Genomic DNA, 53,106 nt, shown 5'->3' on the forward strand with positions numbered 1-53,106 from the left:
CGTCGTTTGATTGGCGAACAGACGTGCTTTGGACGCAACATAGTCCTTCATGTCCCCATGATAGTCCAGATGGGTTTCAGCTACGTTCAGCAAGCAGGCTACAGCAGGTTTGAAATCCTTTGTTCCTTTTAACTGAAAACTGCTCAGCTCCACCACCATCCACTCGTCCGACCTGGCATCCACAGCGGCCTCACATAATGGAGTGCCGATATTACCAGCCACGATCGGCTTCATGTCTGATGCCTCTAACAGCTTACCTACCCAAGTGGTTGTGGTCGTTTTTCCATTCGAGCCAGTAATCCCGATCATCGGCGCTTTGCATAGATGATAGGCGACCTCGACCTCGGTCACGACCTCAATACCCAGTTCGACAGCTTTCTGCACTGGCGGGGCTGTATAAGGAATACCCGGGTTTTTGACAACCAGCTTCACTCCTGGATGAATTAGCCCTTCCGGGTGACTGCCGCATAAAACGGAAATTCCCAAAGCCTCTAATTCAGAAGCTTCGGGACATTGTTCCCTGTCTTTTTTATCATTGACTGTCAGATTGGCCCCGGCCTGATGCAGTACCTTGGCGACTTGCACGCCACTTTTGGCCAGGCCTATAATGACGACCTCTTGATCTCGGTATGTGTCTGGATGGTTCATTTGTCTACAACCCCTTGTTGAGATAAAGTCCGAGTCCTGCCAGCAGCAGTCCTACAGCCCAGAATGTAATAACAACACGCCATTCGGACCAGCCGGACAGCTCGAAGTGATGATGAATCGGGCTCATTTTGAAAATGCGTTTGCCACGTGTTTTAAAGGAAGCTACTTGCAAAACTACGGACAGCATTTCAATTACAAATACACCACCAATAATAATGAACAAAATTTCGCTTTTGGTGACGATAGCGATGGCACCTATAGCGCCTCCGATTCCCAGGGAGCCTGTATCGCCCATAAATACCTTGGCGGGATGCGCGTTATATACAAGAAAGCCAAGTACAGCACCAATCATGGCCGCTGAGCAAACCGCAGCCGGAAGCGAGGTTGCTTGAATCGCTACGATGGCATAAGCACCGAAGGCAATCGCACTGGTACCGGACAGCAGCCCGTCCAGTCCATCTGTGAAATTAACGGCGTTGCTAATCGCCAGCATCATAATGACGATGAACGGATAATAGAACCAGCCGCTCCAATCAAACGACCAGGAAGTTCCCGGTATACCGATGGCAGTGCTGTGATCATTGCTGATCAGAAGCCAGCACATGATTCCGCTGAACAGCAATTGCCCGAATAGCTTTTGACGGGCAGTCAGTCCGAGCGAGCGCTTGAATACAATTTTGATATAATCGTCCAAGAAGCCGATCAGTCCAAAACCAAGCGTAGCGACCAGCAGGACGTAAAAGTCCGTATTTTTTATCGCCGAAAACTTAAGAAAGGTCAGCGTAAAAGCCACCAGAATAACGATTCCGCCCATAGTAGGCGTACCCGTCTTTTTGAGATGGCTTTGCGGCCCGTCATCCCGGACCTGCTGGCCGAATTTCATTCGCCGCAGCAGCGGAATGAGTATTGGAGCGGCAATGACCGCCAATATAAACGATACGACGATCGTCAGCAGTAATAATTGAATATCCATGGGAGTCTCCCTCTCGTCAACATCATTTCTGTAGCGGACCGTTTTTCAGCGCATCCACAATTTCTTCCAGTCGCATCCCTCGGGATGCCTTAACCAGCACGATATCATCGGCACGGAGGTAAGCTTGCAGATCTTGAATCAGTTTTTGCTTATCCTCATAAGCATGTACGTCATCAGACGGCATGGACGTTTGCGACCCATGCGCAATGGACGCCCCCAACACACCGTAGGTGAACAGCATATCTACGCCATGTTTCGCTGCAAAAAGCCCAATTTCCTCGTGGAATTGCTTTTCCTCGGGACCCAGTTCCAGCATATCGCCAAGCACGGCGATTTTACGCCCCTTTGTTTCGTAACCGGATAACGTCTGAATTGCAGCTTTCATTGAAGCCGGACTGGCGTTATAAGCATCGTTCAGAAGGGTAAGCCCATTCGTGCAGCTCACGACCTCAATGCGCATGCCTGTCAATTTCAAAGCCGACAGCCCTTCGCGCACATGGTCTGCATCCACCCCAAAATGACGCGCTACCGCCAATGCTGCCAAACCGTTCACAACATTGTGCTGCCCAAGCAGCGGAAGCCGGAAAGAATCCTTGCCGGATTGGGCCGTCGTGAACAAACTGCCTACTCCATCCGTAGCTATTCCAGTTGGATAATCATCGTTATCCGCAGACATACCGAACGTAAACAGCTTCAAGCCGTCAGGCTTAACCGTTTCGGGCTCCGCAAGGACTTGCGGCAATAGCGGTTCATCTCCATTGTAAATCAGCAAGCCGCCGGGTTTGAGACCGCTGACGATTTCCAACTTTGCACGTGCAATTTCCGCACGGGAACCGAGCTGGAGCAAATGCGCTTCGCCAATGTTCGTAATGACCGCTACATCAGGCTGGGCAATATCTGTCAGCAGGCGGATTTCCCCGCGTCCACTCATTCCCATCTCCAAAATCAGGATGTCCGCATCCTGCGGCATGGACAGCACGGTTAAAGGCAAACCGATATGGTTGTTATAGTTCCCTTCGGTTTTGTGTACTTTAAAGGTCGTACCCAGCAACGCGTTGACGATGTCTTTTGTCGTCGTTTTGCCATTGCTTCCGGTAATCCCTACGACAGAGACACCCGTTTCCTGCAAATATGCAGCCGCAAGACGCTGGAGGGCCACCAAAGCATCCTCTACTTCAATCGCATTCCCTGCCGGAGGTACACCGTGATCCTTTTGCCATAAAAAAGCAGCTGCGCCTTCTCCGCTCACAATCTGCTGCACATAATCATGCCCGTCAAACCGTTCACCCGTGAGTGGAACGAACAGCCCCTGGGACTGCGGCTTGCGTGAATCTGTAAAAACGCCCTCAACCATTCGTCCGGCGTCCGCCCCTATGTGAAGCGTTCCCCCACTCATGGAGGCGATCTGACTTATTGTTCTTTTCATCACTTGGATAAACCCCTTATCGCTTCTTTGGCTACGATGCGGTCATCAAATTCATGCACCGTTTTTCCGATCAACTGGTAGGTCTCATGACCTTTTCCCGCAATCAATACTACATCGTCAGGGCTTGCCATTTCAATAGCTTTATGAATAGCAGTTCTACGATCTATGATCAGTTCGTAGCGTTCTGCGGGTATACCTTCGTCAATCAGTCCTTGCTCAATGTCTTTCAAAATAGCTTCCGGGTCCTCTGTCCGCGGATTATCCGAGGTAATAAAAGCATGATCGCTGTATTGTGCAGCAATTTTTCCCATCAAAGGACGTTTCGTACGATCCCGGTCCCCGCCGCACCCGAATACACACCATACTTTACCAACTGCAAACTCCTTAACGGTGCGAAGCACATTTTCCAGTCCATCCGGTGTATGGGCATAGTCCACGATAACCGCAAATGGCTGACCTGCGTCTACAGGTTCTACCCGCCCATCGACGCCTGCTATGGACTCCAGGCTGTGCTTGATATCAGCCAGAGGCACTCCTTCCAGCAAAGCGGCCGTGATGGCTGCCAATGCGTTATACACATTGAACTTGCCCACCATTCGCAGCTCAATATCGGTATCTCCTTTAAAAGTAGAGACATGGAAGGATGTTCCCTTGGCACCTACAGCGATATGGGATGCCTGCACATCCGACTTCTTTTCCACGCCGTATGTAATCACTTGGGCCGCAGTTATGGCCTGAAAATAGGATGAGGCCGGGTCATCCGCATTCAGAACAGCATATTTACTGTCCGACGCATCCCGCGAGAAGGTATTCCCCAATCGGGAAAATAACAGCCCTTTGGCCGCACGGTACTCCTCCATCGTGTTATGGTAGTCCAGATGATCCTGTGTCAGGTTCGAAAAAATAGCGGTGCGAAAATCAGTTCCTTTCACGCGCCCTTGCTCCAGCGCATGTGAGGATACCTCCATCGCACAGCATTGGACACCTTGCTCCGCCATATTGCTAAGATAGCGTTGCAGCTCTACAGCCTCGGGTGTGGTACCGGACATAGGGTGGGACCGACCACCGTAACGCATTTGAATAGTGCCGATCAATCCAGTGCTTACTCCGGCATCGTTCAAGATTTTTTCGATAAGATAAGTTATTGTTGTTTTGCCATTCGTTCCGGTTACGCCGATCATTCGCATGCGGCGGCTCGGTGAATCAAACATATAATCCGCCAAAACCGCCATTGCGTACCGGGCATCCTTGACTATAAGTTGTGGCACAGGTACGTTCAATTCCCGTTCCACAACCAAAGCCGCTGCCCCGGACGCAACTGCCTGCTGTGCATAATCGTGTCCGTCAACCGTAAAACCGGGCAGACACAGAAATAAATCTCCCTGATGTACCCTGCGTGAGTCCGCCCCGATTCCTTGGCAGTCCACTGTACCGTCCCCCACAATGCGGGAGGCAGCCAGCAATGAAGCCAATTGTTGAAGCTGCATCTTTCATTCCTCCATTGCTCTCTCGTTAATCTTAGTATGGGTATAAAAAGAACCTATCAATCCCCCATATATATACGGATTGTTGATCCCCGCACCAGCCGGGAGCCTGGCTTCGGTGCCTGACTGACAACCGTCTTGCCTGACCCGGATTTTACGAGCATAAAGTTCATATTCATATCTTCGTATAAATCTGCAACCGTGGCACCTACCAAATCCGGCACCGTATCAATTCGGTTTTCCCCGTACTTGTATTCCTTAGCAATCTGATTGGTGCGAGGTGGTATTTTCAGAGCAAGCAGCGAATCCCGCAAAATATTTTGCACAATTGGCGCAGCGACCACCCCTCCGAATTGAATGCCTTTTGGGTTATCCACAGCCGTATAGACGACAATTTGTGGATCATCCGCCGGGGCAAAACCGATAAAGGATACAATATGCTCCGAGGAAGAATAACGTCCGTTGATCACCTTTTGCGCTGTTCCTGTTTTGCCACCCACCCGGTAACCCTCAATAAAAGCGGGGCGACCCGTGCCTTTGGCAACGACGCTCTCCAACGCTTCTCTCACCTGTCGGGAGGTATCCTCTGAAATAACTCTGCGCATCAGTTCAGGCTCTACTTTTTCCAGCACCTTGCCTGTCTCTGGTTGAATCCAGCCTTTGGTAATGTGCGGTTTATACAGATTCCCGCCATTGATCGCAGCCGACACAGCGGTCACCTGCTGAATGGGAGTGACAGATACCCCTTGGCCAAAGGCGGTTGTCGCCAGTTCTACCGGTCCTACCTGGGGTAACTTAAACAAGATACCATTTGCTTCACCAATCATATCAATGCCCGTTTTACTACCGAACCCGAAATTGCGAATATACTTGAACAACGATTCCTTGCCCAGACGTTGACCCAGCGTCACAAATCCTGGATTACAGGAATTTTCCACGACTTGAAGGAAGGTCTGGCTGCCATGGCCGCCTTTTTTCCAGCAGCGCAGGCGAGCCCCGCCAACTTCAATGTACCCCGGATCGAAAAAGTGATCGTTTTTGAGATTGACCTTCTTTTCTTCCAATGCAGCGGCCAAAGTAATAATTTTAAAGGTAGAGCCCGGTTCATATGTCATCCAAATCGGCAAATTTCGATTGTAAATTTCAGGTGCATATTGTTTGTATAGCGCAGGCTCATAACCTGGTCGCCCAGCCATGCCCAATATTTCCCCATTCTTGGGGTTCATTGCAATGGCCAACGCAGAATTGGCCTGGAATTTGACCATAGCCTGGTCAAGCTCCCGTTCCATGATAGACTGTACAGACTTATCAATGGTCAGTTGCAGGTTCAGACCATCCTTTGGTTCAACGTACTTCTCAGACGAGCCGGGCATCAGGCGACCGCCTGCATCGGATAGATATGCAATGCTTCCGTCAATACCACGAAGCTTGCTGTTGTTCTTTTTCTCTACCCCCGTCAACCCCTGATTATCAATTCCCGTAAACCCGAGAATATGAGCCGCCAAATCGCCATAAGGATAATAACGTTTGTTGTCTTCAGCAACAACGATACCCGGCAGCTTCAAATCACGAATTTGCTGCGCTTTCTCCATCGTAATTTTTCGTCCGCCGGGCTGAAGTTTTTGACTTGCTGTTCGTTTGGTAATCAGCTTGAGCACCTTATCCACGCTCATATCTAGCAAGGGCGCCAGCCTACGCGCCGTTTCTTCCGGCTCCTTGATTTGCACCGGTATCGCCATGACTGTTGGCGAAGTGACATTGTAGGCTAGCGCCGTACCTTGCCGATCCAAAATTTCGCCGCGTTTGGCGGCAAATGGTATATTTCGGCGCCACGATTCCTCGGCCTTGGCCGAGAGTTCGCCCCCTTTACCCAATTGAACATAGGCGAGCCGGACCGACAAGGCTGCAAATAGTACAAACAATCCCAGCAGCCCCCATACCAGCCTGCGCCGCATGGTCACGTTAGATTTCTTCAAACGCGCTCCCCTCCGTTCCTCTAAATACTCATGATATGTCTTACCTCATGAATATTCAAAAAATCGGACGTTAGAACAAGCTATCAGTTATCCTCGCCTTTGATCGCAGCCGCACTTTTTTCATCGGCTACAGCGGAGGCCCCACCCTTGCTTGCACTCGCGGTGGTAACGGTTTTTGAATCGGTACCCGTTTTCGCTGTACTGCCTGTTTGGCTAGATGCTACGCCGGTAGTTGAGTCCGGTGTTTCTTCCGGCTTTACTCCGGTCACGGTTTCTTTAGCCGGCTGGAGCGTCACACTGACGATCCGCTTGCCACTCACCATTTGTGCCTTTTGCGAGACAACATAACCTTCGCCGCTTACCTGAACACCCACCTTCATGAGCGTTAACACTTGCAGCGTGTCACGCAACGAGACGCCTTTAAAGTCGGGAATGGTCATGTTGGCACTATCTTCAGTCAGCAAATAAATGCGTTGTCCCGGCTTCATTTTGACGCCTGCCTCCGGATACTGACGGACAATTTTGGAGCCTTTGCCGACCGTTTCATAGGCAATCCCCTGTTTGAGCAATGCGTTTTGCGCATCCTTCTTCACCTGACCGGTTAATTGTGGCACTGTCGGTAGATTCACCGTTTTCACAGCAGCACTGTCAGATTTATTCGCTTTGGCTCCTGTTTTAGGAACCCCCATATATTGCAGCGACTGGGATACGATTTTTTTGAACACAGGGGCTGCTGCGGTACCTCCACCTACCGATTTGTTAGGTTCATCCATAACAATTAGGACAGCTATTTTCGGATCATTCACGGGTGCAAAGCCGATAAAAGACACGACATCCTTCGAATGGTCATACACTTTGCCCACAACTTTCGTCGCTGTACCTGTTTTACCAGCAACACGATACCCATCAATATAAGCCAGACGCCCGGTTCCAATTTCTTGGTCAGACACGACCTGCTCCAGATAGCTGCTGGTCTGTAATGCCGATTCCTGCGAAATCACCTGGCGGACTTCCTTCGGTTGAATCGTCTGTACTTCCCCTGTATCCGGGTTCGTAATTTCCTTCACCAGATGAGGCTGCATCAGCTTCCCCCCGTTAGCAATGGCCGAGATAGCCGCTACCTGCTGGATTGGCGTTACCTGAACACGTCCGTGTCCATATGCAGCCGTTGCGACTTCGGATTTGTATTGGGTGTGGAACGTAATGGCTCCGCTAGACTCACTCGGAAGATCAATCCCTGTTTTCACACCAAATCCGAAGTTGTTAATATATTTCCTCAGCCTTTCGCCGCCCAGCTTATACAGCCCCAGATGGACGAAACCGACGTTACTTGAACGCTTAACCCCTTGAAGATAGGTTAACGTTCCCCAATTTCGACTCACGTCACGAATATCCCATCCCCCAACTCGGATCATACCAGACTGATAGGTTTCATTTGGGTTGAATACCTTTTCCTGAACTGCCGCAGCCAAGGTTACAATCTTAAACGTGGAGCCTGGCTCATAAATGGACTGAGTTGCATTATTGCGGAAAAAATCCATTGACGATGTGCTCCCGTATGTATTGGGATTAAAATTAGGATAACTCGCCATACCGAGAACGTCCATCGTTTTGGGATCTGCCGCTACAACCGTCATCGTTTTCGGATTGTATGTTGCAATGGCTTCCTGCATAGCGTCTTCTATATAATACTGAATCGTGTCATCAATCGTCAGCTTTAAATTCTTACCATTTTGTGCCGGTTCATAATTGCTCTCCGATCCCTGAAGAGGAACTCCCTTTAGATCCCGCTGATAGAGTAGCTTTCCGGCCGTGCCCGAGAGCTCTTTATTATAATAGGCTTCCAATCCCATGCCTGCTGTACCGTCTTTCCGGTAATAGCCAAGAACATGAGAAGCCAGCTTATTTTCCGGATAATAGCGTTTGGATTCCTGAACCGTGTCCACAGCTCCAATCACTTTGTACTTATCCTTTAAATATTCTTTGAACGTATCCACCTGTACCTTGACCTCAGGATCTACCTTCCAGCCTCCGTTACGGATCTCGCGGTTTTTTAAATAGTTACCGCCTTTGTCCTTGGCCGAGAGATGCTTTCTCAGTTCGTCCTCAGGTGTTTTGAGCAGCTGATGCAGTTTGGCTACGACCTCGTTTTCCAGATCATATTCCTGAATGATGCTTGGGTTGACCACTACCGTATAGGCAGGGGCATCTGTAGCCAGTACATTTCCTTTACGATCCGTAATCGTTCCGCGCTTGGGCTGGATCACCTGGTCTCTTTCCACCTGCGTAACTACCTGATTATGCCAGTATTCCCCGCTCACGACCTGAATCCAAAATACCTTAAATAGCAGAACAAGAAAAAAGAGGGTAATACATCCCCCTATCAGCAGTGTGCGAAGCTTTATTCTTTTGACCATAGCTCAAACCTCTCTGCAAAAAAATGTACGTCAGAGCATAGCTTAATGCTATGCCCTAACTAACTAATTGGCAGCCTGCTTTTCCACACGAATGGGCTCTCTCGTCGGCTCGATATATCCCTGTTCCTTTGCCGTAGGTACAATCTGATTTTCCAGCCGTTCCTTCTGAATTTTCAGTTGGGCGATATTGGTCTGTAATTTGGAAATGTCCTTGCTCGCTGTATTAATCGAATAATTGATTTGATAAATGTGCGCGTACCTGCCAATCAGCATACCAGCAATGACAATGCACGTTACAAGTGTCAAAAGATACAGCAGCTTTTCCCGAATCGGCAGCTCTCTGCGGCGTGTAACGACTTTAGTGGTCTCACGATAACGTTGTTGCTGAACCTGTTCCTGACGGGCTCTTTCTCTTACAGCCAAATTACCGCGTGTATAAGCCATGTCGCCTCTCCTTCTCCATTAAATTTACAATTTTTCGGCAACTCTCAGCTTGGCTGACCGGGACCGTGGATTAAGCTCCAATTCCTGCTCTGACGCCACAATCGGCTTACGATTCACCAGCTTCAGATCGCCTATCATTTTGTCCTCCAAAATAGGCAAATCAGATGGATAGATGCTTTTCGCCAAATACTCCTTGAAAATATGCTTGCATATCCGATCCTCCAGAGAATGGAACGTAATGACCGAAATTCTGCCCCCTGGAGCCAGACATTTTACTGCCTGATGCAAAGTATCTTCCAGTGCACCCAACTCATCATTCACAGCGATTCGCAAAGCCTGAAAGCTGCGTTTGGCCGGATGTCCCCCGGTTCTGCGTGCCGCAGCCGGAATTCCTTCTTTGATAATATCGACAAGTTCCCCTGTTGTGTGAATAGGCTTGTTTTTTCGACGTTCAACCATAATCTTCGCGATCCGGCGTGAAAACTTCTCTTCTCCGTAGTGAAATAAAATACGCGCAATCTCTGCTTCCGGCCATTCATTGACAATCTCGTAAGCCGTAAGCGAGCTACTCTGATCCATCCGCATATCAAGTGGCGCATCATGATTGTAGCTGAATCCCCGTTCCCCCTCATCGAACTGGGGCGAGGAAACACCCAGATCAAACAAAATACCCTGGACCTGCGGGACGCCGTCTTTTTCAGGCAATCCCAGTTCAGCCAGCCTGTCCTGCAAGTGGCGAAAGTTAGATTTCACCAATGAAATCTTTCCTTCGTAGGCCGACAGCTTCTCGCGCGCATTGTTCAATGCCCAGTCATCCTGATCAAAGGCAATCAGCCTTCCCTCAGGGCCAAGCTGTGACGCAATGACGGAACTGTGTCCTGCCCCTCCCAACGTGCAGTCCACATAGATCCCGTCCTGCCTGATGTTTAGTGCCTGTGTTGCTTCTTCCTTGAGTACGGTAATGTGGTGAAACAAACGGCTGACCTCCTAAATTACAATTCAAAGTTGAAATCAACCAATTTCTCAGCAATGTCGTTAAATGCTTCTTCTGATTGGCTGAAATATTGCTCCCAAGTGTGCTTGCTCCAAATCTCTACCCGGGTGGACACTCCCAATACGACGCACTCTTTGGTAAGCTTGGCGTATTCGCACAAATTCCCCGGTAAATTTACCCTGCCCTGTTTGTCCAATTCGCATTCAGTCGCGCCCGAGAAAAAAAAACGGGTAAACGCGCGCGCATCGGCCTTCATCAAAGGCAGTGCTTTAAGTTTTTTCTCCATGACAGCCCACTCATCCATGGGATACACGAAGAGGCATTGGTCCAGTCCGCGGGTAACCACGAACGAGGCACCGAGAAGTTCACGAAACTTGGCCGGAACAGTAAGCCGACCCTTCTCATCAATGCTATGTTGGAACTCCCCCATAAACATTGGTTTCGTCACCCCTTACCCCATTCTCCCACTTTGGCCCACTTTCCACCACCTAAGCATAATAGATTCGCTTTAAAAAATCAAAGACCTTCTTTACATATCCAAAAAGTGATAAACGACAAATCCACACGATGATGTCTATTATTGTTGACACATATCAGAACACGTCAAAAAGCCCCTTATTCCATGAAGACGAACTCCCGACAATATGCATCAGGTTTCGAAACAACATGAAAATAAAGGGCTTATTCTCATTCATCATACCAACCTATACAGACACTTGTGTTACACGTTAAAACCTTTGAGATTGTGACCGACGATGCTCAAGTTATGCATTCCAGCTATCCAGATAGACCTTTTGGTCTTCTGTTAAAGAATCAATCTGGATTCCCAGGCTATCCAGCTTGAAGCGAGCTACCTGCTCATCAATTTCATAAGGTACATTAATTACGGCTTTGCCCAGCTCATTATAACGATCGTTCACATATTTCAAGCCAAGCGCCTGAAGTGCAAATGTGGTATCCATGATTTCCGCAGGATGACCATCCGCCGCAGCCAAATTCACGAGGCGTCCTTCTGCCAGCAAATACATTTTACGTCCATCCTTGAAACGGTACTCCTCAATGTTGCGACGCACCGTCCGAATGGATTCGGAACGTTTGGCAAGCTCAGGCTTACTAACCTCCACATCAAAATGCCCCGCATTGCACAGCACGGCCCCGTCCTTCATGACATCAAAGTGCTCTCCGGTAATTACAGCTTTGTTGCCAGTAACCGTAATGAAGAAGTCACCCAGCTTGGCTGCTTCCACCATCGGCAACACATGGAAACCATCCATATGCGCCTCTACTGCCTTGATTGGATCAACTTCGGTTACGACCACGTTGGCTCCCAAACCTTTTGCACGCATCGCAACCCCTTTACCACACCAGCCATAACCCACCACTACGACCGTGCTACCCGCCACAACCAGGTTGGTTGTACGAATAATGCCGTCGAATGCTGACTGTCCAGTACCATAACGATTATCGAACAAATATTTGCAGTAAGCATCATTTACAGCCACCATAGGGAAGTGGAGTTGACCCTCTTTTTCGAGCGCCTTCAAGCGGATAATCCCGGTAGTCGTTTCCTCCGCCCCACCACGGATGGTAGAAATCAGATCAGGGCGTTCGGATTGCAAGAGAGTAACCAGGTCGCCCCCGTCATCAATAATAAGGTCCGGCTTTGTTTCCAGCGCCTTAATTTGCAAGCTTTTAAACTCAGCAGGGTCCGGATTGTATTTAGCCAAAACCGTAACTCCATCTTCAACCAATGCTGCGCAAACATCATCCTGCGTGGACAACGGATTACTACCCGTAATCGTAACCTCAGCCCCGCCCGCCTGTACTACTTTAGCCAGATAGGCCGTTTTGGCCTCCAGATGCAGACAGATGGTTACCTTTAGCCCCTTAAAAGGCTGCTCCTGCTCGAACTGTTGACGTATACGGTTCAATACCGGCATATGGGCTTCCACCCAATCAATTTTTAGGTGCCCCTCAGGAGCCAGTTTAAGATCGTGAACGATGCTGTTTTGCAAAGAATGGGTAGTCATATTTGTTCCTCCTTCATATTGGTTATAGATGTTAAGATACTAAATCATACATAAATGACACGATGCGTACCCGTCAGGTCGGTCGGCACATCCATAATCATATCGATCAGGCTGAGACCATAACGGTTTAGAAAATGATAAATCGTATACACCCGTTCCTGCGGCTGTCCGAATGGAAAAAGTGACCACTCAATGCGATCCCATTGACGAAGCGCTGATTCATTTTGCCGAAACAGTGCTTCCTGAACTTTCGCTTCCATATAGGCAATCTGATCCAGAATCTTTTCACGATTGGTTTCCCCAAGCCGAAGCAAACCTTTTTCAATCAAGCCTGACTGCTGTATCAGTGGTTCATACATACGGACAAAAGCTTCCTTGGCCCCGGCAAACTGCTCCTGCATCCCAAGCTGATCGTGGGTGACAATCCATTGCTTTTTTCGTTCCTCAAGCCCGTCCCTAACTTCTCCAAAGCTCAATTCGTACTTCAGCATATGCTTTTCCACACCCGGCTCCACTAACGTAAAGGACATCCGTGGCAGCAGTAGTGGCATTTGCATCCCCAGCACGCCGAATGCGTCGCGTGTAATCGCCCAGTAGGCAATTTCTCCTAGCCCCAGCACAGAGGCCAGCACCGGAAACAGTGAGTCCTGCATAAGAGGGCGGGTTAAGACATTGTTACTAAAACGTTCTGGATGCCTGTCTGTCTCTTCGAGCAGTTCTTCGACTGTAAATGTTACCTGACCGCGGCGATCCGTGAATAGACCATCTTGCTTGAACAGCAGCAAGCGTTCTTCTTCATGGATATAAAAGAGATTGGCGCCGCCTTCATGCACATCTGCCTGCAAATGGTAGCCAAAATCTACAATCCGTGCAGCAGTCTCGTGGTAAGCTTGCTCCAGTTCATCATTGTGTTGAACCAACCGACGGAAAACGGATGTCTCCAGCTTGCGCAGCGAAGGATCAGCCGAATCCAGCAGCACTAATCCGTAGGCACCGAAAAGAAGTCCCAGCAACCTGGCGAAGCCTTCACTTAATCCGTAAGCATCATTGAAACCATGCTCAATCATGCGTAAAATATCAGCCTTATGCTCTGAGTCAGGCAAGCTTTGCTCTATATCAGCCATAGCTTGCCTCCACTCTGCGGTATCGACCTTAATCGCGCTAACCGAAGAACGACGTTCAGGCTGCTTATTCAGCTTGATTTTGACTGCTTGCGGGTCATTCGCCATTACATATGTATGATTGACCTCATCCCAGTCATGATCCTCACCCGCAATCCAGAAAACCGGAATAACTGGACGCCCCAGCCGTTCCTCCGCTTCCCTGGACGCCTTAATAATCGTAACAGCTTTGTAAATGACCAGCATCGGGCCTGTGAACAGTCCGCTTTGCTGCCCCCCAGCCACCACCAGAGCGTCTGGCTGCTCCAGCCGATCCAATGAAGCACGAACTGCCTTGTGTGCATTGTATTGCTCATTGTATATACGGAGACATGCTACGACATCCTTGCGATTTAATCGCAGATGCTCCGTCTCATCCAGCCGCTTCGCTCGTTGGGCATAAGCATCGGCATGCAGAACATCATATTCATACAAATCGCGTGCGCGTCCTGTACCCTGTATGTAATCTTCTGCTAAAGCCGACCCTCCGCGAAGCTTCTCCGGAATTATTCTCATGGGTCTGCCTCCTGTCTTCACCAAAACCTTACTGCTTGATTGTACCGAAAGCCTTTGTCCGCGTCAAAGCTTACTACAAAAAAAACCGCCAAGTTTGTGCTCGGCGGTTGGTGTATAAAACAACATCAGGCGTATGGCTCAGCTACAAAATGCCCTTTGGACACTTCGATCAGCTTGGCATTTTCCAGGTTATAGGCTCCTGACTTATTGCCGGATGCATCATTTGTATGAATGGGGCCAGCTTGATCGCCAGGCATAATAATCCGTTTTTTGTTGGCTTCCACTTCCGGATCGGGAATCGGAATCGCCGACAGAAGCATTTTCGTATAAGGATGGATCGGATTTGCATACAACTCCGCGCTTTCTGCAAGCTCAACCATTTTACCCATATACATTACGGCTACCCGGTCACTGATATGCTTGACCATCGACAGATCATGCGCAATGAACAGGTATGTCAGACCAAGACGCTCTTGGAGCTCTTTTAGCAGGTTGACAACCTGTGCCTGAATAGACACGTCAAGAGCCGAGATCGGCTCATCACAAATGATGAATTTAGGATTAACCGCCAGTGCGCGGGCAATACCGATACGTTGACGCTGACCACCGGAAAATTCATGCGGATAACGGGTTGCATGATCCGGGTTCAAGCCTACCAGATCCAGCAACTCTTCAATCCGTTTTTTGCGCTCTGCACGGCTACCTGCCATGTTGTGAATATCCAGTGCTTCACCAATAATATCAGAAACCGTAAAACGCGGGTTCAAGGATGCATACGGATCTTGAAAGATCATCTGCATATCACGACGCATGGCTTTCATTTTACTTGGTGATAATTTGTAGATATCCGTACCGTTGAAGCGTACGCTGCCTGCTGTAGGCTCGTATAGGCGAAGAATGGTACGGCCCGCTGTAGATTTACCACAACCTGATTCACCAACCATACCTAGGGTTTCGCCTTCGCGAATATAAAAATTCAGGTTGTCCACCGCTTTGAGCACACGGTTTTTGCCAACATTAAAATACTTTTTAAGACCTTCAACCTCAATTAAATTGTTGCTACTCACCATGATCTCACCTCCTATTTCTTCAGCTTCGGATCAAGCGCATCACGCAATCCATCACCAAAAAGGTTGAACGCAAGCATAATCAAACTGATCAGGCCTGCCGGGAAAAGCATACGCCAAGGATAGTACATCCATCCTGTCAGAGCTGATTCAATCATTGAACCAAGCGATGCCTGAGGAGCCTGTACTCCTAATCCCAAGAAGCTCAGAAAAGCCTCGGAAAAAATAGCACTTGGAACCGTCAAAGTCAGTGTGACGATAATCGGGCCCACAGCGTTAGGTAACAGATGACGGAAAAGCAGACGGCCTGCACCTGCACCCATCGAGCGGGAAGCAAGCACAAATTCCCGATTTTTCAGCTGTAGCATTTCACCACGCACAATCCACGACATATTAATCCACCCGGTCACACAGAGTGCAATAATAATCGTCGTGATGCTTGGCTCCAGTACAACGAGCAGCAGGATCGTAACAAGCAGATATGGAATGGAATACAAAATTTCAGAAAATTTATTCATGATTTCATCTACACGGCCACCAAAGTAACCCATAATTCCACCATAAATAACACCAATCATCAAGTCAATCATTGCTGCTGCCAAACCGATAATCAGAGAAATTCGGGCACCCATCCATGTACGGACAAACATATCACGCCCCAGATCATCTGTCCCGAACCAATGCTCCGCCGAAGGAGGAAGATTGGTGCTCAACAAATCATTCGTGCGGTCATCGTATGGCGATAGCATCGGACCAACGATCGAAGCAAGTACAATAAAAATCAGAATGCTCAGGCTTGTCATTGCCAGTTTATTTTTACGAAGCCGTTCCCAAGCGTCACGCCAAGCGGATAAGCTTTCACGCTGAATAACTTCAGACTGCTTCTCATCCGCTCCGATTTTCTGAAAGTCTTCCGGTTTTACCTGAAGCTTCTCCAAATTCACAGCATTGTCTTTCACAGACATAAAGTTATCCCTCCTTCCCGCCGGTCAGCTTAATCCGTGGATCAATAAAACCGTATGCAATATCAGTAATAAAGCGTGCCACCATCAGCAAAATGCCGTAAAAAATAGTAACTCCCATAATCATGGTATAGTCACGGGTCGTTATACTGTCTACGAACACTTTACCGATACCACCAATCCCGAAAATACGTTCAATAACGACGGAACCGGTAATAATATTTGCTGTCATAGGCCCCACATAGGTAACAACCGGCAAAATAGCGTTACGTACAACGTGTTTGAACATTATGGTAACAGGTTTCAAACCTTTAGCCTTGGCAGTCTTAATATAATCCGCATGAAGCACTTCCAGCATGCTGGAACGCGTTAGTCGAGCGATAAACGCAATTGGCGAAGCGGATAAAGCTACAACAGGCAGGACGTAGTCCATTGGACCCTCAAAGCCCATGACATTAAACCAGCCTAACTCCTGTGCAAAGAAGAACTGAAGCAATGATGCCATGACAAAGCTGGGAACCGCAATCCCCATAATCGCTAAAATCATCGCTACGTTGTCAATAAGCCTGCGATGATACAAAGCTGCGAGCATACCTAGTAAGATACCTACAATAATCGACACAATTATGGCGACAAAGCCCAATTTAAGCGATACCGAAAAAGTTTGTCCAATAATGTCAGTAACACTTTGGTTCAGCTTTTTCATGGAAATACCAAAATCACCTGAAGCAATATCACCTAAGTATTTGAAATATTGGACATATACAGGCTTATCCAGCCCATATTGCTCCATTAATCGGGCTTGAATCTCAGGAGAAGTCGCTTTTTCACTCATGAAGGGGTTACCCGGAATTGCTTTCATGAGAAAAAACGTCGCAGAGATCAGAATGAACAAGGAAAGCAGCATATAGAAAAATTTACTGACCAAATAACGCGTCATTGCCCGTTTACACCCCCCATAAATTTTTTTCGACACCATTCGATTTTATCGAAATAGAATTGGAATGTCCAACCTACTTATTTGCATGGTTACATGATAATGGAAAAGACCATGACACACAAAAAAACGGGATATATATGGTTGTATCCACATATATATCCCGAAGTAACTATCGAACTTCAGAATTGAGCTTCAGTTACTGTGTAATATACGCTCGTGTGAAATCAATCGCTCCACTAAAGTCAAGAGCGATGTCTTTTACATTCGGTTTCGTTAAAGAAACATTTGAATAGTAGTAGATCGGAAGCATAACCATATCGTCTTGAACCAGAATTTTCTCTGCTTTTGCGAAATCTTCCATGCGTTTTGCCGGATCGGTTTCTGTCTTAGCCGCTTCAATCAAAGCATCGTATGCAGGATTAGCGTAGCCAGAATTATTATTAGTGTTGCCTGTTGTCCACATATCCAGGAATGTCATTGGATCATTGTAGTCGGCAGACCAACCACCACGAGCAATTTGGAAATTCAGCTTGTTACGTGTTTGAATAAATACGCCCCACTCTTGGTTTTGGGTTTTGATGTCCACACCAAGGTTTTTCTTCCACATATCAGCGACTGCCAAAGCAATCTTTTGGTGACCTTCACTGGAGTTATACAGCAAAGTTACCGGAGGAAGTGTAGTTACGCCTTCTTCCTTCATACCTTCTTGAAGCAATTTCTTTGCTTCAGTAAAATCTTCTTTGAAGAAATCGTCTTTATGCTCGGAACGGAACTCCTGAGAAACTCCTTTGATACCTGGAGGTACAAAGCCGTAAGCAGGAATTTGACCGCCCAATGTTACTCTCTCAACAATCGGTTGACGTTGAATAGCCATCGCAAATGCTTTGCGGATTTTAACATTATTAAATGGTTTTTCAGTTACGTTAAACAGATAGTAATACGTACTTGCAATCCCTTTAGCCTTAAACTCATTCGGCAATTCTTTTTTCACAGCCGGAATTTGGTCTGTAGGAATTTCACCGTTTGGCATACCTGCATAATCAAGTTGTCCACTTCTATAAGAAGCCAGCTCTGTTGCACCGCTGTTTACAAGAGACATCGTGATTTTGTTCAGCTTGATTTGGTCTTTACCCCAATAGTTTTCACTCTTGGTAACTTCGATCTTTTGACCGCTGTCCCAAGTTGTTAAAGTGTATGGTCCATTGGTAATCATGCTGTCTTTCTGAACCGCCCACTTGTCATTCCCTTTAATAGAAGGATGTACAGGGTAGAAGGTGTAGAAAGAAGTCAAGCCCAGGAAGTAAGGAGTTGGGTGATTGAGCTCTACTTGCAATGTATGGTCATCAACTGCTTTGACACCTACATCTTTGAAGTCTGTAATTTTAGTTCCTTTAAAAGATTTGGAAGTGCTCAGGTTGTAGCCCTCAGCATTTTTTATATAGTACAATTGGTAAGCATATGGAGGTGCTGGAGCCGTGGAAGGGTCCAATACCCGTTGCCAAGCAAATACGAAGTCACTTGCTTTGACCGGGTCGCCATTACTCCATTTTGCAGTATCACGAAGCTTGAACGTATAGGTTTTGCCGTCATCGGAAATTTTCCAGGATTCAGCTACGCCAGGAATTTCTTTTCCATCAGGACCCATACGCACGAGACCTTCATACAAAGTTTTGAGAACCGTATTCGTTTGACTATCCTGAGCTTGTGCCGGATCGAAGGTTGGCGGTTCGGAAGAAAGGTTAATGCGCAAAATTTGTTTGTCAGCCGGAGCCGGTGTAGTTGATGCATTTTCTTGTGCGCCCTTACCATTGTTTTCGTTCTTACTGCTGGAGCCACAACCTGCGAGCAGTGCGCCAACTGCAAGAACGAGTGTCAAAAGGACTAAAAAGCTTTTCCTTTTCATCTAGCGTTTTCCCCCTAGTTCTAAAGTGGTATATGTTTATAGATTATACAACCAGCGGTCAAAAAAATCTACATTACATTTCTTTAAATTGAGCTTTTTTTTCAAAAAAGCATGATTAATTCATGTTTTTTTGGGTTTTCATGTCATGTTACATCACATGTAATTGAATATATTTTTAAATATACCAATAATAGTTAATAAAATATACGCTAATGTCATGGCTATAAAAGTTAATCTCCACACTGCTCTACATAATCTTTTGCCATCCACCCTACCTTTTATTCGATTTTGTGCTCCTCCAATTAAACCCAGCGCCAGAAGCAGAAGCAGTAATATCAAATAAAAACCGAATCTTGATGAAAAAATGACGTTAAAGAGCGCCGCGACGGATAGTATCAGAAAAGCCGTAGTAATGTCCATAGATAGAAGTAACGACTTCTTTTTTTCCAGTTTAAGCAGGAAGCGGCAAACCGCAAACACGATCAGAAACGGAAAAAAGGGAAGAATGCTAAATGTGATGATGGTACCTTGTATGAGACTCAACTGATCACCCCTCTTTTAGCCGCATGCCCTCAATTAATTGCCATAATACCGCATGGGTAGGTGCAGCAACCCCTGCTTGCTCTGCCATCTGCACCAGTTGTCCGTTAATGGAAGCAACCTCTGTCATAGATTGCGCAAGCACATCGGCCAGCATAGACGACTGATTGTCTGCCGTTGCCCGGCAAACCTTCATAATATGATCCCACCATGCGCTGTCCCACCGAATATCAAGGGCTTCGTACACTTGAATGCCTTCTTCATATAGCTTGCGCATCATATGTATGCGGCCCGGATCGGAAAGCAGTTCTCCATTGGGGATTCGCCAGATTGCTGTCAGCGGATTAATCACAGCGTTGATTAGCAACTTGCGGTATATACCGTTCTCGATTTCTTTCGACAAGCAAACGTCAAATCCTGCTGTAAGTAGCGGATTTAGTACATTTTGTTCGAAACTAACGACCTGTAGCTCCTCCAGTTCATCTGGATAGCCAATTTCAGTAAACCCCAGCCCAGCATGAACGACGGATGCTACTCCCTTTCTCTTGGCTCCTTCTGTCGTTACCGCAGGGTGTAGCATTGCTTCAGGAAAGGCTTGCCTAATTCGTTCTATATGTCCGATTCCGTTCTGTAAGCAAACAATTCCGATATCGCTTTCTGTATTAGCCGCAGATTTAATCTGCTCCAGCACTTCCCCAATCGCCCCCTGTTTAGTCATTATCAAAATCCATCGTGCCGGATCCTGTGAATTCAAGCGTTGCCAATCTGCAAGCGGCGCCGCCTTTAATGCGTCTCCAGGCACACGAACAGCAACATGCCCCTCTTTTTCAAGCACAGTAATCCCTTCACAAGCTATGACCCGTGCCTGCTCAAGCGTTCGTGTCCATAGCCTTACTTTTGTACCTGAGGCCGCCAGCCTTCCAGCGAACAACAATCCGAGCGAACCTGCTCCAATAATATCAATCACTTACGTATCGTCTCGCTTCCATCTTTTTTTCTACTATATCATATGCACTCTAGAGAAATACAAAAAACGCCAACTACGACTAAGCGCGAGTTGACGTTCTATTTAACATTTGCTGCTGTAATTTTGCTACTCAATGCGCTCCAGGTTCCCATTGGCGTCCATTTTGAATCTGGATTTAAGCTCTTCCTCATCCTCAGTGATTAAAGCCAAACGGCGGGCCCGGTCCATAATCTGAATCAAGGCTTTGTAATCATCATTCACGACGCGATAGTCAGTTTGCACCTCATTAACCTCTTTGGACAACCGATCATTAATGGAGCGAAGTTGATTTAATTCCTCTTCCTTTTCACGTAAATCTTTTTCCAGCATCTTAATCTGTCGATTGGTTTCCTGTACAGATCCCTTCCATTGACGCAAAAAGCGGATCACAGCGTCGATGGACAACGTATCCTCACTCGTTCCATCCGCTCTGTATACCCCTTCAGCCATATCAAGCGTGGCAAAAGCCGCTACCTGAGATACACCAACCGGACTCTGCTTGCGAATATAACTGCGTTTTTGACGTTGCGCTTTAGCAATACTGATGGCTTCATCATAACGCTTGCGCACGCAACTGTTCCAGCGGAAGCCACATGCTGCGGAGGTTCTCCCTATTTTTTGCCCAACCTCTTCAAATGCGGCTAGCTGTGTTCCACCTTCCCGAATATGACGCAATGTCACCTCCGCCAATATCAAGTCATCTTCCGCACTCCATGCATCTTGTCTTATTGCAGTCATGCCTCTAGCCCTCCTAACAACATCCTGAAATAACCGTCTTCATGAACCGGGCTTACCGGTATTTGAATAGGGTATAAAAGCTGTTTATTCATTTCTATGCCTCTCGTAGAGTTCATAGAATCTATTTGATACTAAATTGTATTTCCATTTCTATAAGAACTCATACGTGGACAAATATAGTTTTGGGTTTCAAGCATCCTCTGGCTGCTGTACAATAAATGAATGGTTAAAGAACAAGAAAGGAACATATACATTACTGTTAGATTTTTTGCGGGAATAGATAAAAGGGGAAAATCAATGAACAGACCCACTCTAAAAAGGATAAGCTGTGCCCTGCTGACGATCATTATGATGTGGACCTCCATGTCTGCACGTCCTGTTCTGGCAGTTCCTTCAGAAGAGGCGAATCGGATTTTGCAGGATAGTCTGTCAATCGTCGAGATTGACCATGAAATTGAACGGATCAGCCAGGAACAGCAAGTGCTTTTACAACGTCAAAAGGAACTTCGAAGCAATCTTGCCACTCAGCAGAAGCAGATGACTATGCAAAGGGAACGCGCGGGCTTTGTGCTGCGCTCCTATTATATGGGGGAAAGGGACAAGCTGCTCAGTGTAGTACTGGGTGCCAAAAATCTAAAACAACTTCTCTCCCTATACGATTACTACTTGTTGCTGATTAGCCACGATCAGGATGTACTTCAAGAATACGAGTCCAATTATCGGAATATGCGAAAAACAGAAGAACAGGTCACCCGGGCTTCATCAGATTTGGAAACTGTCAAAACAAACCTGCTGGAACAACGTAAGCGTATTGTTCTGCTTCAGGCGCGTGTAAGTGACGGTGTTAACGCCAGCAAGGACCCGGATACGCTACGCAAGCTAATCGGCGAAATGACAGCATACTGGGAGAATGTAGGCGTCTACGAGGTGAACAAGCATTTTAAAGCGCTGGCTCAAGCCATGCAGGATTTGCCTCAATTTATTCAACAACAGCAAGGAGCCATGATTACAAACGGCAAAATCATTACGATAAGCATACGTGAGGATGATTTTAACCGTTTTCTGAAATCGGAAAATGAATTATTTAATCACTTCAACTTTTCCTTCGGGCAGGATCGTATTGTTGTAGAAGGCCAACAGGGAACCATGAAATTGAGGGTAGAGGGGCACTACACGGTAGAGAACGAACCACAAAATGCGATTTTATTCCATGTGGATCGTCTGGTCTTTAACGGGCTGGAGCTACCAGATACGACCCGTAACAAGCTGGAAAAGGATTTTGATCTAGGCTTCTATCCACAGCAACTCATTTCTTATGTCAAGGCCACAGAGGTACGCACCATAGCGGGAGTACTTGAGGTTAAGCTCGAATTGAGCCTGAAGTAAGGCTTTTTCGCCCTTGTATAGATCATAATTAATACATGGACAAAAATAAGAAGACCCCGGGATGTTCCCGAGGTCTTCTTATTTTACAACAAACATTACACAGTATATAAACATCCTGCTAATAGGATAGTGATATGAGCTTCTACAGCAGATCGGCTGCCAACTGCGCCAGCTTGGAGCGCTCTCCTTTTTCCAGCATAATATGCCCACTAATCCCTTCCTGCTTGAAGCGTTCTACTACATACGTCAAGCCGTTACTAGCAGCATCGAGATAGGGGTGATCAATTTGCTCCGGGTCTCCCATCAAAATGATTTTACTCCCCTCACCTACACGGGACACGATTGTTTTAATTTCATGCCGCGACAAATTCTGTGCCTCATCAATAATAATAAATTGTCCAGGTATTGAACGCCCGCGAATATAAGTGAGCGCCTCCACCTGAATGCTCCCCAAGCCCATCAAAATTTTATCGATATCGCCTGATTTTTTGGCATCAAACAAATATTCCAAATTGTCGTAAATCGGTTGCATCCACGGACGCAGCTTTTCTTCCTTTTCTCCCGGTAAATAACCGATATCCTTGCCCATAGGAACAACAGGACGGGCGATTAGCAGCTTCTTGAAGCGATGCTCATCTTCTACCTTGAGCAGACCAGCAGCGAGCGCCAGCAACGTTTTGCCTGTACCCGCTTTTCCAGTCATCGTCACTAGTGGGATATCATCATTAAGCAATAGCTCCAGCGCCATCCGCTGTTGGGCATTACGGGCACTAATCCCCCACACCGATTCATTGCTTAAATACAGAGGCTCTAATCGGTCTGCTTCCTGGTTTACTTTCAGCAAAGCCGATTTTCCAGTCCCCATCTCGTCCTTTAGAATAACAAATTCATGAGGATATAGCGTATAAGACAGCTCCAATGGCTTAATCTGTAAAAAACGATTGGAATAAAACTCATCTATGATGGACGGATGCACCTGAATTGCCGAGTACCCGGGATATAGCTCACTCAGATCACCGGTTCTGTCGGACAAATAGTCTTCGGTCAGCAGTCCTAACACGTCTGCCTTGATTCTCACCAGCACATCTTTACTAACCAGCACAACTGAACGTGGTTCAGGCAGTTCCTTCTCCTCCAGCTGATAATTCAAGGCGACTGCTAAAATTCGATTATCGTTCGAAACCTCCCCGAACATCTCCTGAACTTTTAAAAAGCTCCGATGATTTAATTCAACCTTGAGCCTCCCACCTTGCGGAAGCGGAACACCGCTGTGTAGATGTCCTACTTCCCTCAACCCATCCAGCAATCGCGATACGTTGCGGGCATTCCGTCCAATCTCATCCGCGTTGCGTTTTTTGGAGTCGATTTCTTCAAGAACAACAGCTGGAATAACCACTTCATGTTCTTTGAAGGTAAACATGGCTTTCGGATCATGCAGTAGCACATTCGTATCCAGCACAAAAATTTTCTTCATTTAGATCCCCTCCAAAGCGGCGTGGACAATCTCGTGTTTCATACCTATACCTATTCACCGGGTAGCCAATACTTGCTGATTCCCTGAAAAAGACCCCGGAAGCAGCGTTAAACAACGAAAAGTTGGTAGGTATTTATGGCCTTAGAGCCTATGCACCTTTGGATCAGACACAAAAAGGCCCAGTGATTACTCACTGGACCTTAGTTATTTCATTACGGAAAAAGCACACGATATTAGACAGCAAACGGGTATGAATGTCGAAACCATATACTTGGCGTACTACCAATTCAGACATACCTCAACCCCCTTATGTAATATATGAGCTTTACTCGCTGCGAGTATAACATAAGAGGGAAGAAAGATACAAACTCAAGAATTGGAAGAAGAGACAGTATTATTGTCGCTCGCTTTTTTTGAAAGCTCCTCTTGCAAGGATTGTCTGGCCAGTTCAAGCTTTTGCTCATCAATATAGACATAAGGACTACGCCATGTTCCTGCTACCGGATTGTATTTCACATTTTGCTTGGAAATATTCCAATAGGTCTGTACAAGATTTTTCATTTGCTGAGACTCAATATCCGTCATCAAATTCTTATCAACAGATTTAATAATCGCACTAAATTTACTTAGAGCACTGAAGGACTGCATTTGGTCAATCAAGGAATGAAGCACCTGATTTTGTCGACGGTTGCGATCAAAATCGTCAGATTCAGCTGTTCTCGGGCGACAGTTTGATTTGCGGTAACGAACAAAATCAAGTGCCTGATCACCGTTCAAATGTTGTGCTCCTGCCTTCAAGTTAATGTTAGTACCATCTGCACTGTCACGGTAACACATATTTTTGTCGACCGTAACATCTACGCCACCCAAATTATCCACAACATCTCTGAAGCCCTGGAAGTTAATAACCGTCACATAATCGATGTCAATATTCAAATATTTGCCGATCATCTTCTTCATTTGCTCTTCAGCGACTTCACCAGACTCTTTCTCTCTAGCCTTGAACACCGGATAGTACTCATTCAGCTTACGAGGTTTATATCCTTCCAGTTCCAGCCGCGTATCCCTCGGTAACGACACGATCGTAGATGATTTGGTATTCGGATTCAGTGTAGCTACCATAATAACGTCCGACAAATAAGTTGGATGATCAGGGCGGTAATCCGTCCCAAGCAACAAAATGGTCAAAGGCTTTGCCTCGGCCAATTGTGTTTTGGGCACTTCCTTATTGATCCCCGTATCCAAAACTTCCTCTACCTGATTGTATAGGTAATAGGCATAACCGCCAGCCGCCAAGATACCTATAATAAGCAGAAACAGAACAAACTTCATAAACGATCTGAAAAAGCTTTTTTTCTTTTTGGTTTTTTTCGGTTTGGCGGATTTTTTCCCGCTTTGTGTCCGGGGAGGCAATCCGTTAGTAAGATTACTCATGCTTCAACACCTTTTCCTGCGTTTTGAGAAATAAAAATTTCTCTAAGTTTACAATCCTAAAACAGCTACAGCGGCGCATCCCGTTGCCGGGCGTCGCCGCTGTGGCCAAAACCAATCCAATCAATTACGAATTTGCTTGTGCTGTTTTACGCTGTTTTTCTGCACGCTCGCGCTCGCTTTTGTTCAAAATCTTTTTGCGCAAACGAATAGCATTAGGTGTAATTTCACAGTACTCATCATCATTCAAATACTCAAGCGCCTGTTCCAAAGAGAAAATACGTGGTGTTTTAAGTTTTACGGTATCGTCTTTTGTTGCAGAGCGGACGTTCGTCAATTGCTTCTCTTTACAAATGTTAACAACGATGTCGTTATCACGTGTATGCTCTCCGACAACCATACCTTCATAAATCTCAGTACCCGGCTCCAGGAACAGAATACCACGATCCTCTACACCCATCATTCCATAAAATGTAGTAGTACCATTTTCTGTTGAAATGAGTACGCCTTGGTGACGTCCACCGACTTGACCGCCAACAAATGGACCATAGCTGTCAAACGCATGGTTCATTACGCCATAACCACGAGTCAAAGTCAGGAAGTTCGTAGTGTAACCAATCAGACCACGTGCAGGAATCAGGAATTCCAAACGAACCTGTCCGGTGCCGTTGTTGATCATGTTGACCATTTCAGCTTTGCGGGATCCCAGACTTTCCATAACTGCGCCCATGCTTTCTTCAGGAATATCAATGAGGAGACGTTCAATTGGCTCCATTTTCTTGCCATCAATTTCCTTCACGATTACTTCCGGCTTGGACACTTGCAGTTCATAACCTTCACGACGCATGTTTTCAATCAGGATACCCAGATGCAACTCACCACGTCCAGATACGATAAATGCGTCAGGACTGTCGGTTTCATCGACACGCAAGCTGACATCCGTTTCGAGCTCTTTCAGAAGACGCTCGCGGAGTTTACGGGATGTGATCCATTTACCTTCGCGACCTGCGAATGGGCTGTTATTAACCAGGAAGGTCATTTGAAGCGTTGGCTCATCAATCTTGAGTACAGGTAAAGCTTCAGGATGGTTTGGATCGGCAATCGTTTCGCCAATGTTAATATCCTTGATCCCTGCAATAGCCACAATATCACCAGCGCCCGCTTGATCGGTTTCAATCCGTTTCAGACCTTGGAAACCGAACAGCTTCTCAATACGCGCTGATTTGCTGCTGCCGTCACGCTGCATAACCGTAACCGCTTGACCCTGCTTGATAATACCACGGTTTACACGACCAACTGCAATGCGGCCAAGATATTCGTTATAGTCCATCAGTGTTACGAGGAATTGAAGAGGCTCATCTATTTTCTCCGTTGGAGCTGGGATGTGATCCACAACGGTTTCGTACAATGCCTGCATGTTATCATCTTGCTTTTCGGCATCCAAACTGGATGTTCCGTTCAGAGCTGAAGCATACACAACAGGGAATTCTAACTGCTCATCACTCGCACCCAACTCGATGAACAGATCAAGTACTTCATCAATTACTTCGGCTGGACGAGCTGCCGGACGGTCAATTTTGTTAACAACAACGATTGGCGTCAGGTTCTGCTCCAACGCTTTACGCAGTACAAATTTAGTCTGCGGCATACAACCTTCGTAAGCATCAACGACGAGCAAAACACCGTCAACCATTTTCATAATCCGTTCCACTTCGCCGCCAAAGTCGGCGTGTCCCGGTGTATCCACAATGTTAATCAGAAAATCTTTGTACGTAATAGCTGTATTTTTAGCTAAAATCGTAATACCGCGTTCACGCTCCAGATCGTTGGAGTCCATGGCGCGCTCCTGAACAGCCTCGTGATCTCTAAATGTTCCGGACTGTTGAAGAAGCTTGTCGACAAGCGTCGTTTTGCCGTGGTCGACGTGGGCAATAATAGCAATATTGCGAATGTTCTCTCTTGCATGCATGGTTTGTATCCATATCCTTTCCGTATATCAAAATAGTGTCTCTATCCTGAAAGTAATGCTTATCCAAGGCTAACAATCGTTCTTCAGGCCCGCTCCCTGCCAACCCTCTGTATTTTTCAGGCATTGCAGGCAGCTTCTCTTTCCGATTCGCGTGAAAACCTTAAAATAAGCGTCAGAAAACATTCCGACGCTCTTATCATATCCATTATATTATAGTTGAAATATGTCATAAAGCAAGACATTATTGGCTGTTCCGTAATTTACCGCCATAAATTTTGCACTGCTTGTCGTTTCACCATTTACGTTTGGTACGATTGTTAACAATCAGCCATATCCCAGCACCGATCAATACCACTGCAAAAACATAAATCATTCCGGTCCTCAACATGCTAATAATCAGTAGAAGTACCGAAACTAGTCCTAAAATCATGCTCCCTGTATATATAGTGCGAGACAGCGTTATATCATTAATAGCGTATTCCCATAATCCAATCGCGACACCCAGCAGTAACATAGGCCATAGAAAAGCTATCAGATGCCAGCCCCATGTATTACAGAGAAAAAATAAAAAACCGTACACCGACAAAATCCCGGCCGGCAACAGCATAATGGGAGAAACCTTACGCATCATGTACATCGCATGCAGTATAATACCAGGTATTAAAATCAGCAAGGGCCAGAAGCTTCGTCCCAAAAAGGAGAAGACCCCCAGTTTTCCCAACAAAATAATCAGTCCTACGGCAATGATGCCCAACCCGATCATACGCTCTTTTCTGGAATTCATCGTGGTCTCCTTTATTTGCTGGATTTTATAGTGTTTTTACAAAAACCGAGTAGATTCCCTGGCGTTTGCAAAAGCCCTATATCTAGTTTAGCCGATGTTTTCCAAAAAAACTACGTTCAAATACGGCGGGCTTGCAACTGCTGAACTATTCCTGCAATTACAACTGCGGCGGCCAGCAATCCCGGCAACCATGAAGGTAAAACTTCCCCAGGCCCGGTTAACCACGCTCCCAGCCTGGGATCACGCAGCAGCATTTCACCTGCTGTGAAAGCCAATATTGCAGATCCAAGTAAAACAAGTACAGGGAAACGGTGAAGCCAGACTGCAATAACGTTACTCCCCCATACAACAATTGGAATACTAATCGCAATACCGATGACAATGATCGCAATATCCCCATCTGCAAGTGCTGCAATAGCCAATACATTATCCAGACTCATCACAAAATCCGCCACCAGAATCACCTGTATAGCCTTCCATATAGTTGTTTCCGCTCTTACTCCCACATGATCGTTATTCTCATAAAGCAGCTTAAATGCAATCCATAACAGAAGCAGACCGCCTGCCGCCTGAATAAAGGGTATTCCCAGCAAAAGGACAGCTGCAAAAGTCAACACACAGCGCAGGACAACTGCGGCGAGCGCCCCCCACCATATTGCTTGGCTCCGCTGCCTTGCAGGCAAGTTTTTGCTCGCCATGGCTATAACAACCGCATTATCACCGCTTAACACCAAATTGATCATTAATATTTTCAACAGCAAAATGATATGCTCCATGTGTACAAACACCCCCATGCTACTTGTATGCAAAATAGGACGAGGCTATGCTGTGTACATAATTTATTAAAAATCAATACCAGACTTGTTGAGCATAATCCTTGAAATCAATAGCAAACAGCAATATAATGAATCGTATTTCCGAAAAACGGGTATTAATCATAAACAGAGCATACTGAACTTAGGTTGTTTAATCAGGGAGATGAGAACGATTGACATGTCCGGATTTCAGTTTTTTGGGCTACTGCTTAATGTGATATTTATTGACCTTCTGCTTGCAGGAGATAATGCTATTGTCATTGGACTTGCCGCCCGAAAGCTACCGACCGAAACGCAAAAAAAAGCAATTTTGTATGGTACCGGCGGTGCTCTACTCATTCGTATAGCCGCCACGATTGTCGTGCTTTGGCTGCTTCAAGTGCCGTGGCTGTTACTCGTCGGGGGTGTAATGCTGATATGGATTGCATATAAGCTGCTGGTAGATCAGGAGGACCACGCCGAAGTCAAAGCCGGAACGACTTTATGGGGGGCTATCCGAACCATCATAATAGCCGATGCAGCCATGGGGCTGGACAACGTAATCGCCGTCGCAGGCGCTGCCCAGCAGCATTTGATATTGGTGGTGCTCGGTCTGCTGATCAGCGTACCGATTGTCGTGTGGGGGAGCACTCTTTTCATCAAGCTTATTAACAAATTTCCTTGGATCATTTATTTGGGCTCGGCTGTGCTTGGCTATACCGCCTCTAATATGATTACTGAGGAACGCAAGCTGGAGCCATACTTTACCGAACACCCCGCACTGCGCATCCTGTTTATTGCCACAGTGATGGCTGGTATTCTGCTCACAGGCTATCTTCAAAACCGCAGATCCATATCCAGGCGAAAAAAAGCCGTTTTGAAATAATTTCAAGAAAAATACTTGTATATCTATAATTTAAAAAAGGCAGACCCGACAATAGTCGATGAATCTGCCTTTTTATATACCGCTAAACGTAGCATCTCAAAAGATTTTAAAACCAATCCTCCTGCACAACTTCCTCTTTACGTCCCTCTATAGCTCCATCTGCCTCAAGCACAACAGTTTCCGTTGTAGCCACGGCCTGCTCAAGCAAAGTATTTAAATCCCGAATAGAGGCTTCGATCTTTTGAACAACCCATAAATTAGGATTGGTCGTTGGGGATTTGGGAACAAACAATGTGCAGCAATCCTCATATGGCAGGATAGATAGATCATATGTGCCGATTTGCTTGGCTATTTCCGTAATTTCCTGTTTATCCATCATCACGAGAGGACGCAGCAACGGTAGTTCCGTCGAACGCCCAATCACATTCATGCTCGATAAAGTTTGGCTGGCTACTTGGCCTAGACTATCACCCGTTACAAGCGCCAGCGCGCCTTCGCGCTCCGCCAGCATCGTCGCAATACGCAGCATGGACCGTCTCATCAGCGTAATGATTAGATTATCCTGTCCAGTGCGTGTAAAAGCAGTCTGCACCTCTGTAAAAGGTACGAGATGAATCTTGATGCGTCCGGCGTAACCCGCCAATACCCTCGCCAAGTCAATAACCTTTTCTTTCGCACGCTCACTCGTAAACGGATAGCTGTAAAAATGGACGCATTCGATTTCCAATCCTCTGCGCATGGAGGACCATCCCGCTACCGGACTGTCAATTCCGCCCGAGAGCAGCAGCATAGCTTTACCATTTGTACCTAACGGATAGCCTCCTACAGCAGTAATAATATCGCTAAATATATAAGCCGTCTGCTCTCTGACTTCCACCCGCAGCTCGATATCCGGCTGGCGGACATCGACCTTTAACACTGGAAATTCGCGCAGTACCGGCGAGCCAATCAAATGATTCATCTCATGAGAAGAATGTGCAAATCCTTTCCACACCCTGCGAGCATTGACCTTGAAGGTCGTTCCTTCCGTCGGATTCAACTCACGCATCAAGGCTACAGCGGTTTCAATAATCGTGTCAAGCTCAACAGGAGCCATTTTAACAGGACTGATGGTGGTGATACCAAACACCTTTTGCAACACTTGGATGATCTGCTCATAAGACTCTCCCCCGAGAACGACATAAATCCGTCCAAATTCCTTACGCAGAGAAGTACCGGGAAACGGCTTGAGCAACAGTTTTACGTGATTCAGTACCGCTTTTTCAAAACGGGCGCGGTTTTTCCCTTTCAATGTAAATTCGCCAAAGCGAAGCAACAGCATGTCATAGTGCATTTTAACGTGTCCACCTTTCAAGGGATTCCAATTGTGCCACAGCCTGGCGAAGCGCGAGAATAAGCTCGTCAATATCCTGTTCTGTATGTTCATCGCCGAAGCTGATCCGAATACCGCCGGACGCCTCCGCCTTATTGCGACCCATCGCCAATAATACCCGACTAGGCTCGGCCAATTTGGAGGAACAAGCCGATTGGGTCGATACTGCCACGCCCAATTGCTCCAGCGTATGCAGCAGCACCTCTGCCTTCATACCCGGATACGAAAAATGGACAATGTGCGGCGCTTCCTCCCCGCTATTCAGTCGCAATTGAGGGATCGTCTTCACTTCCGCCGCTATCCGGTCTCTCCACCCAGTCATACGCTGCGCTGCCTCTGCTTGCCGCTCTCCTGCCAGCCGGACCGCCTTGGACATACCGACGAGCAGCGGAACATTTTCCGTACCTGCACGAAATCCCTGCTCCTGAGAGCCTCCGCTAAGCAGTGGGAAAAGCTCCACACCTTCCCGAACAAAAAGTAGTCCGGCTCCTTTGGGACCACGCAGCTTATGTGCGGACAGGCTGTACAGATCAGCCTTCCAGCCCCGGATATCCACCGGAAGCTTTCCATAGCCCTGAACACCATCGACATGGAACAGTACACGTGGGAACTGTTCCTTCAACGCAACTCCGATATCACGCAACGGCTGTACCCTTCCCGTCTCATTATTGACATGCATAATGCTGACTAAAATCGTGTCTTTGCGGATAGCTGCACATACCTGCTCGGCACTGACATGCCCTTCCGCGTCAACGGGGAGAAATGTGACCTCAAAACCGAGGTCTGACAGTTGTCTGCAAGCTTCATACACGGACGGGTGCTCCGTCGATACTGTGACGATATGCTTGCCTCTGGCCTGATACTGCAAGGCCACTCCCTTAATAGCGAGATTGTTGCTTTCCGTTGCCCCGGATGTGAACACAATCTCCGCCGGATGTACGACCAATGCTGTAGCACAAACCTCCCGGGAACGCTTAAGCAGCTTATCCGCATCCTCCCCGTACCGATGCATTGAGGACGGATTGCCATAATGGCGTCTCATCACCTCAGCAATTGTCGTAATCACCTCTTCAAAAGGCGGAGTCGTCGCTGCATAATCAAAATATATCATGGAACTCCCCTTTCTGCCCTGTAACCTCTACAACAAAAAAAGACCAAAACAGGGAAAGGCCACTGTATTACACAGTGACACCCTTTCCCCATATTGATCCTGCCTGCGGACCTGTCTGATTAAAATTATGTTTTTTCTTTATAAGCTACAGGGCTTAATACGTATATTTTTCACGCGCATTCTGAATTTTGGTAATATACTTTTGCGTTTCTACCGGAAGCTTGTCCAGCACAGCCATCAGCTGCTCGTCACTATTCACACCCAGTCGCTGTATACGCCCGGGGCCTGCATTATAAGCTGCCAAGGCCATATTTTCCTGTCCGTTAAAACGCTTAATCTGGTAAGACAAATAACGAACTCCGGCATCAATATTCTGTGCAGGGTCATACGCATCGCTAACTCCCAAGCCTTGGGCCGTAGCATCCATAAGCTGCATAAGCCCTTTGGCTCCTGCTGAAGAAGTGACCAGCGGGTTAAACGAGGATTCCGTATCAATGACCGCTTTAATCAGCGACACCGGAACCCCGTATTTATTGCTGGCCTCGTTAATTAAATCATCATAAGCTGTAGGTTTGGTCGGCCCATCGGTTGCTGTGCTGGAAGCAGGATATACCGCCAATGGCGAAGCCGTTCCCCTCGATGGTCCCAATTGGAGCCAGAGCAACCCATTTTCATCCCTTGTAACGTCACCTGAATTTACACGAGCTGCAGCATCATCTGTCTCCAACTGCCCTGCCTGCTCAAGTAATCCGGAAAAAGCATCCGTTGTACCCGTTTGTGCTGTAGTACCTATATTATTCAACAACTGCGCATCAATTATGGACTTGGACACGCGCGGATCTATTTGCATATGGTATTCCCAACTTTCTTTAGTTGTTATATCCCAAACAGCCTATCATTACTGTTTATGATACAACGTTTTGCTATGTACTGCCATACTTTTTAACGAAAAAAAAGCTCCGTATCTGTCGAATTGACAGCGGAGCTTCATGGTACTGGGTCAATACAGATAGATTGCTACAATAATTTTACTCGAACAGAGCAAGCGATCACCCGGCTCTTCGTGCCTTCACAAGATCAACGAACAAACGGAATAAAAGCAAAGTAACTTAATGTCGCCAGCGCACCCAGTCCAATCGACCAAATACCTGTTGTTTTGTTCCCATTTACATAAGCAAAAAAGCCCAACACTGCAGCAATAGGCCCCAGCACAATTGACCACATAAACAGTGCAGCAATTCCTGCGGCTAGACCGATATAGCCAGAGATACGTCCAGTTTGGCTTTTGACATGCTGCTCATCCTTTTCCTCATGCCGAGTCACGGCTGGTGAGCCGGGAGCTACCTCAGCCGCATATTCCTCCCGGTGATTGCGACGCTTGGCAGACCGCTCTTTAATGCGACGGGGGTAGTCCACACGCTCACGGTCTTGATGCTTATCAGTTTCATGATCCTCCATAATACACTACACCTCCAAATACGTAATGATTCGCGGTATGAATTTTTACAGGGACTTTGGTTTGAAAGTGTGGCAACAGGTTGCAGCAGATGTTGCAGCCTGGTCACGTTCGGCTGAGCTGAAGCTTTCACCCGCATATTCTTCATCAAATTTTTTCCTGGCATGACTGTCAATTTCTATCATGATCAAATCTGCCTTGCACAAGTTGTTTTCTCCCCAATAATGACAATTGTCTACGCTGCATTTGACTATTGGCTTGGCCTCTTGGCTCATGATTATCACCTCGGATTCATTGTCCCCCCCGCAGCGTTCACCTATGCGCACATGGCATATGGCAGTTGGTGACATACGAAAAAAGCCGTCTCCGGCACTTCCCCCAAACTGGAAGGAAGCAAACAGGAAACGGCTTGCTTGTCTCATATGTTTTTGTTTTCAATTGAAAAAATCACTTGGCTAGATGCTTACACATGTGTACGACGAGTCTGCATCCGGCGCTGAGTCAAATAATCGCTTTCATAATAAGCAAGATCATCGCGCAATTCTTCAAAATTTTTCGTAATGTCCATGATCACTTCGCGGGCAGGCGTTACTGGCGTTTTACGGAAGCGTATAGCATCTTGTCCCGTATAAGCGTAGCGTCCGTCCTCTGCGTAAGATTCATTTTTGGGATAAAAAAAGCTGTTCACGCAGTCATGGTAAACGTTATACAATGCCTTTTCCGCAAAATCCACGTCAAAGTTGGCACGGCGCAAGGATACACCCAGCTTTTCATAAGTTACTTCGGAAAAAACAAGGACATGGCGGAGATCCGACAAAAAGCCTTTGTAAAAGAGTACAGACTCCTCACTTCCATCCACAGCCAGTTCCGGCAGTGCATGCTCATTAAGAAATGCTTCCACCCGTTCCACGGCAGATTTCAGTTTCTCCTGCGCCGACTCACATAATTTTTGTACGTTGACTGCTGACATCAATGAAGCTCCCCCTTATTTGTTGCTTGTTCATCAATTTGGTTACCCGAAAATAGATCCTTCTTAAACGAAAGAGCTGTAATTTTCAGTATTTATCCTAACACAAATAAAGATTGAAAGGTATAAAAACATGCCAACCTTCTCACGCTAAACCATAAATTCATAAACTCCCAAGGAGGACGGTCCCATGTCTCGGCATAAATGGTTAAAACCTCTGATCGGAGCAGCCGCCGGGGTGCTTATCATCACCCTGATGCTGCCTTCCCGAGATCACCGCCACACACCACAGCCCGAATATGCGGCAAAAATGGTGCCACAGCAGGAAAAGCAGCTCAAAAAAGGAATGTTGGCTTTGGACTTGTCCGCTACGGATACCATCACCCGTATGGATGCTAGGCAGGATATTGAATACGTAATGCGAGAACTGAATGGTAAAACCAATGATCAGAAAAAGCATTTTGTCCGCAAGCTTCAGCAGTCGCACAGTCATCTTCACACGCTACAGTGGATCAATACACGTCAAGGAAAGAGCACTACCTACACAGGCAGCAAGGCACAACCCCGTCTACTTAATCACGTTCAAGTCAAAAACAGTCTAGATGCGGCTCGCCGTTCCGTCCTGCAAAACAAATCTTACGAATCCGCAGCCTTTCAGGTCGAGGGTCGAAAATATTTTGTCATGGCAGAGCCAGCGACTGACGGAACATACGGCGTTGCCGCGCTGGTCAGCCAGCAAGTGCTTCATGACGTGGAAAAGCATCAGCGCAAAAACCTGCGCCTGATTCCATACCCGAAGGAGGGCAGCTACAAAATCGAATCTGTACATCCCGACACACTGCATGATATTACCGTCAAGACGGGTCATGACAATGAAAATGCGAGCCATTATTTTGAAAACGAAATCGTCGTTCGCTTTCGCCAAAATCCTGATCAACAGCAATTACGCGAAATTGCAGCAGATTTGAACTGTGAGCCAGGCCGAAAGCTCGGTTATACGTATGTGTTCCATTCGAATAACATGAGCTTCAAAGAGCTACAGCAATATTTCTCGCAGAAGTGGAACCCGGTATATGCAGAACCTCACTACATGTATCTGACTAATAAAAAAACACCCGTAAAAGCGTCGGATGTCTCTATTCCGAATGACCTACTCTTTTCCCGCTATCAGTGGAATCTGCCAGCCACCGAAACCAACCGGGGCTGGGCATTATCCAAAGGCAGCAAAAATGTCGTCGTAGCCGTCGTGGATACGGGAGTGGATATGGACCATCCTGATCTAAAGGGCCAAATCCTGCCGGGACACAACGTAGTCAACCCGAAGGAAAAGCCTTACGATGACGTCGGTCACGGAACGCATGTTGCCGGCATCATTTCCGCGCTCGTGAATAACGGCGAGGGTGTTGCTGGCATGACATGGTACAACAAGGTTATGCCAGTCAAGGTACTCGATCAATCCGGCTCCGGTACCACATATTCCGTGGCAGAGGGAATTATATGGGCCGCAGACCATGGAGCCAAGGTCATTAATTTGAGCCTCGGCAATTATGCGCAAGCTGAATTTTTGCACGATGCGATTAAATATGCCTATGACAAGGATGTTGTATTAGTCGCGGCCACAGGAAATGATAATACGGAACGGCCCGGCTATCCCGCTGCCTATCCTGAAGTATTTGCCGTATCTGCCACAGACGCATCCATGCACCGTGCTTCCTTTTCTAACTACGGAGATTATGTTGACGTTATGGCCCCCGGCGCAAGCATAGCAAGCACGTATCCAGGGAACCAATACGCTGCCCTCTCAGGCACTTCGATGGCCAGTCCGCATGTATCAGCGCTCGCGGCCCTCGTTCGTTCCATCAACCCCGACCTAACGAACAAAGAGGTCATGGATTTAATGAGAAACAGCGTGATTGATTTGGGTACACCGGGGCATGACAAATATTTCGGATATGGCCAAATCGATGTATATAAGGCGTTGAAAGCGGCTCAACGTCCGTATGTTCCTTTGCAGCTTTATCCACAGCATTTAGGTGACAAGATAAAATCTCTCTTGAAGATGCTGGAAACGTAAAGAGATTCCATTTGGGCAAAAAGCAGCCATGTACGCTCCATGGCTGCTTTTTTTTGTAATCTCTTAGCGCTTAGAGCTGCTACGTACCTGACGCTTGCCATTACTGCGAGTATGACTGCGGGTGTGACAGCAAGGGTCACCTGGATCCTTTACAGTCACTGGGAATACATGGTGTGGTACAGGTATAATGTGCGCTTGATTGATAATCTCAATCGGATGAACAACGGGAACAACTTGCGGATAAAATTGATGATTTACAAATTGGATCGGCGGGCACACGATCGGTTCGTTAGGGCAATGACTCATAATGTGCAACTCCTTTCGGTGAATTAGTACAGCATATTACGAAGGGGCTCCCAGTGATTGGATGATTACCCCCTATTGCAAATATCCTTACAAAATAGGCCTTCGTTCCATGATGACCGAGCGGTCAAGCAGTTCTCCCAGCAAGCGGCATAACTTGCGCAATCCTGCTTCGAGTGTATCCTTGGCCGTGTATGAAAAGGAAATACGAATATGATTACTTTCCATACCACCTGCATAACATACCCCTCCTGGTAAAAAGGATATACCTTCACGATCAGCTAATCGTCCCAGCTCTTCGATATCAATAGCAGGCGGTAGTTTTATCCATATATTAAGACCACCCTCAGGTGCTTGCCAGGTGACTTCTGCAGGGGCAAAGCGCTGGAGTGTGTGCAGAGCAGTGGTCAGACGGTCCTGCATTTGATCTCTTAACGAGACGAGATGGTTATCCAGCCGATGCCTGATGAAAGGTAACAATGCTTTTTGCGTCAACAAAGGGCTTCCCAGATCCGTAGTTGACTTGGCTGCCACAAGGCGGTCCAGCACACTTCCTGTAGCCACTACACAAGCGATACGACAGCCGGGAGCGACGGTTTTACTGAAGCTTTTAATATAAATCACATGTCCGGACAGATCATGCGCCTTGATGGGAAGCGGCGGCTTTGTTTTGTAGTACAGATCAGAAAACGGATCATCTTCGACAATCAGACAATGATAACTTTGCGCCAGATCCAGAAGTTGCATGCGTCTGACCGTCGTTAAGGTTATTCCAGTGGGATTATGAAAGGTAGGTATCGTATAGATCAGCTTTGGAGGATGAATGTCACAAAGGCGTGTCAGGATATCCATGCGCATGCCCTGCTCATCCATCGGAATCATGACCACCTTGGCACCTCGGCTGGTGAATACATCAATCGCACCCGTATACGTAGGAGCCTCCATATAGACGACGTCACCAGGACCAACGAACGTACGCGCCACAAGATCAATCCCCTGCTGGGCGCCGCTTGTCACAAGCAGATGCTCTGCTTCAGTACGGATTCCACGTTCGCTCAGGTGAACTGCAAATACTTCCCTCAGTTCTACATCCCCTTCGAAGGTGCCGTAAACAGCCATCGCATCGGGATCTTCGGAGGATAAACGTCGGGTATCGTCAATGATTTCACGAGTGGGAAGAAGCTCTGGCTGAACTGCCGCAATATGAAATGAATAGGGAACCTGACGGCTATGATTAAAGTTTCTCCACAACTGTGCACGCGGCAAGTAATCAATCAGCGACATTTGCCATGATAAATCCAGCGCCTCCTCACGATGCAATGACACAGAAGGCTCGGCTACATAGCATCCCTTTCCCTGTGTACACACCACAAGTTGTATGGATTCGAGCTCCGCATACGCCTTGCTTACAGTTACAGGGCTAACGGATAGCAGACTGGACAAATGGCGGACAGAAGGAAGCTTTGTACCCTGAGGCAGCAGTCCGGACTGGATACGGTCCGCCAATGTTTTGGCAATTTGTACATATAATTTGACACTGCTATTGCGACTGAGTTCAATATGCATCGTAATCGTCCCTCCAGGATCTTGACCATTGGCTTCCATTGTAACATTCAATCACTTGGTAGACGACGCGAATCGGCCGAACGTGCTTCTTTTTCCAAGATCATCGATCCCATTCAATATATTCCCGTCATGGATGCTTCTTTTATTCCATTTTTTCTCGAATTGACTTTTTACCTGGGCATCATTATTATCTTATAGTATAAGATAAAAGCTAGAAGGTGTTGTGACCATTGGATTATAAGACATTAGCGACAGAAATATTCGAGTATATTGTCAAAAAGCACAAACCGTCATTAGAGGAGCGAGGGCACTACTCACGTGGTGAAATGGGGATCCTCATATGTCTGAATTTAAATAAGGGCGGGGTTACCTCGGGCCACTTGAGCGAATACTTGTCTGTCAGTACGGGACGGGTAGCAACGGCGCTGAAGAGCCTGGAGAAGAAAGGTCTGGTTGTACGCCATACCGATGTCACCGACAAACGTAAGGTGATTGTATTCATTACGGATTCAGGCAAGCAATTTATGATTGACAAGTATAATGAAGGAATCGCCTGGACCGAGAGCATTCTTCGCAAGCTGGACGAACAGGATGCCAAAGAATTTATCCGACTCATTAAGCTTATTGTCTCTAAAAGTTGAATTCATATGTAAATTGCACCAAACACCTAAGATTTTCAGATAAAAGGAGAGCAACAGAATGCTGAAGATATTCAAATATCTCAAGAAAAATGAATGGATGCTCGTGCTTTGCAGCCTGGCTTTCATTGTTGTGCAGGTATGGCTTGATCTGAAGCTGCCTGATTATATGGCGGAAATTACGACCAAGCTGCAAACGGAAGGGACACCTATGTCGGAACTGCTGATTCCCGGCAGTTACATGCTGTTATGTGCCGTTGGCAGTATGATTGCATCTATTATTGTCGGCTATTTCGCGGCGAAGGTGGCGGCAGGGCTGGCCATGCGTCTGCGTGCGATGGTCTTTGATAAGACCTTATCCTTTTCGATGGAAGAGATGAACAACTTTTCGACGGCAAGCCTCATCACCCGCACCACAAACGATGTTACCCAGATTCAAACGATCGTTGCGTTAGGACTCCAGGTGATCATCAAGGCACCAATTTTGGCCGTGTGGGCTATTGTGAAGATTGCGGATAAAAACTGGCAGTGGACCGCCTCTACAGGAGCGGCCGTGGCTGTTCTGATCCTGATGCTAAGTGTTATTGTTATTTTCGCTCTCCCCAGTTTCCAGCGAATCCAGCGTCTCACTGATAATCTGAACAGGGTAACACGTGAGCATTTGACCGGACTTCGAGTGGTGCGCGCTTATAATGCAGATCAGTATCAGGAGCAGAAGTTCGAGCAGGCCAACGTCGAATTGACGAATACAAACCTGTTTGCGAACAGGTTAATGGCGATGATTGGCCCGGGTATGACCTTTATTATGTCGGGTCTGAGTGTCGCTATCTATTGGATTGGCGCTTACCTGATTAACGGGACGGCCGTGCCCGACCGCATTGCACTGTTCTCCAATATGGTCGTGTTCTCGTCTTATGCGATGCAGGTGGTCATGGCCTTTATGATGGTTAGTATGATTTTCTTCTTGCTGCCTCGTGCTTCGATTTCTGCCAAACGGATCATGGAGGTATTGAACACCAAATCCAGCATCATGAACGGGCATGAGACGGCTGGAGAAGAGGGCGTTATGGGTCAGGTTGAATTCCGTAATGTCAGCTTCAAATATCCAGACGCGGATGAGCCTGTGCTTCGCAACATTAGCTTTACGGCGAAACGGGGTGAGACGGTTGCCTTTATTGGCGCAACAGGCAGCGGCAAAACCAGCGTGATCAATCTGATTCCCCGTTTCTACGATGTGACCGAGGGAGAGGTGCTCGTGGATGGTGTGAATGTCAGAAACTATAAGCAGCAGGCACTCCATAACAAAATCGGGTATGTCCCTCAGAGAGCCGTGCTTTTCAGCGGTACGGTGGCATCCAACATTTCGTATGGAGATAACGGAAGATCAGGAGCTTCGGAAAAACTCGTCAAAGCAGCCGTAGGGATTGCCCAAGGCACGGAATTTGTCGAAAAAATGGACGGTCAGTATCAGGGACGGATTTCACAAGGTGGAGCGAACGTATCAGGCGGTCAAAAGCAGCGTCTGTCCATTGCTCGTGCCATCTACCGCCAGCCGGAGATTTATATCTTCGATGATTCCTTTTCAGCACTGGACTACAAAACAGACCGGATTCTGCGCTCGGCTCTCAAAAAAGAAACTGACCATGCTACTACACTCATTGTTGCTCAGCGCATAGGCACCATTAAAGACGCTGACCGAATTATCGTACTGGAACAGGGTGAGGTTGTAGGAAGCGGCACACATGATGAGCTGATGGCGAACTGCAGCACCTATCAGGAGATCGCTTATTCGCAGCTTTCGAAGGAGGAACTCGTACATGGATAAGAATGAACACACCGTCGACAGCCAGCATATGAAAACGAAACAGCGAGGTCCCATGGTTGGAGGTCCTGCGGGGGGCATGGGTGCTGGTGGAAAAGCGAATGATTTTAAAAAGACCATCAGCCAGCTTTTATCCTACATCAAGGCCTATGTGCCCATCATTATACTCTCTATGGTGCTGGCCCTGGTCGGTTCCGCCTTCAACGTCATTGGTCCGAGTAAGCTCAGCGATATTGCCAACCTGATTCAGGAAGGAATCGTAACAGGGGTTGATGTGAGTGCTGTCAAGATAATTGTTCTTGTTTTGGTACTTTTGTATGGTCTTGGTCTTATCTTTAACTATTTCCAAGGTTTCATTACGGCGACCGTGTCACAGCGTCTTACAAAGAAGATGCGGACAGAGCTGTCCCGAAAAATCAATCATATGCCTTTAAAATATTTTGATGCTACGAGCTATGGTAATGTGCTCAGCCGTGTGACCAACGATGTCGATACCATCGGACAAACGTTAAACAACAGTCTCGGCACGCTTGTCAGCGCGCTGGCAACCTTCGTAGGCGCCTTGATTATGATGCTGTATACAAACTGGATCATGACCTTTACCGGGATTGTAGCTACGCTGATCGGTTTTTCCCTGATGACCGTGATTATGAAGCATTCACAGAAATATTTTGTAGCACAGCAAGCGGAACTTGGCCAGATCAACGGTCATATCGAAGAAACCTATGCCGGTCATAACGTAGTCAAGGTATATAACGGAGAAAAAGCAGCCACGGAAGAGTTCCATGGCATTAACAGCCGCTTATATACAAATGCATGGAAGTCCCAGTTCATGTCAGGCCTGATGATGCCGGTTATGATGTTCATCGGGAATTTCGGGTATGTCGCAGTCTGTGTCGTGGGCGCTTTGCTGGTGAACCAACATGCTATAACGATCGGAACTATTGTGGCCTTCATGGTGTATATTCGTCTGTTTACACAGCCCTTGTCACAGCTGGCACAGGCCGCAACCAATCTGCAATCGGCGGCTGCCGCCAGTGAACGTGTATTCGAATTTCTGGGTGAAGAAGAATTGGCGGATGAGAGCGACAAGACCAAGAAGCTGGACAACGCCAAAGGGGATGTCGAATTCAAACATGTCCGTTTCGGTTATAACCAAGACCGTATGATTATCAAAGACTTCTCCATGAAAGCTGAAGCCGGTCAGAAAATTGCCATTGTGGGTCCGACAGGCGCCGGTAAGACGACGCTCGTGAATTTACTCATGCGGTTCTATGAGCTGAACGACGGAGAAATCTATATTGACGGAACCCCGATCAGCCAATTAACACGTGAGAATATTCATGAATTATTCTGTATGGTGCTGCAGGATACCTGGCTGTTTGAAGGAACGATCCGTGAGAATATCGCCTTTTCCAAAGAGCATGTTACCGATGAACAGGTGGAAGCCGCATGTAGAGCGGTGGGGCTACACAGCTTCCTTAAAACACTGCCGCAGGGCTATGATACGGTGCTGGACGACAAAGCCACTCTCTCTGCCGGTCAAAAGCAATTGATCACCATTGCAAGAGCCATGATTGAAGATGCACCCATGCTCATTCTAGATGAGGCCACAAGCTCGGTCGATACGCGTACGGAATTGCTGATTCAACAAGCGATGGACCGGCTTACCGTAGGGAAAACCTCCTTTGTGATTGCCCACCGCCTCTCGACGATCAAGAACGCCGATCTGATTCTAGTCATGAAGGACGGTGACATTATCGAAACAGGTAACCATGAGGAATTGCTGGCTAAAGGCAGCTTCTATGCCGATCTATACAACAGTCAGTTTGAACATGCATCCTAATAAAAACCAGTCCCTAGTTGAAAAACAGGGTAGTAGCCACAAATAGCATATCAGGGTAAAAGAGAAAAGTGTCTGGAGAATCGCTATGAAGGCGATCCAGACACTTTTTTGGGTATGCTCAAAAGCTGTCCGATGGCTGGTGGTTCAGCTTGTTTATTGAGTTTTTGTGGGGATCTTGTTTTGCTGATTTTTATGCACATCTGGATAACCGGATCATTGCCGATGTAACCTTCCTTCCTCTAAGACTCAAATTTTTTCTTGGGGTCAGGTTTTTTTCGGCTTTCGATTAGACCAATCAACTGTTATATTCAGACGTTTACTGTTATACTTCATTATTGTTATAATACAATAAATTTCATAGTACAGTATAGAACACAGGAGATGATTGGATTGGAATACAAATTTTCGGGTATGGCTCGTACTCAGGGCTCGTCCATCGTTAGGGACATTTTGAAGCTGACACAGGGAACAGAAGTGTTATCCCTGGCAGGCGGTCTTCCGGCCGATGTCTTTTTTCCCGTCGAAGCTGTTGCTAAAGCCTATGAGCGGGTATTCCGTCTCAATGGTACTACCGCGCTTCAATACGGTCTAACCGATGGATATATTCCTTTACGGGAACGTCTTACATCCATGATGGCATCCCAAGGCATCTCCGTCACCAGAGATAACATCATCATGACGACGGGCTCACAGCAGACTATTGATCTGGTTTCGCGTGTACTGCTCGATCCGCAGGATACTGTATTGGTGGAGTCCCCTACTTATTTGGCAGCTCTTCAGGTGTTTAAGTCCTATGGTGCCAACATTGTAAGTGTAAATACAGACTCCAACGGTATGCAATTAGATGATCTAGAAGCGAAGCTCAAGGAATATCAGCCTAAATTCGTGTATGTCATCCCAACTTTCTCCAATCCAGCGGGGAGTGTATGGAGCATGGAACGCAGAGTAGGCGTTGTTGAGCTATGCCGTAAATACGGAACTTTAATTTTTGAGGATGATCCTTACGGACGTCTCAAATTTGACGAAAAACTTAACTTCCCTACCCTTTTATCCATTGACCAGCAGCAAGGTGAAGATAGTCATGTCATGTACACCTCAACGTTCTCCAAGACCGTTGCTCCTGGTGTTCGTTCTGGATGGCTGGTTGCTGATCAAGCGATTGTCAATAAAGTCTCGAAGGCTAAACAATCTGCTGATCTGCACTCCAGCAGTATCGATCAATGCGCTTTAAATGAGCTCTTGGACTTTTTTGATTTGGATGGACATATTCGTACCGTATCCAGCGAATATCACTCTCGTATGCTACGCCTCACAACGCTGATGAAAGAACGTCAATGGGAAGGTATTACTTGGAATGATGCACTTGGCGGAATGTTTATGTGGGTCACTTTACCCGAAGGCTTCCGTTCCGATCGTTTGCTGGAACTGGCCATTCAGGAAGGCGTCGCATTTGTGCCAGGACAAGTATTTTATGCTGATCTGAGCGGCAGCAACCATATACGGATCAACTTTACGCATACCGATCCTTCACTGCTTCCTGAAGCGGTTAACCGTTTGGATCGCGCATTGAAGATGTATACAGAGGAAAGATTGGAAAAAAGCGTGCGCTGATAAGGTTGGCAGGGCACGCACGCGAGAACGCTTCGCGAATCATCAGGTCTTACGAATCGCTGCGCTTCTTCGGATTCAAATGCTACGCTACGCTGACTACGTGCTCATCCCCAAACATTTTTACGATAGAGGGAATGAGTAGATAAAAAAAACAGAATGAAATAGACCTAAACTTACACGTACGTTGCGTAAATTACGGTATACAAAAAAAGGTTCAAGCCTAATTCCAAAGGAAAATGGCTTGAACCTTTTTTGTAATTCATTAAATACATTTGGATTCCAAGTTTTCATGCAAACAGGTTATTTACAAAATAAAATTCACTACATTTTAAATGTGTTGCAGTGGGGAAAGTTTTCCGTAAGCCGGGTTCTGTGCTATCGTGGTACAGACGGGAACTACCCTCCCACTACAAGCGACAATCATCTATCTAGGCCGAATATTGCTATCCGGCTCCAGCGACCAACCTAGACACGCCTCGGGCTAAGGCCGCTTCGCGAAGAAGCTGTGTCCCATTAGGTCTTGCTCCAGATGGGGTTTACCAGGAACGAAGTCACCAGCGTTCCTCGGGGTCTCTTACACCTCGGTTCCATCCTTGCCTGTGCCGCAAGCGGCCATCGGCGGTCCATTTCTGTGGCACTATCCTTCAACTCGCGCTGACTGGACGTTATCCAGCATCCTGCCCTATGGAGCCCGGACTTTCCTCTCGCGGTTCACACCGCCAGCGATTGTCTGTTAAACTTTCCGAACAACATTACATAGTATACAGGGAACGCACGCTCGACACAACCCTAAAAATATTGTAAATTAGCAAGCTTCCTTTATTTGTTCAAATAAAACGGGTGTACCTTCTTTTGTAACGTATCATCTGCCACAAAATAAGTAGAGCGACCCACGTATAAAGGAATATGAAGCTTACTAAATTCAGGTATGCCTTCATCCAGAAAGAATTCATCGTCCCGGTAAGTTTGCTGTATCTCACCGACAATCCAATCATGATCTCCATAGGTATGAATATCTACCACTTTACACTCATAAGCAAGATAAGCATCCAGCAATACAGGGACATCCACAGAAATTCCGTCCTCATATGCAATCTCGAAATGCTGAAACTTATCTATATCCCTGCCGCTAAAGGAACCTACAGCCTGAATCCATTCCGATCTGTGGGCGGGCAAAAATTGAACACCGAAGCCTCCACTTTTTTCAATCAGACCATACGAATACGTTTCCTTCCGCAACGAAATGCCATACATGCCCGGTGATGATCCGATATATGTATGCCAGCCAGAGGCCATTACATTCTGCACACCGTTATGACGGGAAGTAACAACTGCAACCATTCCCGGATAGGCATGGATCGCAGGATCAGCAATTAAAGTTCGCATACAACCTCTCCTCTATGAACTAAAAATAATGACACATGTTCATCTTCTCATAGAAGTAAAGTTTTTACAAAAATTGAAAAGGCTCGGTATTCACCTGAGATACATGTACTTCCGTAGAGTATCGGCCTTCTTCCAACCGTTTGCGCATCCATTCTGCGGTTTTAGGCTTCATTATCTTCTCTGCGTTATGACCAGGGTCAATGAGGGCAATGCCAGCCATAAGGGCATCCTGAGCCGTGTGATAGTCGATATCACCCGTAACTAAGACGTCAGCCCCTTTAAAAATTGACTTGTTTACATAGCGACTGCCAGAGCCCCCGAGCACGGCTGCTTTTTTGATTGTACGTTCCAAGTCGCCCACTACGCGTACATGCTCGACGTTGAAGCCTTCTTTTACATCATTGACAAACTCACGTAACGTGCGGGCTTCCTTGAGCTTACCTACCCGTCCCAGGCCAAATGTGCGGCCCTGCAAATCCATATGGTACAGGTCATAGGCTACCTCTTCATAAGGATGAGCTTTGAGCATCGCCTGAACGACTTTGTTGCGTACTCCCTGTGGCACAACCGTCTCTATGCGTACTTCTTCGCTGCGTTCCATTTTACCCGGCTCACCCAAAAACGGCTGTGTGCCTTCACCCGGCACGAAAGTTCCGTAGCCATCAATGTTAAAGCTGCAATGGCTGTAATTGCCGATATGTCCGGCCCCCGCACCCAGTACAGCATCCAACACCCGTTGATGATGTGTTTTCGGTACGAAAACGACAAGCTTGAACAATTGCTCCGTGTGGACATCTTCCAGCGTACCTTCACTTTGAATGCCCAAAGCTTCCGCCATCCAGTCGTTCATTCCGTCCTCCGCCGTATCCAGATTTGTGTGACTGACGTAGACAGCAATATCGTTCTTAATGAGCTTTTCATACAGTCTGCCTGCAGGCTGATCCGTATTCAATGCTTTGAGTGGACGGAATATGATAGCATGATGAGCGATAATGAGGTCTGCCTTTATGCGGATCGCCTCTTCAACAACCTCATCATTGACATCAAGAGCTACCAGTATGTTTTTGATCTCTTTTTGCAGACTGCCCAGTTGAAGCCCGATTCTGTCGTCCGGAACGGCCAAATATTTTGGAGCCAACTGCTCCATATAGCTAATTACCGTTTGTCCTTTGGCAAACATGTAAGTACCTCCTCTAGCTGTTCAATTTGCTTGCGTAATTGTTGCTGCTTTTGCTGCGCCGATTCCTGCTCTGACCGCGCCAACTGTGCAAGCACATTTTGGAGCTTATGAATTTCCAGCTTCCATTTACGGAAAAAGACTTCATTGGGCTCTCTGACCAGCAACGGTCCAAGCTGTTCCAGCCAATTCTGCGTCAATACTAGCGAGCTACCGGAAAGGGCTAACGGTCGGTACAGTTCGCCCTGCTTCACAGGACTATCCGACACGGGTACAGCCGTCAAAACTTCGTATATCTTTCCGTCTTCTTCCATAATATGCTCGCCTGTCAATACCCATTGATGCTCGATCAGCCATCGACGCAAAATATCCTCGCCTACGTTTGGTTGTAAAATAAGCCGCTTCACTGAAGCCAGCTTGTCTTTCCCCTGCTCCAAAATGGAAGCGATTAAGGCTCCACCCATGCCGGCTATCGTAATAATATCAACCTCATGGGCTATAATTACGGCCAAACCGTCGCCTTTTCTAACCGTTATGCGGTCAGCCAGGCCTGCTTCAGCGACTTGCTTTTGAGCCGCTTGCAACGGCCCATCATTGACTTCGCCCGCCACAGCTTGCGTTACCCGACCACTGCGCACCGCAGCCACAGGCAAAAGCCCATGGTCAGAGCCAATATCCGCTAATCTGCTCCCGACAGGAATTTGTTCCATAATATACTGTAATCGTTGAGAAAGCTTCATGACGTCACCCACGTAATCCATTTTTTTCGAGTCCAAAATAAAATCCATACAACAATAGCCAACTTTAATAAGGCGTACAATACACCCTCTCCCGGCGCTTGAAGGCGCAGCACGATCATGTCTGCTTCAGGCATGAAAACCAATGTCATTCCGATAGCAAAATAAACCGAAGCCAGACGTGAAAAGCGGCGATGTACCCACCAGCTTAACCCTACAAGTAATGCTACATGTAAAATCCAAAATCCCTCAAGCATCACGTAAGAAGCTGTAGGCCAGTATCGCCCTATAAGCACTGCGTATACCAAAAGCAGTGCGATAAAGCCACAATAGTGAAGCAACCCGATACGCAAGGTTAAGCCCACAAGGCACCATACCAGCCCACACAAACCGACAAGAACAAGAAACCAAAATTTAGGATCACCTTGGTGAAGCTGAATAATCCACACACCTGAACCCAGCATAATCACACTGCCCAAGGTACTCAGCATGGTGCTCATGCTCTTTTCTGAAGAATGCCAAACGGCGGCCACTCCATAGCAGATCCCGGTTATTGCACATGCCGAGAATATTTGCATTGCCAACGGAAAAGCGGTAAAATAAAAACCGATCAAACAAATGCAGGAAATAATGACAAAACCAAGAAGCCAGGCGATTCCATGCCCGTTTCTAAGATATGTAAGTAGCCCGGTGCTGCTGTGGCTATGGCTCTGGGACGGATTTTCGTCCTCCCGGTAGAGATTAGACAAAAAATCGCAATATTGCTCAGGGAGCAGCCGACTTCGCCGCCAATGCTCAATTTCATGTAACAGTATTGCCCGTTTTTTCTCCTGGTCCAAGCTTTTCCCCTCCACCAAGGCTGCCATGGGATAAAAAAGACCTCCTGCGCGCTTCAAGCCGCAGAAGGTCCGCAATGTTACACTTTCTATTCGAGGAAATCCTTCAGTCGCTTACTGCGGCTTGGATGGCGCAGCTTGCGCAGCGCTTTAGCCTCAATCTGACGAATACGTTCGCGTGTAACACCGAACACTTTACCCACTTCCTCAAGGGTTCTGGTTCTGCCGTCGTCCAAACCAAAACGGAGACGCAAGACGTTCTCTTCCCGTTCGGTCAACGTATCCAGTACATCCTCAAGCTGTTCCTTCAGAAGTTCATAGGCAGCCGCATCCGCAGGCGCCAGCGCTTCCTGATCCTCAATGAAATCCCCCAAATGTGAATCATCTTCTTCACCAATTGGCGTTTCCAATGAAACCGGTTCTTGGGCAATTTTCATAATTTCTCGTACTTTCTCCACGCTCAGCTCCATCTCCGCAGCCACTTCTTCTGGCGTAGGTTCCCGTCCCAGCTCTTGCAACAGTTGACGAGATACCCGAATCAACTTGTTGATCGTCTCTACCATGTGCACAGGAATACGGATTGTTCTTGCCTGATCGGCTATAGCGCGCGTAATGGCCTGACGAATCCACCAGGTTGCATACGTACTGAATTTAAATCCTTTTTCGTAATCAAATTTTTCTACTGCCTTAATCAGACCCATGTTACCTTCCTGAATCAGATCCAGGAAAAGCATTCCACGGCCAACATAACGCTTGGCAATACTTACAACCAGACGCAAATTCGCTTCTGCGAGTCGACGTTTGGCTTCTTCATCACCGTTGTTGATCCGTTTTGCCAGCTCTACCTCATCATCAGCGGAAAGGAGTGGTACACGGCCGATTTCCTTCAGGTACATCCGGACCGGATCATTGATTTTAATACCGGGAGGCAGGCTCAGATCGTCATCGTAGTTAAAGTCATCCCCGTCATTGTTCTCCGGGTCGTCGTTTTGACGCAATCTGGTAACTTCTTCGTCGTTGTCATTTACTACCTCAATCCCCAAGTCACCCAGTTGCTCATAAAACTCATCCATTTGCTCGGGGTCTTGATCAAACGACGATAGTTTTTCCATGATATCTTTGTAGTTCAGAGAGGAACTTTTTTTACCCAACTCAATCAATTGATCTTTAACCTGATCCAGTGTCAGTTCCGTCTCCAGTTCAGTATGCTGATCATTCGCCATCTTTCGACTCCCTCCTCCCTAGAAACATCCGACCTCTGTGTGTTCATTGTCTCTCTAGGGCTATAATCTCAATTACAATTTGTGCTGCGCGCAAAGCATCACCAGAACGCTCCGCGGCTCTCATTTCTTCTCTCTTCAAATCCAATTGCTTCTGCAATGGAAATTTGCACACCTGCTGAATACAATCGTCCAATACGTGTGGCGATACATCTGGAGCATCCATCATCATAATCGAGCTTACAGTTTTTTCCAGACGGTCGTCTTGAAGAGAAGAAATAAATCGGCTTGTATCCGGTAATTTACCTTGTGCATAATAGGCGTATAGATAAGCAGCAATTGCTGCATGATCCTCAATATTAAAGGCATCCCCCAGATGCTTCTCCACATATTGTGCAGTTTCTGCATCCTGCATCATCCAGTGGAGTAATCTGCGTTCCGCCACATGATAAGCTGGCATGACATTTGGTTTTGCAATCTGCCCGTTTTTATGCCTACCATTATTCCACCGATTTTCGTTATTATCCCCAAAGTCCTGTTTTTTTTGCAGGGACTGTCGGAGTAAATTGCATTCTTGCTTTAAGGTTTCAAAATCCACCTTGACTTCAGCTGACACTTCGCGCAAATACACTTCCCGCTCGGTCGGGGATGACAGAGGTGCAATGACATTTAATGCTTCGCGGGAGTACGCGATTCTTCCTTCTTCCTCTTGCAGTATATGGTTTTTTTTCAGATATATAAGCTTAAATTTCACCGTTGAAACGGCACTTTCGATAATTTGGCGCTGAAACCTTTCCCCGCCGTATTGCCGGATAAAATCATCCGGGTCCATACCGTCGCTGACCAGCGCTACCTTAACGTGAAGTCCCGCATTTTCCAGCAACGGAAAATTTTTGAGCGCAGCAGCTTGTCCTGCCCGGTCACCATCATAGCAAATAATGACCTCGTCGCACAGTCCTTTTAGCATCGTGGCATGATGCTCCGTCAAAGCTGTGCCCATAGCGGCCACCCCGTTCTGCACACCTGCTTCCCAAGCCGAGATAACATCGCCGTATCCTTCAAAAAGAACACTTTGGCGAAGCTTGCGAATCGAATTTTTGGCATGATGCAGATTATACAAGGTCCGGCTCTTATTGAACAGCTTGGTTTCCGGTGAATTCAAATACTTGGGCTGTCCTTCACCCAGTATACGGCCCGCAAAGGCAATTACTTTGCCATTTCGGTTCCAAATAGGAAACATAATGCGATCCCTGAACCGATCCACATACCCATCACCCTCATGTCGGGGAGAGATAAGCCCGCCCTTTTCCATCTCAAGAGGATCGAAAGAACGCTTCTCCAGAAACTGGACGATCGTATCCCATCGGTTGGGGGCATAGCCAATCTGAAATTGATCAATGATCTTGTCAGTAAATCCTCGTGACCGCAAATACTCCATAGCCGGTTTGCCATGCTCCGTATTTTTAAGGAGAAAATGGTACATCTTAGAAGTTAGCTCGTACGCTTGCAACAACCTGTCCAACTCAGGATGCTGGTGCGTTGACTCACGTCCCTGCCATTCGCCGAGAGGGATATGACTTTCTTCCGCCATTGTTCTGACAGCTTCGGGAAAGGATAGTCCTTCGATTTCCATCATAAATTTGATGGCATTGCCTCCCGCGCCGCAGCCGTAGCAGTAAAAAATCTGACGATCCGGTGTCACGGTGAATGAAGGGGTTTTTTCGGAATGAAAAGGACAGAGGCCTTTCATATATTTCCCCTGCTTGGTCAAATGCACGTACTTGCTTACCGTATCTACGATATCATGATGCTGTAAAACCGACTCAATGATATCGTCCGGTATGTTGCCTTGTCCAGCACTCATGTTAACCACCTTCATCTCTTTAGCACGTAAATATAATTCGATACCGTTATTCATTCTCCTGCAAGAAGAGTAAAAGTTTTGTCAGTTTATGTTGAAAAACTTCACGATCCTCTGCTGTAAAGGGTTTAGGACCTTTTCCGTAACGCCCTTTTTTCCTTTCCTTGGCAGAAGTATGACGGCGGTCGAGCATAAAATCAATCGAATCGTTTCGATACATTGCTCCGCGAAAGGACATTACCTCACAGCCTTTAGCCAAAGCAAGTGCGGCAAGACCGTAATCGTTAGTGGTTACAATGTCTCCCTGACGGATATGATTAGCAATATAGAGATCAGCGCTTTGGTCGCTACGGTCCACTTTTACGATGGTCACGCCTCCACTGCCCTGGATAAGATGATCATACGAAGATACCATAATAACCTGAACTTGAAAACGGGAAGCTGTATCCGCAATTTCGCTTTTGACAGGACAAGCGTCTCCGTCGACAACGATCCGCACATCCGATAAACCTCCGGATATTCCCACAAGCATCCCTCATCTCCATCCGAATTCGAGTAAAATACGGAACGGCTGCAAGATCGCTCCTACACCGTTCCGTATATTTATACCCATTTTTTCAAGTTGTTCATACTATTACAGCTGCGATTAGCCCACGAGCTTGGAAAAATCGGCAAAACGCTTCAGTTCTGTATCAATGGCGGCCAGTAATGCCAGACGGTTATTACGAAGCGCATCATCCTCAGCCATAACCATTACGGAATCAAAGAACGCTGTTATCGCAGGAGTAATGGACGAAGCAATTGCTAAAGCTCGCGTGGCATCACCTTCCTGCAATGCTGTATGATAAGATTCATAAACGCCGTACCATGCTTCATAGAGCGCTTTTTCACCCTGTTCCGTAAATTCACCCGTATTAACTGATGCATGAACAGCTTTTGCAGCCAAATTGCCTACACGGTTAAACGACTCTACCGTTGCTTTAAAGGCATCTCCCGTTTGTACTGCATTCATCAGAGCAGCTCCACGATTAACGACAGAAGCAACATCATCAAATCCGGCAGCAAGCACAGCTTCTACGACGTCATAGCGAAGCGTCTCAGACAACAATTTTTTCACCCGCAAACCGAAGAATTCATGTAACTCTTTACGAATTTCATCGGCAGAACGTTTCATA

General features: G+C 46.9%; 46 protein-coding genes and 1 other RNA gene. 7 read left to right on the forward strand and 40 right to left on the reverse strand.

Annotated elements, in window-relative coordinates; translation table 11 throughout:
• The 18 genes from C1I60_RS25990 to C1I60_RS22950 form a co-directional block, all read right to left on the reverse strand.
• The coding region (locus C1I60_RS25990) for a Mur ligase family protein (protein WP_252361833.1) at positions 1–648 on the reverse strand (648 nt) is incomplete at its 3' end.
• A gap of 4 nt (positions 649–652) precedes the next feature.
• Positions 653–1,621 carry a phospho-N-acetylmuramoyl-pentapeptide-transferase gene (mraY, locus tag C1I60_RS22870; protein ID WP_014282442.1) on the reverse strand — a complete coding sequence of 323 codons (969 nt, stop codon included), beginning with the start codon at positions 1,619–1,621 and terminating at the stop codon, positions 653–655.
• A 22-nt stretch (positions 1,622–1,643) separates the two neighbouring features.
• Complete coding sequence (locus tag C1I60_RS22875; RefSeq protein WP_137063776.1) at positions 1,644–3,047, reverse strand: UDP-N-acetylmuramoyl-tripeptide--D-alanyl-D-alanine ligase; 1,404 nt, start codon at positions 3,045–3,047, stop codon at positions 1,644–1,646.
• Positions 3,047–4,534: a UDP-N-acetylmuramoyl-L-alanyl-D-glutamate--2,6-diaminopimelate ligase gene (locus C1I60_RS22880; protein WP_137063777.1), complete on the reverse strand. Its 1,488-nt coding sequence runs from the start codon at positions 4,532–4,534 to the stop codon at positions 3,047–3,049. The genes C1I60_RS22875 and C1I60_RS22880 overlap by 1 nt, the downstream gene beginning before the upstream one ends.
• A gap of 56 nt (positions 4,535–4,590) precedes the next feature.
• Positions 4,591–6,507: a stage V sporulation protein D gene (locus C1I60_RS22885; protein WP_137063778.1), complete on the reverse strand. Its 1,917-nt coding sequence runs from the start codon at positions 6,505–6,507 to the stop codon at positions 4,591–4,593.
• 83 nt (positions 6,508–6,590) lie between these two features.
• Entirely contained in the window at positions 6,591–8,924 is a 2,334-nt protein-coding gene (locus C1I60_RS22890) for a penicillin-binding transpeptidase domain-containing protein (protein ID WP_137063779.1), read from the reverse strand.
• A 63-nt stretch (positions 8,925–8,987) separates the two neighbouring features.
• Entirely contained in the window at positions 8,988–9,368 is a 381-nt protein-coding gene (locus tag C1I60_RS22895; RefSeq protein ID WP_137063780.1) for a hypothetical protein, read from the reverse strand.
• A gap of 24 nt (positions 9,369–9,392) precedes the next feature.
• Positions 9,393–10,343: a 16S rRNA (cytosine(1402)-N(4))-methyltransferase RsmH gene (rsmH, locus tag C1I60_RS22900; protein WP_014282448.1), complete on the reverse strand. Its 951-nt coding sequence runs from the start codon at positions 10,341–10,343 to the stop codon at positions 9,393–9,395.
• A gap of 17 nt (positions 10,344–10,360) precedes the next feature.
• Positions 10,361–10,798: a division/cell wall cluster transcriptional repressor MraZ gene (gene mraZ / locus C1I60_RS22905; RefSeq protein WP_007431201.1), complete on the reverse strand. Its 438-nt coding sequence runs from the start codon at positions 10,796–10,798 to the stop codon at positions 10,361–10,363.
• 328 nt (positions 10,799–11,126) lie between these two features.
• The gene (locus C1I60_RS22910; RefSeq protein WP_137063781.1) at positions 11,127–12,392 is read right to left on the reverse strand and encodes an adenosylhomocysteinase; all 1,266 of its coding nucleotides are present in this window, start codon (positions 12,390–12,392) and stop codon (positions 11,127–11,129) included.
• Between the two features lie 44 nt (positions 12,393–12,436).
• Complete coding sequence (bshC, locus tag C1I60_RS22915; protein WP_137063782.1) at positions 12,437–14,068, reverse strand: bacillithiol biosynthesis cysteine-adding enzyme BshC; 1,632 nt, start codon at positions 14,066–14,068, stop codon at positions 12,437–12,439.
• Between the two features lie 125 nt (positions 14,069–14,193).
• Positions 14,194–15,138 (reverse strand): ABC transporter ATP-binding protein, encoded by a 945-nt coding sequence (locus C1I60_RS22920; RefSeq protein ID WP_170970875.1) that lies wholly within the window; start codon positions 15,136–15,138, stop codon positions 14,194–14,196.
• Between the two features lie 11 nt (positions 15,139–15,149).
• Entirely contained in the window at positions 15,150–16,100 is a 951-nt protein-coding gene (locus C1I60_RS22925; protein WP_137063783.1) for an ABC transporter permease, read from the reverse strand.
• Positions 16,101–16,104: 4 nt separating this feature from the next.
• A complete protein-coding gene (locus C1I60_RS22930) occupies positions 16,105–17,037 on the reverse strand; it encodes an ABC transporter permease (protein ID WP_137063784.1) in 933 nt (310 codons plus the stop codon).
• Between the two features lie 196 nt (positions 17,038–17,233).
• Entirely contained in the window at positions 17,234–18,940 is a 1,707-nt protein-coding gene (locus C1I60_RS22935; RefSeq protein ID WP_137063785.1) for a peptide ABC transporter substrate-binding protein, read from the reverse strand.
• 153 nt (positions 18,941–19,093) lie between these two features.
• Positions 19,094–19,483, reverse strand: coding sequence for a DUF3397 family protein (locus C1I60_RS22940; protein ID WP_137063786.1), 390 nt, complete (start codon positions 19,481–19,483; stop codon positions 19,094–19,096).
• A gap of 4 nt (positions 19,484–19,487) precedes the next feature.
• Complete coding sequence (locus C1I60_RS22945; RefSeq protein ID WP_137063787.1) at positions 19,488–20,447, reverse strand: ketopantoate reductase family protein; 960 nt, start codon at positions 20,445–20,447, stop codon at positions 19,488–19,490.
• A gap of 126 nt (positions 20,448–20,573) precedes the next feature.
• On the reverse strand, positions 20,574–21,224 hold the full coding sequence (locus tag C1I60_RS22950) for an RsfA family transcriptional regulator (protein ID WP_134913477.1): 651 nt from the start codon (positions 21,222–21,224) through the stop codon (positions 20,574–20,576).
• A 297-nt stretch (positions 21,225–21,521) separates the two neighbouring features.
• Here C1I60_RS22950 and C1I60_RS22955 point away from each other — a divergent pair, with 297 nt between their 5' ends.
• Positions 21,522–22,610: a coiled-coil domain-containing protein gene (locus C1I60_RS22955; RefSeq protein WP_137063788.1), complete on the forward strand. Its 1,089-nt coding sequence runs from the start codon at positions 21,522–21,524 to the stop codon at positions 22,608–22,610.
• Between the two features lie 142 nt (positions 22,611–22,752).
• On the opposite strand, the gene C1I60_RS22960 is transcribed toward C1I60_RS22955, so the two are convergent.
• From C1I60_RS22960 to C1I60_RS22980, 5 genes are all read right to left on the reverse strand, one after another.
• Complete coding sequence (locus C1I60_RS22960) at positions 22,753–24,084, reverse strand: PhoH family protein (RefSeq protein WP_137063789.1); 1,332 nt, start codon at positions 24,082–24,084, stop codon at positions 22,753–22,755.
• A gap of 369 nt (positions 24,085–24,453) precedes the next feature.
• Positions 24,454–25,518 (reverse strand): LCP family protein, encoded by a 1,065-nt coding sequence (locus C1I60_RS22965; protein ID WP_137063790.1) that lies wholly within the window; start codon positions 25,516–25,518, stop codon positions 24,454–24,456.
• Positions 25,519–25,642: 124 nt separating this feature from the next.
• The gene (typA, locus tag C1I60_RS22970; protein WP_137063791.1) at positions 25,643–27,484 is read right to left on the reverse strand and encodes a translational GTPase TypA; all 1,842 of its coding nucleotides are present in this window, start codon (positions 27,482–27,484) and stop codon (positions 25,643–25,645) included.
• 292 nt (positions 27,485–27,776) lie between these two features.
• A complete protein-coding gene (locus C1I60_RS22975) occupies positions 27,777–28,268 on the reverse strand; it encodes a hypothetical protein (RefSeq protein ID WP_137063792.1) in 492 nt (163 codons plus the stop codon).
• A 116-nt stretch (positions 28,269–28,384) separates the two neighbouring features.
• Positions 28,385–29,044, reverse strand: coding sequence for a TerC family protein (locus C1I60_RS22980; RefSeq protein WP_137063793.1), 660 nt, complete (start codon positions 29,042–29,044; stop codon positions 28,385–28,387).
• A gap of 202 nt (positions 29,045–29,246) precedes the next feature.
• On the opposite strand from C1I60_RS22980, the gene C1I60_RS22985 reads away from it, so the two are divergent.
• Positions 29,247–29,948 carry a TerC family protein gene (locus tag C1I60_RS22985; protein ID WP_137063794.1) on the forward strand — a complete coding sequence of 234 codons (702 nt, stop codon included), beginning with the start codon at positions 29,247–29,249 and terminating at the stop codon, positions 29,946–29,948.
• A gap of 106 nt (positions 29,949–30,054) precedes the next feature.
• Here C1I60_RS22985 and thiI read toward each other — a convergent pair whose 3' ends face one another.
• The 6 genes from thiI to C1I60_RS23015 form a co-directional block, all read right to left on the reverse strand.
• Positions 30,055–31,281 (reverse strand): tRNA uracil 4-sulfurtransferase ThiI, encoded by a 1,227-nt coding sequence (thiI, locus tag C1I60_RS22990; RefSeq protein WP_137063795.1) that lies wholly within the window; start codon positions 31,279–31,281, stop codon positions 30,055–30,057.
• A 1-nt stretch (position 31,282) separates the two neighbouring features.
• Positions 31,283–32,431: a cysteine desulfurase family protein gene (locus tag C1I60_RS22995; RefSeq protein WP_137063796.1), complete on the reverse strand. Its 1,149-nt coding sequence runs from the start codon at positions 32,429–32,431 to the stop codon at positions 31,283–31,285.
• 154 nt (positions 32,432–32,585) lie between these two features.
• A complete protein-coding gene (locus C1I60_RS23000; protein ID WP_137063797.1) occupies positions 32,586–33,281 on the reverse strand; it encodes a lytic transglycosylase domain-containing protein in 696 nt (231 codons plus the stop codon).
• 227 nt (positions 33,282–33,508) lie between these two features.
• On the reverse strand, positions 33,509–33,889 hold the full coding sequence (locus C1I60_RS23005; RefSeq protein WP_137063798.1) for a hypothetical protein: 381 nt from the start codon (positions 33,887–33,889) through the stop codon (positions 33,509–33,511).
• A 45-nt stretch (positions 33,890–33,934) separates the two neighbouring features.
• Positions 33,935–34,162, reverse strand: a complete 228-nt coding sequence (locus C1I60_RS23010) for a DUF1540 domain-containing protein (RefSeq protein WP_137063890.1) — start codon at positions 34,160–34,162, stop codon at positions 33,935–33,937.
• A 188-nt stretch (positions 34,163–34,350) separates the two neighbouring features.
• On the reverse strand, positions 34,351–34,857 hold the full coding sequence (locus C1I60_RS23015; RefSeq protein ID WP_137063799.1) for a YpuI family protein: 507 nt from the start codon (positions 34,855–34,857) through the stop codon (positions 34,351–34,353).
• A gap of 187 nt (positions 34,858–35,044) precedes the next feature.
• Between C1I60_RS23015 and C1I60_RS23020 the strand changes: the two genes are divergently transcribed.
• Positions 35,045–36,928, forward strand: a complete 1,884-nt coding sequence (locus tag C1I60_RS23020; RefSeq protein WP_137063800.1) for a S8 family peptidase — start codon at positions 35,045–35,047, stop codon at positions 36,926–36,928.
• 63 nt (positions 36,929–36,991) lie between these two features.
• Here the strand turns inward: C1I60_RS23020 and C1I60_RS23025 are convergent, their stop codons facing one another.
• Positions 36,992–37,234, reverse strand: coding sequence for a hypothetical protein (locus C1I60_RS23025; protein ID WP_137063801.1), 243 nt, complete (start codon positions 37,232–37,234; stop codon positions 36,992–36,994).
• Positions 37,235–37,321: 87 nt separating this feature from the next.
• Positions 37,322–38,797: a MocR-like pyridoxine biosynthesis transcription factor PdxR gene (gene pdxR / locus C1I60_RS23030; RefSeq protein WP_137063891.1), complete on the reverse strand. Its 1,476-nt coding sequence runs from the start codon at positions 38,795–38,797 to the stop codon at positions 37,322–37,324.
• A gap of 230 nt (positions 38,798–39,027) precedes the next feature.
• Between pdxR and C1I60_RS23035 the strand changes: the two genes are divergently transcribed.
• From C1I60_RS23035 to C1I60_RS23050, 4 genes are all read left to right on the forward strand, one after another.
• Positions 39,028–39,438 carry a MarR family winged helix-turn-helix transcriptional regulator gene (locus C1I60_RS23035; RefSeq protein WP_137063802.1) on the forward strand — a complete coding sequence of 137 codons (411 nt, stop codon included), beginning with the start codon at positions 39,028–39,030 and terminating at the stop codon, positions 39,436–39,438.
• A 58-nt stretch (positions 39,439–39,496) separates the two neighbouring features.
• The gene (locus tag C1I60_RS23040; protein WP_137063803.1) at positions 39,497–41,260 is read left to right on the forward strand and encodes an ABC transporter ATP-binding protein; all 1,764 of its coding nucleotides are present in this window, start codon (positions 39,497–39,499) and stop codon (positions 41,258–41,260) included.
• Positions 41,253–43,103: an ABC transporter ATP-binding protein gene (locus C1I60_RS23045; protein ID WP_137063804.1), complete on the forward strand. Its 1,851-nt coding sequence runs from the start codon at positions 41,253–41,255 to the stop codon at positions 43,101–43,103. Before C1I60_RS23040 ends, C1I60_RS23045 begins: the two co-directional genes overlap by 8 nt.
• A gap of 390 nt (positions 43,104–43,493) precedes the next feature.
• On the forward strand, positions 43,494–44,714 hold the full coding sequence (locus C1I60_RS23050; protein WP_137063805.1) for an aminotransferase-like domain-containing protein: 1,221 nt from the start codon (positions 43,494–43,496) through the stop codon (positions 44,712–44,714).
• Between the two features lie 344 nt (positions 44,715–45,058).
• On the opposite strand, the gene rnpB is transcribed toward C1I60_RS23050, so the two are convergent.
• The 9 genes from rnpB to C1I60_RS25995 all read right to left on the reverse strand — a co-directional run.
• Positions 45,059–45,456, reverse strand: an RNA gene (gene rnpB / locus C1I60_RS23055) — RNase P RNA component class A.
• A 77-nt stretch (positions 45,457–45,533) separates the two neighbouring features.
• A complete protein-coding gene (locus tag C1I60_RS23060; protein ID WP_137063806.1) occupies positions 45,534–46,100 on the reverse strand; it encodes a flavin reductase family protein in 567 nt (188 codons plus the stop codon).
• A 64-nt stretch (positions 46,101–46,164) separates the two neighbouring features.
• Complete coding sequence (locus C1I60_RS23065) at positions 46,165–47,280, reverse strand: Nif3-like dinuclear metal center hexameric protein (RefSeq protein ID WP_137063807.1); 1,116 nt, start codon at positions 47,278–47,280, stop codon at positions 46,165–46,167.
• Complete coding sequence (locus C1I60_RS23070) at positions 47,256–48,017, reverse strand: tRNA (adenine(22)-N(1))-methyltransferase (protein WP_137063808.1); 762 nt, start codon at positions 48,015–48,017, stop codon at positions 47,256–47,258. The genes C1I60_RS23065 and C1I60_RS23070 overlap by 25 nt, the downstream gene beginning before the upstream one ends.
• Positions 48,014–48,853, reverse strand: a complete 840-nt coding sequence (locus C1I60_RS23075; RefSeq protein WP_137063892.1) for a hypothetical protein — start codon at positions 48,851–48,853, stop codon at positions 48,014–48,016. The genes C1I60_RS23070 and C1I60_RS23075 overlap by 4 nt, the downstream gene beginning before the upstream one ends.
• 86 nt (positions 48,854–48,939) lie before the next feature.
• The gene (rpoD, locus tag C1I60_RS23080; protein WP_014282481.1) at positions 48,940–50,073 is read right to left on the reverse strand and encodes an RNA polymerase sigma factor RpoD; all 1,134 of its coding nucleotides are present in this window, start codon (positions 50,071–50,073) and stop codon (positions 48,940–48,942) included.
• Between the two features lie 43 nt (positions 50,074–50,116).
• Entirely contained in the window at positions 50,117–51,988 is a 1,872-nt protein-coding gene (dnaG, locus tag C1I60_RS23085; protein ID WP_170970876.1) for a DNA primase, read from the reverse strand.
• Complete coding sequence (locus C1I60_RS23090) at positions 51,981–52,463, reverse strand: YaiI/YqxD family protein (protein WP_137063810.1); 483 nt, start codon at positions 52,461–52,463, stop codon at positions 51,981–51,983. Before C1I60_RS23090 ends, dnaG begins: the two co-directional genes overlap by 8 nt.
• Positions 52,464–52,577: 114 nt before the next feature.
• Positions 52,578–53,106, reverse strand: a 529-nt coding sequence (locus C1I60_RS25995) for a DALR anticodon-binding domain-containing protein (RefSeq protein WP_252361835.1), incomplete at its 5' end; no start/stop codon positions are given.

It is taken from the genome of Paenibacillus terrae, assembly GCF_005217525.1.
In the GTDB taxonomy this organism is placed as follows: domain Bacteria; phylum Bacillota; class Bacilli; order Paenibacillales; family Paenibacillaceae; genus Paenibacillus; species Paenibacillus terrae_C.

Coding starts and splice junctions, on each gene's coding strand:
- C1I60_RS22975 (WP_137063792.1), bottom strand. CDS start 28,268: ATGAATTCCAGAAAAGAGCGTATGATCGGGTTGGGCATCATTGCCGTA.
- thiI (WP_137063795.1), bottom strand. CDS start 31,281: ATGCACTATGACATGCTGTTGCTTCGCTTTGGCGAATTTACATTGAAA.
- mraZ (WP_007431201.1), bottom strand. CDS start 10,798: ATGTTTATGGGGGAGTTCCAACATAGCATTGATGAGAAGGGTCGGCTT.
- C1I60_RS22895 (WP_137063780.1), bottom strand. CDS start 9,368: ATGGCTTATACACGCGGTAATTTGGCTGTAAGAGAAAGAGCCCGTCAG.
- C1I60_RS23060 (WP_137063806.1), bottom strand. CDS start 46,100: ATGCGAACTTTAATTGCTGATCCTGCGATCCATGCCTATCCGGGAATG.
- mraY (WP_014282442.1), bottom strand. CDS start 1,621: ATGGATATTCAATTATTACTGCTGACGATCGTCGTATCGTTTATATTG.
- C1I60_RS23010 (WP_137063890.1), bottom strand. CDS start 34,162: ATGAGCCAAGAGGCCAAGCCAATAGTCAAATGCAGCGTAGACAATTGT.
- C1I60_RS22985 (WP_137063794.1), top strand. CDS start 29,247: ATGAGAACGATTGACATGTCCGGATTTCAGTTTTTTGGGCTACTGCTT.
- C1I60_RS22960 (WP_137063789.1), bottom strand. CDS start 24,084: ATGAAGAAAATTTTTGTGCTGGATACGAATGTGCTACTGCATGATCCG.
- C1I60_RS23090 (WP_137063810.1), bottom strand. CDS start 52,463: ATGCTTGTGGGAATATCCGGAGGTTTATCGGATGTGCGGATCGTTGTC.
- C1I60_RS22930 (WP_137063784.1), bottom strand. CDS start 17,037: ATGACGCGTTATTTGGTCAGTAAATTTTTCTATATGCTGCTTTCCTTG.
- C1I60_RS22920 (WP_170970875.1), bottom strand. CDS start 15,138: ATGGTGAGTAGCAACAATTTAATTGAGGTTGAAGGTCTTAAAAAGTAT.
- C1I60_RS22875 (WP_137063776.1), bottom strand. CDS start 3,047: ATGAAAAGAACAATAAGTCAGATCGCCTCCATGAGTGGGGGAACGCTT.
- bshC (WP_137063782.1), bottom strand. CDS start 14,068: ATGAGAATAATTCCGGAGAAGCTTCGCGGAGGGTCGGCTTTAGCAGAA.
- C1I60_RS23005 (WP_137063798.1), bottom strand. CDS start 33,889: ATGGAGGATCATGAAACTGATAAGCATCAAGACCGTGAGCGTGTGGAC.
- C1I60_RS22925 (WP_137063783.1), bottom strand. CDS start 16,100: ATGTCTGTGAAAGACAATGCTGTGAATTTGGAGAAGCTTCAGGTAAAA.
- C1I60_RS23045 (WP_137063804.1), top strand. CDS start 41,253: ATGGATAAGAATGAACACACCGTCGACAGCCAGCATATGAAAACGAAA.
- C1I60_RS23065 (WP_137063807.1), bottom strand. CDS start 47,280: ATGTTTGCCAAAGGACAAACGGTAATTAGCTATATGGAGCAGTTGGCT.
- C1I60_RS22880 (WP_137063777.1), bottom strand. CDS start 4,534: ATGCAGCTTCAACAATTGGCTTCATTGCTGGCTGCCTCCCGCATTGTG.
- C1I60_RS22950 (WP_134913477.1), bottom strand. CDS start 21,224: ATGACTGCAATAAGACAAGATGCATGGAGTGCGGAAGATGACTTGATA.
- C1I60_RS23020 (WP_137063800.1), top strand. CDS start 35,045: ATGTCTCGGCATAAATGGTTAAAACCTCTGATCGGAGCAGCCGCCGGG.
- C1I60_RS22890 (WP_137063779.1), bottom strand. CDS start 8,924: ATGGTCAAAAGAATAAAGCTTCGCACACTGCTGATAGGGGGATGTATT.
- C1I60_RS23025 (WP_137063801.1), bottom strand. CDS start 37,234: ATGAGTCATTGCCCTAACGAACCGATCGTGTGCCCGCCGATCCAATTT.
- rpoD (WP_014282481.1), bottom strand. CDS start 50,073: ATGGCGAATGATCAGCATACTGAACTGGAGACGGAACTGACACTGGAT.
- C1I60_RS22965 (WP_137063790.1), bottom strand. CDS start 25,518: ATGAGTAATCTTACTAACGGATTGCCTCCCCGGACACAAAGCGGGAAA.
- C1I60_RS23000 (WP_137063797.1), bottom strand. CDS start 33,281: ATGCAAATAGATCCGCGCGTGTCCAAGTCCATAATTGATGCGCAGTTG.
- typA (WP_137063791.1), bottom strand. CDS start 27,484: ATGCATGCAAGAGAGAACATTCGCAATATTGCTATTATTGCCCACGTC.
- C1I60_RS22910 (WP_137063781.1), bottom strand. CDS start 12,392: ATGACTACCCATTCTTTGCAAAACAGCATCGTTCACGATCTTAAACTG.
- C1I60_RS22995 (WP_137063796.1), bottom strand. CDS start 32,431: ATGATATATTTTGATTATGCAGCGACGACTCCGCCTTTTGAAGAGGTG.
- C1I60_RS22955 (WP_137063788.1), top strand. CDS start 21,522: ATGAACAGACCCACTCTAAAAAGGATAAGCTGTGCCCTGCTGACGATC.
- C1I60_RS22980 (WP_137063793.1), bottom strand. CDS start 29,044: ATGGAGCATATCATTTTGCTGTTGAAAATATTAATGATCAATTTGGTG.
- C1I60_RS23040 (WP_137063803.1), top strand. CDS start 39,497: ATGCTGAAGATATTCAAATATCTCAAGAAAAATGAATGGATGCTCGTG.
- C1I60_RS23015 (WP_137063799.1), bottom strand. CDS start 34,857: ATGTCAGCAGTCAACGTACAAAAATTATGTGAGTCGGCGCAGGAGAAA.
- pdxR (WP_137063891.1), bottom strand. CDS start 38,797: ATGCATATTGAACTCAGTCGCAATAGCAGTGTCAAATTATATGTACAA.
- dnaG (WP_170970876.1), bottom strand. CDS start 51,988: ATGAATAACGGTATCGAATTATATTTACGTGCTAAAGAGATGAAGGTG.
- C1I60_RS22935 (WP_137063785.1), bottom strand. CDS start 18,940: ATGAAAAGGAAAAGCTTTTTAGTCCTTTTGACACTCGTTCTTGCAGTT.
- C1I60_RS23070 (WP_137063808.1), bottom strand. CDS start 48,017: ATGAAGCTTTCTCAACGATTACAGTATATTATGGAACAAATTCCTGTC.